This window comes from Microcoleus sp. B13-B6 (assembly GCF_036705405.1).
Taxonomy (GTDB): Bacteria; Cyanobacteriota; Cyanobacteriia; order Cyanobacteriales; family Microcoleaceae; genus Microcoleus.
The window spans coordinates 1-43531 of record NZ_JAUBUJ010000074.1 but is presented as its reverse complement, the minus strand read 5'-3'; the positions used below and the strand labels follow the sequence as shown (position 1 = coordinate 43531).

The 43531-nt window shown below is 46.0% G+C and carries 41 protein-coding genes; 22 read left to right on the top strand and 19 right to left on the bottom strand.

Translation table 11 applies throughout. The annotated features are described in order from the left end of the window. Positions 1 to 516 precede the first annotated feature (516 nt). A complete protein-coding gene (locus QUB35_RS26835) occupies positions 517 to 1503 on the top strand; it encodes a mechanosensitive ion channel family protein (RefSeq protein WP_333144692.1) in 987 nt (328 codons plus the stop codon). 137 nt (positions 1504 to 1640) lie between these two features. On the opposite strand, the gene purU is transcribed toward QUB35_RS26835, so the two are convergent. Continuing rightward, complete coding sequence (purU, locus tag QUB35_RS26830) at positions 1641 to 2495, bottom strand: formyltetrahydrofolate deformylase (RefSeq protein ID WP_333144691.1); 855 nt, start codon at positions 2493 to 2495, stop codon at positions 1641 to 1643. 114 nt (positions 2496 to 2609) lie between these two features. Between purU and QUB35_RS26825 the strand changes: the two genes are divergently transcribed. After that, complete coding sequence (locus QUB35_RS26825) at positions 2610 to 2774, top strand: hypothetical protein (protein ID WP_333144690.1); 165 nt, start codon at positions 2610 to 2612, stop codon at positions 2772 to 2774. 753 nt (positions 2775 to 3527) lie between these two features. Here the strand turns inward: QUB35_RS26825 and thrC are convergent. Further along, positions 3528 to 4664 carry a threonine synthase gene (gene thrC, locus QUB35_RS26820; RefSeq protein ID WP_445252036.1) on the bottom strand — a complete coding sequence of 379 codons (1137 nt, stop codon included), beginning with the start codon at positions 4662 to 4664 and terminating at the stop codon, positions 3528 to 3530. Between the two features lie 120 nt (positions 4665 to 4784). Between thrC and QUB35_RS26815 the strand changes: the two genes are divergently transcribed. From QUB35_RS26815 to QUB35_RS26790, 6 genes are all read left to right on the top strand, one after another. Beyond that, positions 4785 to 5066 carry a hypothetical protein gene (locus tag QUB35_RS26815; protein ID WP_333144689.1) on the top strand — a complete coding sequence of 94 codons (282 nt, stop codon included), beginning with the start codon at positions 4785 to 4787 and terminating at the stop codon, positions 5064 to 5066. Between the two features lie 257 nt (positions 5067 to 5323). Next, a complete protein-coding gene (locus tag QUB35_RS26810) occupies positions 5324 to 6376 on the top strand; it encodes a fatty acid desaturase (protein WP_333144688.1) in 1053 nt (350 codons plus the stop codon). 182 nt (positions 6377 to 6558) lie between these two features. Further along, positions 6559 to 8061: an AAA family ATPase gene (locus tag QUB35_RS26805; protein WP_333144687.1), complete on the top strand. Its 1503-nt coding sequence runs from the start codon at positions 6559 to 6561 to the stop codon at positions 8059 to 8061. Next, positions 8061 to 8774 carry a ParB N-terminal domain-containing protein gene (locus QUB35_RS26800; protein WP_333144686.1) on the top strand — a complete coding sequence of 238 codons (714 nt, stop codon included), beginning with the start codon at positions 8061 to 8063 and terminating at the stop codon, positions 8772 to 8774. The genes QUB35_RS26805 and QUB35_RS26800 overlap by 1 nt, the downstream gene beginning before the upstream one ends. A gap of 584 nt (positions 8775 to 9358) precedes the next feature. Then, positions 9359 to 10453 (top strand): Rho termination factor (modular protein), encoded by a 1095-nt coding sequence (locus QUB35_RS26795; RefSeq protein WP_333144685.1) that lies wholly within the window; start codon positions 9359 to 9361, stop codon positions 10451 to 10453. Between the two features lie 153 nt (positions 10454 to 10606). Continuing rightward, positions 10607 to 11344 (top strand): Uma2 family endonuclease, encoded by a 738-nt coding sequence (locus QUB35_RS26790; RefSeq protein ID WP_333144693.1) that lies wholly within the window; start codon positions 10607 to 10609, stop codon positions 11342 to 11344. A 41-nt stretch (positions 11345 to 11385) separates the two neighbouring features. Here QUB35_RS26790 and QUB35_RS26785 read toward each other — a convergent pair whose 3' ends face one another. From QUB35_RS26785 to QUB35_RS26770, 4 genes are all read right to left on the bottom strand, one after another. Beyond that, complete coding sequence (locus QUB35_RS26785; RefSeq protein WP_445252035.1) at positions 11386 to 11640, bottom strand: XisI protein; 255 nt, start codon at positions 11638 to 11640, stop codon at positions 11386 to 11388. Positions 11641 to 11707: 67 nt separating this feature from the next. Further along, positions 11708 to 12124 carry an element excision factor XisH family protein gene (locus tag QUB35_RS26780; protein ID WP_333144684.1) on the bottom strand — a complete coding sequence of 139 codons (417 nt, stop codon included), beginning with the start codon at positions 12122 to 12124 and terminating at the stop codon, positions 11708 to 11710. Positions 12125 to 12214: 90 nt separating this feature from the next. Then, the gene (locus tag QUB35_RS26775) at positions 12215 to 13765 is read right to left on the bottom strand and encodes a phenylacetate--CoA ligase family protein (RefSeq protein WP_333144683.1); all 1551 of its coding nucleotides are present in this window, start codon (positions 13763 to 13765) and stop codon (positions 12215 to 12217) included. Between the two features lie 224 nt (positions 13766 to 13989). Next, complete coding sequence (locus tag QUB35_RS26770) at positions 13990 to 15249, bottom strand: transposase (protein WP_333144682.1); 1260 nt, start codon at positions 15247 to 15249, stop codon at positions 13990 to 13992. 263 nt (positions 15250 to 15512) lie between these two features. Here QUB35_RS26770 and QUB35_RS26765 point away from each other — a divergent pair, with 263 nt between their 5' ends. The 4 genes from QUB35_RS26765 (at position 15513) to QUB35_RS26750 (ending at position 20812) form a co-directional block, all read left to right on the top strand. After that, the gene (locus QUB35_RS26765) at positions 15513 to 17423 is read left to right on the top strand and encodes a serine/threonine-protein kinase (protein WP_333144681.1); all 1911 of its coding nucleotides are present in this window, start codon (positions 15513 to 15515) and stop codon (positions 17421 to 17423) included. 222 nt (positions 17424 to 17645) lie between these two features. Then, positions 17646 to 17915 (top strand): hypothetical protein, encoded by a 270-nt coding sequence (locus QUB35_RS26760; RefSeq protein WP_333144680.1) that lies wholly within the window; start codon positions 17646 to 17648, stop codon positions 17913 to 17915. A gap of 575 nt (positions 17916 to 18490) precedes the next feature. Beyond that, positions 18491 to 19834 (top strand): EAL domain-containing response regulator, encoded by a 1344-nt coding sequence (locus tag QUB35_RS26755; RefSeq protein ID WP_333144679.1) that lies wholly within the window; start codon positions 18491 to 18493, stop codon positions 19832 to 19834. Positions 19835 to 20146: 312 nt separating this feature from the next. Continuing rightward, complete coding sequence (locus QUB35_RS26750) at positions 20147 to 20812, top strand: response regulator (protein ID WP_333144678.1); 666 nt, start codon at positions 20147 to 20149, stop codon at positions 20810 to 20812. Between the two features lie 95 nt (positions 20813 to 20907). On the opposite strand, the gene QUB35_RS26745 is transcribed toward QUB35_RS26750, so the two are convergent. Together QUB35_RS26745 and QUB35_RS26740 are read right to left on the bottom strand one after the other, a co-directional pair. Next, on the bottom strand, positions 20908 to 21633 hold the full coding sequence (locus QUB35_RS26745) for a pentapeptide repeat-containing protein (protein WP_333107284.1): 726 nt from the start codon (positions 21631 to 21633) through the stop codon (positions 20908 to 20910). Between the two features lie 191 nt (positions 21634 to 21824). Next, positions 21825 to 23024, bottom strand: coding sequence for a phosphoglycerate kinase (locus QUB35_RS26740; protein ID WP_333144677.1), 1200 nt, complete (start codon positions 23022 to 23024; stop codon positions 21825 to 21827). Positions 23025 to 23207: 183 nt separating this feature from the next. Between QUB35_RS26740 and QUB35_RS26735 the strand changes: the two genes are divergently transcribed. Together QUB35_RS26735 and ylqF are read left to right on the top strand one after the other, a co-directional pair. Further along, complete coding sequence (locus tag QUB35_RS26735; protein WP_333144676.1) at positions 23208 to 23621, top strand: universal stress protein; 414 nt, start codon at positions 23208 to 23210, stop codon at positions 23619 to 23621. 186 nt (positions 23622 to 23807) lie between these two features. Beyond that, positions 23808 to 24662, top strand: a complete 855-nt coding sequence (gene ylqF / locus QUB35_RS26730; RefSeq protein WP_333144675.1) for a ribosome biogenesis GTPase YlqF — start codon at positions 23808 to 23810, stop codon at positions 24660 to 24662. 19 nt (positions 24663 to 24681) lie between these two features. Here the strand turns inward: ylqF and QUB35_RS26725 are convergent, their stop codons facing one another. Then, complete coding sequence (locus QUB35_RS26725; protein WP_333144674.1) at positions 24682 to 25497, bottom strand: MOSC N-terminal beta barrel domain-containing protein; 816 nt, start codon at positions 25495 to 25497, stop codon at positions 24682 to 24684. A 580-nt stretch (positions 25498 to 26077) separates the two neighbouring features. Between QUB35_RS26725 and QUB35_RS26720 the strand changes: the two genes are divergently transcribed. Continuing rightward, positions 26078 to 26803 carry a carbonic anhydrase gene (locus tag QUB35_RS26720; protein ID WP_333144673.1) on the top strand — a complete coding sequence of 242 codons (726 nt, stop codon included), beginning with the start codon at positions 26078 to 26080 and terminating at the stop codon, positions 26801 to 26803. A gap of 157 nt (positions 26804 to 26960) precedes the next feature. Here the strand turns inward: QUB35_RS26720 and QUB35_RS26715 are convergent, their stop codons facing one another. Continuing rightward, the gene (locus tag QUB35_RS26715) at positions 26961 to 28148 is read right to left on the bottom strand and encodes a tetratricopeptide repeat protein (RefSeq protein ID WP_333144672.1); all 1188 of its coding nucleotides are present in this window, start codon (positions 28146 to 28148) and stop codon (positions 26961 to 26963) included. A 300-nt stretch (positions 28149 to 28448) separates the two neighbouring features. Between QUB35_RS26715 and QUB35_RS26710 the strand changes: the two genes are divergently transcribed. Then, positions 28449 to 28718, top strand: coding sequence for a GlsB/YeaQ/YmgE family stress response membrane protein (locus QUB35_RS26710; RefSeq protein ID WP_333144671.1), 270 nt, complete (start codon positions 28449 to 28451; stop codon positions 28716 to 28718). A gap of 367 nt (positions 28719 to 29085) precedes the next feature. Here the strand turns inward: QUB35_RS26710 and sppA are convergent, their stop codons facing one another. The 4 genes from sppA to QUB35_RS26690 form a co-directional block, all read right to left on the bottom strand. Continuing rightward, positions 29086 to 30906, bottom strand: a complete 1821-nt coding sequence (sppA, locus tag QUB35_RS26705) for a signal peptide peptidase SppA (protein ID WP_333144670.1) — start codon at positions 30904 to 30906, stop codon at positions 29086 to 29088. A gap of 46 nt (positions 30907 to 30952) precedes the next feature. Next, on the bottom strand, positions 30953 to 31111 hold the full coding sequence (locus tag QUB35_RS26700) for a hypothetical protein (protein ID WP_333107298.1): 159 nt from the start codon (positions 31109 to 31111) through the stop codon (positions 30953 to 30955). A 303-nt stretch (positions 31112 to 31414) separates the two neighbouring features. Further along, entirely contained in the window at positions 31415 to 32464 is a 1050-nt protein-coding gene (fni, locus tag QUB35_RS26695; protein WP_333144669.1) for a type 2 isopentenyl-diphosphate Delta-isomerase, read from the bottom strand. A gap of 146 nt (positions 32465 to 32610) precedes the next feature. Next, positions 32611 to 33294 (bottom strand): SDR family NAD(P)-dependent oxidoreductase, encoded by a 684-nt coding sequence (locus QUB35_RS26690; RefSeq protein ID WP_333144668.1) that lies wholly within the window; start codon positions 33292 to 33294, stop codon positions 32611 to 32613. 79 nt (positions 33295 to 33373) lie between these two features. Between QUB35_RS26690 and QUB35_RS26685 the strand changes: the two genes are divergently transcribed. Beyond that, the gene (locus tag QUB35_RS26685; protein ID WP_333144667.1) at positions 33374 to 34483 is read left to right on the top strand and encodes an S-(hydroxymethyl)glutathione dehydrogenase/class III alcohol dehydrogenase; all 1110 of its coding nucleotides are present in this window, start codon (positions 33374 to 33376) and stop codon (positions 34481 to 34483) included. A 91-nt stretch (positions 34484 to 34574) separates the two neighbouring features. Continuing rightward, positions 34575 to 35429, top strand: coding sequence for an S-formylglutathione hydrolase (gene fghA, locus QUB35_RS26680; protein WP_333144666.1), 855 nt, complete (start codon positions 34575 to 34577; stop codon positions 35427 to 35429). 22 nt (positions 35430 to 35451) lie between these two features. Here fghA and QUB35_RS26675 read toward each other — a convergent pair whose 3' ends face one another. Continuing rightward, on the bottom strand, positions 35452 to 35736 hold the full coding sequence (locus QUB35_RS26675; RefSeq protein WP_333052830.1) for a tetratricopeptide repeat protein: 285 nt from the start codon (positions 35734 to 35736) through the stop codon (positions 35452 to 35454). Between the two features lie 164 nt (positions 35737 to 35900). Next, a complete protein-coding gene (locus QUB35_RS26670; protein ID WP_333144665.1) occupies positions 35901 to 36815 on the bottom strand; it encodes a branched-chain amino acid transaminase in 915 nt (304 codons plus the stop codon). 314 nt (positions 36816 to 37129) lie between these two features. On the opposite strand from QUB35_RS26670, the gene QUB35_RS26665 reads away from it, so the two are divergent. After that, entirely contained in the window at positions 37130 to 37498 is a 369-nt protein-coding gene (locus QUB35_RS26665) for a Lin0512 family protein (protein WP_333144664.1), read from the top strand. A gap of 477 nt (positions 37499 to 37975) precedes the next feature. Here the strand turns inward: QUB35_RS26665 and QUB35_RS26660 are convergent, their stop codons facing one another. Further along, positions 37976 to 38809 carry a DUF4142 domain-containing protein gene (locus QUB35_RS26660; RefSeq protein ID WP_333144663.1) on the bottom strand — a complete coding sequence of 278 codons (834 nt, stop codon included), beginning with the start codon at positions 38807 to 38809 and terminating at the stop codon, positions 37976 to 37978. Positions 38810 to 38881: 72 nt separating this feature from the next. Continuing rightward, entirely contained in the window at positions 38882 to 39916 is a 1035-nt protein-coding gene (locus QUB35_RS26655; protein ID WP_333144662.1) for a hypothetical protein, read from the bottom strand. 1149 nt (positions 39917 to 41065) lie between these two features. Here QUB35_RS26655 and QUB35_RS26650 point away from each other — a divergent pair. Next, entirely contained in the window at positions 41066 to 41305 is a 240-nt protein-coding gene (locus tag QUB35_RS26650) for a ChaB family protein (RefSeq protein WP_333144661.1), read from the top strand. 236 nt (positions 41306 to 41541) lie between these two features. Here QUB35_RS26650 and QUB35_RS26645 read toward each other — a convergent pair whose 3' ends face one another. Then, on the bottom strand, positions 41542 to 42174 hold the full coding sequence (locus tag QUB35_RS26645; protein WP_333144660.1) for a hypothetical protein: 633 nt from the start codon (positions 42172 to 42174) through the stop codon (positions 41542 to 41544). 248 nt (positions 42175 to 42422) lie between these two features. Here QUB35_RS26645 and QUB35_RS26640 point away from each other — a divergent pair, with 248 nt between their 5' ends. Together QUB35_RS26640 and QUB35_RS26635 are read left to right on the top strand one after the other, a co-directional pair. After that, positions 42423 to 43142, top strand: coding sequence for an SAM-dependent methyltransferase (locus tag QUB35_RS26640; protein WP_333144659.1), 720 nt, complete (start codon positions 42423 to 42425; stop codon positions 43140 to 43142). Positions 43143 to 43165: 23 nt separating this feature from the next. Continuing rightward, positions 43166 to 43531, top strand: a 366-nt coding sequence (locus QUB35_RS26635; RefSeq protein ID WP_333144658.1) for a hypothetical protein, incomplete at its 3' end; no start/stop codon positions are given.

The following is a 43531-nucleotide window of genomic DNA, read 5'->3' as shown; positions in this document are numbered from 1 at the left end:
TGCACACTTCTCTCGATCGCCCGCTCGAATAATCCAGGTCCGTCAGCTTTTGGCGCTTATTCAGCAAGCCCTAATTATTGTAGGGGCAATCCGACCCCTACTCCCCGTGGTTGCCCTATAGATAGGGGGTAGGCACGGGGGCACTACCCCTACAAATTTATCTGAATCATTTAGGATTGCTATATAGCAATCCTAAATCAGTTGTACAAATAAGTAGGGGTAGTGCTACCCCTACTCCCCGTGCCTACCCCCCACGGATCGGGGCAACCACGGGGGGTTTGCCCCTACAAAAATTACACAATTCATACGGATCGGGGCAACCACGGGGGTTTGCCCCTACAAAAATTACACAATTCATTTAGAATTGCTATATATCTCAACCTATAATCTGCATTCAAAATTTTGAGGACTGCCACAAAATCTTCCTCGCGTCCTACCAACCTACAGTCTTTAGATAGAACTTAATCGAGCTAGATTCTACTACTATCGACAACGACTGATAGGCGAGGAAACTTCATGAAGGCAGAGATATCCATAGTCTGGAAAAAGATTCAGAGCATGATCGACGGCTTTATGATCATGCTGCCTAATATTGTGCTGGCGTTAATTGTCTTTGCAATTTTTTACTTTGTGGGTAGGCAAATTAAGAGAGTGGTCAGGCGAGTTACCCGCCACCACCACCAAGCTCGAAATTTGGGGCTGGTGTTAGGACGGTTAGCCCAGAGTGCGATCGTTCTAGTTGGTCTATTTATTTCTCTTTCGATTATAATTCCCACATTTAAAGCTGGGGATTTGATTCAATTGCTAGGAATTAGCGGGGTGGCGATTGGTTTTGCCTTTCGCGATATCTTGCAAAACTTCTTAGCCGGTATCCTAATTCTGTTGACGGAACCGTTCCGAATCGATGACCAGATTGTGTTTAAAAACTTTGAGGGAACGGTAGAAAATATTGAGACGCGCGCTACAACAATCCTCACCTATGATGGTCGCCGGATTGTCATTCCCAATGCCGAATTGTTTACCAATTCGGTGACAGTGAATACCGCTTTCGATAAACGCCGCACGGAATACGATTTTAGTATTGGTTACGGCGACGATATTGATTGCGCCAAGCAGTTAATGCTGGAAGCATTGTACAGCATAAAGGAGGTGTTGAAAGATCCTGCACCCGATGTGCTGGTGCTTGAGCTAGCAGAAAGTACCGTCAAGATCCGCGTTCGGTGGTGGATTGCTCCGCCGCGCCGCATTGACGATATGCGATCGCGCGACAAGGTAATTTGTGCTATTAAAAAAAAGCTTGTGGAAAACGGCATCGATTTGCCTTATCCCACGCGACAAATTTTGTTTCATGACCAAACCGAAGAAACCGATGGCGATCGCTCCCAGCAGCGCGAAGGATGGCCCGCAGGCAAAAGTAATGTTCCGAAACCTCGTCGTATGGGCCGCTCTTTGCGAAAATTTACCCAAGGGCGATCGCAACTTGACGGCAACGGGCAATCTTAACCCCATCACAAGTCATGAAAAATATCAAGTTGAGAAAACTTTGGGATTCGCTGCACTTCGCTCGTGCAACCGGAATTGATATAACTCGCCGAGTGATCCAAGGAGTAACAAACCAGAATTGATATGATGCCTAATTTTCAAGCAAAAACCACAGTCCGATTGCCATAAACTAAAACACGATTTTGTAAATGATATCGCACGGATCTTGCTAAGACAACCCTTTCTAAATCTTTACCTTTGCGAATCAAATCAGAGACTTCATCGCGGTGACTCACGCGCACAACATCTTGTTCGATAATCGGGCCCGCATCTAAATCGGGTGTAACATAGTGGGCTGTTGCACCGATAATTTTTACCCCTCTTTCATAAGCCCTTTCGTAGGGATTTGCACCCACAAACGCGGGTAAAAATGAATGGTGAATATTAATCACATTGGGAAATTTTCTGATAAAGTCTTGACTCAAAATTTGCATATATTTAGCCAAAACTACTAAATCAATCTTATATTTTTTAAGAAGTTCTAACTGTTGTGCTTCTTGAAGAGCTTTATTGTCTTTAGTAATGGGAATATACTCAAAGTCGATACCGTATTGTGCGGCAATGGGCTTTAAATTTTCATGGTTGCTGATTATCAGCGGAATTTCACCTCGGATTTCTTGCGCTCGCTGTCGCCAAATCAAGTCTAATAAACAGTGATCTTGACGGCTTACCCAGATTGCGATGCGTCGAATTTTATGAGAGAAATGCAATTGCCAATTGGCTTGTAAGTCCTTGGCAATTTCACTAAAAGTCGGTGTTATTTGTTCGGTGGTTAAGTCAAAATCATCTAATTGCCATTCTAGCCTGCTCAGAAATAATCCGGCCGTAAAATCTGTATGGTGATCTGCGTGGATGATATTGCCGTTGTGGGAGGCGATAAAATTGGCAAGTAAGGCGACAAGTCCCTTGCGATCGGGACAGGAAATTAACAGGGTTGCTGTAGGGCTAGTCATAATATAATGACAAAAGTGTCTTGCTGAGTTTATTGAGAAAAAAGTGATATCACAGGAGTTTATTGATACTGAGATGTTGCACCATTCTCCATTAGCCTTTTATGAACAGGCAAGATGCCTGTTCCACAAGAAAATTTATATTTTGTGGAACAGGCATCTTGCCTGTTTCGATGGGCTTACGGGCGGGCTCTTCGGCCCAACCCCTACTCCCCACAAAAGATTTTAACTAAGAGTGGAACAGGCCGAAAAGCCTGTTTCTTATATTGGTGCAAGATGTGAATTTAAACTGATATCTTACAACAATATCAATCAAGGACTTTCGCGCGGGGTGGGGGCGGGTTTTTTAGTCTTTTGGTATCCTTGAAAGCTATTGAGTAAGCAGCCCCTTGTATGTTAAAAGAGGTAGATTGCGATTTACTGTTGGGTGGGGGCGGGTTTATTCAGATTGTTGGTAATTGTTAGATATTGTTGGTGAACCCGCCCCTACAGGTTGTTGACCGCCGGTGCAATATCTTAGTTTAATTGACACTCAAGCGGGCTAAAGCCACTGAGATTCTGCTGACAGAATAGCTTTAGTTATTACTAAAGTTTGATTCTCGCTACGGTGGTCAAATACCGTCTACTTAGTCACCCAAATCAAGTTTAGGTTTCTAGCTACTTTTGTCGTTTTAACGTTTTCTGAACCATCACGCTTGCCAAAATGCGGTACGCTCAACAACCTGCTATTGCTTGCCCTTTACTGTCATACTGTCATCAAGCTTGCACTTGACCGTTGTTTCCAGGGGCGGGAATTTCTCGCCTTCTAGGATGTCTCAACACGTAGATGCTCGTTCTTACTCACTTCTCGAACATAATACAATATTTCAACCAAAATAGAAACAAAGAAAAACACGGGGACTGAAGTCCCCGCGTCGCTTACCTCTCAGGGCTGAAGCCGCTGAGTTTCCCGCATCCGGTATGAATTTTTATGAATCACAGAGGACACAAAGAACACAACTGACAACTGACAACTGACAACTGCCAACTAACTTCTTAAAATCCCATCGCCCCAGCTACTGCATCCAAAGTCGGAGCAATGCCGCTTTTAAATTGATTGTTGCTGTGATTAATTGCGGTATCCGGGTCTTTCAAACCGTTACCAGTTAGCACGCAAACCACCGTCGCCCCAGTCGGAACTTGGTCTTTTACCTTCAGCAAACCGGCCACAGAAGCTGCACTCGCCGGTTCGCAGAAAATTCCTTCCTGTGATGCTAACAAACGGTAAGCGTCGAGAATTTCGGCGTCGGTGACTGCTGCAAAACTGCCGCGGCTGGCTTCGGAAGCTGCGATCGCCTGTTTCCAGCTAGCAGGGTTGCCGATCCGAATTGCTGTCGCCAGGGTTTCTGGGTGCGCCACAGCTTGGCCCGTTACCAACGGCGCAGCCCCCGCGGCTTGAAATCCCATCATCTGCGGCAAGCGCGAACATTTTTTGGCTTGGTGGTATTGACAAAAACCCATCCAGTATGCTGTGATGTTTCCCGCATTTCCGACGGGAATGCAGAGCCAGTCTGGGGCGTCGCCTAAAGCGTCCACCACTTCAAAAGCGCCGGTTTTCTGACCTTCCAAGCGGTAAGGATTGACGGAGTTGACCAATGTCACCGGATAATGGACAGCCATTTCGCGGACAATTTCTAAGGCTCGATCGAAATTTCCCCCAATCGAAATTACTTCCGCACCGTAAAGCAAAGCTTGCGCCAGCTTGCCCAAAGCCACGTAACCTTCGGGAATCAACACGAAAGCTCGCATTCCCCCGCGTCTGGCGTAGGCGGCGGCCGAGGCCGAAGTATTGCCGGTACTGGCGCAAATTACAGCTTCGGCACCAGCTTCCTTCGCCTTGGAAATCGCCATTGTCATCCCCCGGTCTTTGAAACTACCAGTGGGGTTGAGGCCGTCGTATTTCACCAAGACGCGCACGTCTCGACCGATGAGAGAGGCGATCGCAGGTGCTGGAATCAGGGGAGTATTGCCCTCTTGGAGGGTCACTACCGGCGTGGTTTCCGTCACCGGCAGGTAGGGGCGATAAGCTTCGATCAAGCCGGGCCAGCCGTAGCGTTTCGGCTCGGCTGCGCGGGCAGCGGAGTTAGCAGCAGAGTTAACAGCAGAGTCAGTAGCAGGTAGAATCAGGGTCACGATGTCAATGGTTTTAGGCAATGGCCAAGGAATTTACACTAATTTTAGCTCGATCGGTTAATTTGATGTTTAATACGATCGGTTCAGGTTAAAGTAACTTAATGGTGTGAATGTGTAGATATGTCTACTCAATTACTAATGTCAAATAATTCATCCACTCTTTCCCGGCCTCAAGTCGCCGCGAGCAACCCCGAAATGGCTAGTTCTTCTACCCTATCGACCAGTTTTGCCCGCAAAGTAGATTTGGTGAAGTGCCCCTACCAAGCCGATCAGCAAGTTAAGTTCCTGCACTTGCAAGCAGAAATCGAATCCTTGCTGCTGGAAGTGCAAAGCCTCAAACAGCAACGCTCGATCGCTGGCTTGCGGGCTCTCGACCCGATTTCTGGCAGCAAGAGCAATTAGCAGACAATAGCGCCTAATGCTAATTGTCCTGCCCCTGTGTTATAAAAACGAATGTTTTGCTACCCGCAGTGTTTTTTGCCAAAAGTGCTAGAAATTCCTAACTGCGGATAGCGATCGCTAGCATTTGCTAAAACGCGCTTGCCTACAGCTCAACTCGTCTGCTGCTTGCTGGCAACGAGCTGACATTTTACTGCGCTTTTTTATGCGCTAATTTTGTTAAGCCATGCTCATGGCATACGGAGAATCGAAATCAATTTATGACAGCATCGATCGAAAAACCACTAAATTTGACATCCGCAAGTGACACCTCCAACCTGCGCCTCAAAGATATTCTCAAAACCCTGCCGCGGGAAGTATTCGTCAAAAACCCCCGCAAAGCTTGGACAAAAGTCATCGTCAACGTTTTGCTAGTTGCTGTCGGTTACTTGGGCTTAGCAGTATCGCCTTGGTATCTACTGCCCCTAATGTGGATTTTCACAGGAACCGGATTAACCGGTTTTTTTGTGATCGGCCACGACTGCGGTCATCGGTCATTTGCTAACCGCCGCTGGGTCAACGATTTAGTCGGACATCTCGCATTTCTGCCGTTAATTTTTCCGTTTCACGCATGGCGGCATGGACACAATTACCACCACAAGCACACCAATAAACTTGGTGAGGATAATGCTTGGCAGCCGATGACAGCAGAAGACTACGCTGCCGCGCCCAAGGCTTTACAAATAGCTTATAGTTTAATATTCGGTCGGATGTGGTGGATTGGCTCGATCGCCCACTGGGCAAAAGTGCACTTCATGTGGTGGCGCTTCAAAGGCCAACAGAAACAAGAACAAGTTCGGTTTTCAGTTTTTGTCGTTTTAATCGGTGCTGCGATCGGATTCCCGCTTTTAATTGCAACCACAGGCATTTGGGGATTTGTCAAATTTTGGTTAGTGCCCTGGCTGGTTTACCATTTCTGGATGAGCACTTTTACGATCGTCCACCACACAGCCCCAGATATTTCCTTTAAAGAACCCGAAGAATGGGACGAAGCCCAAGCGCAACTATCGGGAACAGTTCACTGCGATTATCCCCGCTGGGTAGAGTTTCTGTGCCACGACATTAACGTGCACGTTCCCCACCACCTTTCAACTGCTATTCCCTGGTACAATTTGCGCCTCGCCCACAGCAGCTTAAAGGAAAATTGGCAAGATCATCTCTACGAAACAGAATTTTCTTGGTCTTTAATGAAGCGGATTGCCGACAACTGTCACTTGTACAATCCCGCTGGCGGCTATCAAACATTGCAGGAATTTAACGCTAAAACAAAGTAAGTTTTAAACGCGATAAATGCCAGAAAAACCCGGTTTGTCAAATACAACCGGGTTTTTCGATATTACAATCCGTAGCCTTTGTCAGGGGAGGAATGCGCGCCCTACTGTCAATATCACAATCCCTACCATTATTAAATCAGTCATTCCCAATCTAAAATCTAAAATCTAAAATCTAAAATCGAATGACTTTCAATCCTAATAACTGTCGCAACGAAAGCGAAGTAGAAAGCAAACTCATTGTCAGCTATCTGCTACCCAAACTAGGCTATACGCCCGACACTTGGCACCAAGAAATAGCATTTGGGAATATTCGTCTCGACTTCCTCTCATTTGCCACCCAAGTTATCCCCATAGTCATCGAGACAGACTCACCGATGAGTGTAGTCATGGAGGCTAAACATCCGAAGGAAAATTTAGACCGCCACCGGCGAAAACTAACTCGCTATTTAACAAGTTTGAGCATCCGCTACGGACTAATAACTAACGGTAAAGAAATTAGAATTTACGAAAGAATCGCCGATGATATTGAGCTAGTCTTTAAGTGTGCTGGACAAGACATTGAAAATAGAATTGATGAAATTATCGCTTTAATTGGCAGAGATAGTTTAAATTTTATAAAAAATCCCGATAATCTCAAACTGGAAGATAGTAAAATTAATTGGGTTAGTCCTGAGTTAATGAGCGAAGTCCCAGTACAGCCCAACAATCCCGCCCCCGCAGAACCTGAGCCAAGTCAAATCTCTGAACCACAACAAATACCTGAAAATTATCCAGTTAAGCCTCAAGTTAAATCCGATGTAACCGTTATCCCAACAACTCAAAATACGATGAAAATCATTGCAGTTTACCACAATAAAGGCGGCGTTGGCAAAACTACAACAGTAATCAATTTAGCCGCAGCGCTGAGCAAGAAAGGTAAGAGAGTCTTGGTGATAGACTTAGACAGTCAGGCTAATACAACCTTTGCGACAGGTTTAGTTAAATTTGAGGATGAAGAACAAGACGATTTGAAAGATAATAATATCCTTCAAGTTTTGCAATCAGAAGACTTTTTCTCGATTGCACAAGTAGCTCGCAAGTCTAATTTTTGCCATCCAGAAATAGATGTGGTTCCTTCCCACATTGATTTAATGCAATATGAAATGGAACTCAATCAACTAGATTACAGCCGAATGATTTTAATTCAGAAACTAGCAGAAGTACAGAATAAATATGATATTGTACTGATCGATACGCCGCCATCTTTGAATTTTTATGCTAGAGTTGCCCTAATTGCGGCGGATTATTTAATTATTCCTTCTGACTTAAAACCTTTTGCCAATCAAGGACTGATTAATGTCAAGGACTTTATCAAAAAAGTTAATGGATTCAAAAAACAAATTGGCAAGAAACCACTAGAAGTTTTAGGCGTACTCTCTTGCAAAATTTCAACTAATAGTAAATTTGTACAGTACAGTTTGCCCAAGCGGAGGGAGGCAATTCCCAAACGCTACGGCTTTGAAATCATGGACAGCGTAATTTACGAGAGAGACGATTTAGCAAAGTGTGCAGAACAATTTCAAATCGTGGGAAATATGGAAATCGCCGATCCCATTTCAGTGCTAGACTTTAAGCCAGATTCCATCGCATCTCAAGAATTTGAAATGCTAGCACTCGAAGTTTTGGAAAAAATAGGTAAAAACTAATGAAAAAATTATCTCCGTCACTGGTTGCAGTTAAAAAAATTACATCCGCAGTTCCCCGTTCCAATTTTGCCGAGGCTGATTTGGACAAATTAGCGCGACTGATTTTAGAGTCAGGAGGATTGATTAATCCGATAATTGTCCGCCGAAACGGTATGGATGCTTACGAAATAGTAGACGGAGACTTTGAATACTATGGGGCGGCGAGAGCAAAGGAAATAGAACCTCAAAAAGGCGAGACAATCGGAGCATTTATCCTGGAAGAAGAAAATGAAGAGCTTCTACTGGAACAACTTAAAATTCTCAGAAAAACCGCAATCAATGAGAATCAAAGTGTAAGTGTGGTTCCGCAACAGTCCTCCAGTTTTGAACAGCGACTGACAAATATTGAAACTCGATTGGAAAACAGAATCACGGAATTAAAAGCCGAGTATACGCGGGAAAAACAGGCGCTGATAGAGAGGGTTAAAGATGTTGAAAGCCGGATTCCCAAGCCAGTTCCGCTGTTGGAAGCACTCAACACTCAAGATAAATTCAAATTGGCTACAAATTTGAAAAATGCTGGCATAAAAGCTCAAACAATAGAACAAATCATCAAAGAGCGAGATTTGGAGCACTTTGCATCTTTTGAAAATGTGTTGGAACGCATGAAAGGTAAAGGGTTAGGCGAGAAAACAATGATTAAGCTTATTGACAAGTGGCAAAAATATTTATAAGCTTTCAGCCATCTCAATTGCATTTTTGGGGCGATCAAAGCCCGCCCGACAAAAGTTGAAAAACCCGATATGACTCGGCGGTTGAAACCGATCCTACACAAACTTTCGTCCCTCTCGGTTGAGACTAAAGAATAAGGGCGATATTAAAGGTGGCTTTCGTATAAATCGAAATTGCGATCGCAACTCGCAACGTCAGCCCGATCACCCGGACGGCCAAAAAAAGTAAAGATGAGTAAAGCAGTGTATCATTGGTGTCCCGCAGGCAGTTAAACTCATCACAGTTGCTTTTTTTAGGAATTGCAGTAACTTTTGCCGATCGCCCGGGCTGTCACCGCACAGCCAGCCGCACAGGTACAGCAGCAAAGCGATATCTCCCCCAGATAACCGAGTTCGATCGCAGAGTTGGAAGACTCAGCCCAAGAAACCCTTTAACTTACCACAGTCTGGGTAAGGTGTTTGTCTCGCACCCTACAATTAGAGTTCTTGGGTTAGTCCTGCAGCACTTAAAACGCAGGCTGTAAAGTGCAAATATACATAAACACCTACACACCCGAATTTAATGAGAAAAGAGGAATTGTAACAAGATGGAGCGATCGTCCGATCAAAACCGAATAGTTGAATATTTGCGAATTAAGCCAATTAGTCACAGCCAGATTTACACTTCCCAAATTGCAGTACCAGAGCCTCAGATGGGAGAGATTCCCCGCGAACGCCGCGAAGCTATCAGGAGAAGTCTCATCGAGCAAGGCAGCAACTTGATTCCTTTAATTGTGCGCCCCACTGAAGCTTACAGCAATGAAGAAGAATATGAAGTTGTCTGCGGATCAGATTGGTGTATTCTTGCTAAAGAACTCGGCATCGAGCAAATGTGGGCGTGGGTATTTGAAATGACCGACGAGGAGGTAGCTGTTGCTCAAGCAGAAATGGAACATTTAGCTCCGCAACCGACTCAGAAACCTGCACAAATTGAGACTCTACTGCAACAATTTGAGCTATCATTTCAAAAAAAGGTAGATAGTCTAACAAAACAAATAGAACAATCTGTTAAAAAAAATGAAGAGCTGCTAAAAAAACACGTAAACGCTCTCACTGAGCAGAACTTTGAGCGTAACCAAATAGAACAGATTAAGCATTTGCTCGAACAAGTGGAAAAAGCATTTCATGAAAAGGTAGATAAAATGGCTAAAAAAGTTGAACAATCGAGCAGCAACCGTCCGCCAACCTCTGCTGTTATTTCGGAGGTAAATCTTGCAGGCGCTTTGAGACAGTTGGATGAACTGGAAAAACTGCTGTCAATAAAATTAGAACGCACAGTCCAAACAATTAATCAGTTTGTTTCCGACGCCATTGAAGACGTAGAAAATGACCTGAAAAATCAAATTGAAACGCTCCGTCGCCAACTGGGAGCCGCAGCGACTCACTCAGAAAGACAGCCAGAGGCACCGCCGAAGAAGCAGTCAAAAATGCAGCCGAAGAAGCAGTCGAAAGCACAGCAGAAACCTCAGTTACCGCAGTTGCAGTTAGAGTTGCCGTTTCCGTCCCCGTCCCCAGAGGATGACTACGAAAGTCTTTCGCTGAGACGGTTGAAGGCGATCGGCAAAGACCGGAAAGTGCGGGGCTACGCGCGCATGAAACGACCGGAAATTCTGGCGGCTCTCAGGGAAGCTGACGGTCAATAAAACGATAATTGCTAATAGTTAAAGACTAATTATTCGGTGTTCGATCGCATTTTTGGGCAAAAAGTGCGATCGGGCTTTCAGAATAGTCCTCGGCAGAGATATGAAAAGCTTGCTAAAATAGACACACAACCTCTTACTCCTCACCCAGCAGCCATGTCCGCAACCGCAGAATTAGCTACTACCCAAGAGATACCAGAACAAGAGATACCGGAAAACTTTATCTTTCCTCCCGGCGATTTATACAGTGATGAACATTCCGTAGAAACAGAACTGCACCTGCGACAAATAATCCTACTCCTCCAATGCCTAGAATGGCTGTGGCGAGATAGAAACAATTTCTATGCTGCTGCCAACCTCACCATTTATTACTGTTCCAATCAACTTAAATCCAAGGACTTCCGAGGCTCAGACTTTTTTGTGGTACTCGGAACTGAACGCAAAACTCGGAAAAGCTGGGTAGTTTGGGATGAAGAAGGAAAGTACCCCAATATTATCATTGAAATCCTGTCTCCCAAAACAGCGGATATAGACAAAAACTTTAAAAAACAACTCTATCAAGATACTTTTCGCACTCATGATTACTTTTGGTTTGACCCAGAAACTTTAGAATTAGCTGGGTTTCATTTAGTTGACGGGGAATATGAAGCAATCGCACCGAACGAATTCGGGCATCTGCGGAGTCAACAACTCGATTTGAGTCTCGGAATTTGTGGCGGAAAATTGCGTTTCTTTACAGCAGAAGGAGAGCTTGTCCCGACTCCTCAAGAATTTGCAGAATGCGAGACTCAACGGGCCGACGAAGAGGCTCAACGAGCAGGACAAGAAGCTCAACGAGCCGATCGTCTGACCGCGAAACTGCGAGAATTAAATATTGATCCCGATACAATTTAGCGATCGTCCTTTCATTCAATTTTCCTGTATTGTAAGCTGGTTTAGGCGATCGCATATCCCGTATGTTGCCGAACATGATAGGGATGAAACCCTAAAACTATCTTGTCTTTAGGCACTCCTAATTCTACAAGTTCTGGGGTAATTCCCGTTTCTATACCATCTTGTTGAATCCAAATTTGGCCGTCCCTAATTTCCACATGAACGATACACCCGTGAATTCTTTGAGGCCCTTGCCAACCTTCGTGGATCAGTAAAAAATTGTTTTGTTCGCGGTCAACAATAACGCTGCTTTTAATTTCTCCGTTGCCGTAAGAAATCTGGGCATAACTATCTAAAACATTGCGACAATTTGGCGATATTCATCTAGTCTATCCATCTGACAATTGTCTCGTTTAATGAATCAAAAACTATTAGTTTAAATCTCTTGTTCTCTAACAAAATCTGCCCGATAGGTTCAGAAAAGATTTCTGCATAAACTTCTGCACGAATTGCCAGATATATGATCCGTTCTGGTTCCGAAAGCTCTAGGATATCTTCGTAGACAATATACTGTCCAACAGCTTCTTCTAAGTCATGAACGGGTGAAACACTCACGAAACTTTTTAATTTTACAGCAATTTTGCGACCTTGCTTTTCGGCAGCAAATAGTTTCTCTGCACCCAAATCGACGTTGAGAGTTCGTTTGCCAATTTTTAAGGGTAGCGGATCGTTTGTTATCGTCCACCCGTCCTTTTCCAGGGCTGTTCTAACATTATTGTGGTAGATGTCTTTTGCTGGCATATTCTATTCTAAGCTGAACCATCAAATGTCACCCTAATTATAGAATAACACAAGACTTTTGAAAACTGATAAATCATCTATTCAAACTACTTATTGCCGCGTGTATCTGTGCTTCACCCCAATCGGAAAATACTCCGCATCACCCGTCTCCGTTAATGTCACCACAGGTAACTGATATTCGGGCGGCACATAATTAGCAAATTCGCTGTTAAGCCGCCGCAATTGCGCGAGAATTGAAGATGCGATCGCCTGTTTCATCTCCTCGTCGCCCTCCACACCCGCTGCTAATTCCACAACCACCGATAAAAACCGATTTTGATCCGAATCCTCCTTGACTTGCAGCACAAATTTTCCCGTCACCCATTCCCGGATGGTGGGAACTTCTAAACCTACGGTGACATTTTCCGGGTAAATGTTAGCACCGAAGTAGGAAACGGTAAAGTGCGTTAGCGAAGCCATCGAAGAGGATCGCCCAAATACATAGACAAAGGGCAAGCAGCGAATTCCTCTGGGGAAATCAGAAACTTTCATACCGGCTGCTTGCTGCAAACTTGCCACAGGGTTAAATCCCCATTCAGCCAAAAAATTGAGCATTGCTTCGTAAGAAATTAAACCGCCATTATCGGAGATGTGATAGCGTATTAGCGGGATACCGTTGTCGCCCGAAAATAACAGGGTGCCGTCATTATTCACTTCAAAAAAGCGGCTTTTCGGATCGTACTGCACCAGCGTTGGCAACCGTGATTCCCCGAATAAATTTCGTGCTGCTTCGGGATTGTTTGCTAAAAAGCGACGGATGCAAATGCTCAGCGGTGTCTCGTTGCCTAAAACGCCCGCATCCGCAGTACCGTAAAGGCTCGCAGAGTTGTAATATAGATTGTCAGAATTAGTGCGATCGCTCACCAAACTCCGCCATTCCTCGCTAAACACTTCCCCCGCAAACACCATCTTAATTCGATATTTTTGCCACTCCACACCCCCAGCAATTCCGCTATCAATCACATCCTTGATAAACGGCGGATATCCCAACAAAACTACTTGCTCAAAATGCTCCCCCAGTTCCTGCACAACTCGAAATATTTCAGTCTTATTATTCCCAGGCGTCACAACTGTAACGGGATAGCCCTTACTCGCTAGATAGCGGCAGCAATTTGCCGTGTACATTCCGCCTACCCAAGTTCCCAACGCAAAGCAAATCACAGCTAAAGTTGAGCGAGTGTCGGCGTAAAAACTGTCGTGAAATATTTGTTCAAAACGAGCAGCAATTTGCAACTCGTCGCTGATAAAACGCGGCCAAAAGGTCGGGTTTCCTGTCGAACCAGATGAAACAGCAATGAAATCGCAAGTTTCTAATTTGCCCTGGTAGCACAACTGAGGTAGCGGGTGACAGCGTAAATAATTCTCTTTGGTAATTAGCGGCAATTTTTGGAAGTCTTCAAAGGTTTGAATTGAGGCGGGATTGATGTTAAGTTCAGCTAGGAAAGTCTGGTAAGCTGGTACTGTGGCAGCGACTTTTTGAAAAAGCGCGATCGCCCCGGATTCGGCAACTCGATTCTGCTGGTGTTGCAATCGTTCCTCAAGCGGCGCCCTCAAAAACTCTTCAAACGCCCCAATTGCTCGCTGACGCTGTTCTGGCTGCATGATTTGCTCCTTAAAATGGGTATTTTGCACCTCGATCGCTCAAAATTCAATTAGTAGCGCTAACACCCGATCGCACATTGGGCTGGACGCTAAAAATTTGAACACATTTTGAGGTCGATCGAAAAAATGGCGCAGTAGATAAACTTCCATAGCACGAAACCGCTGTTTTCACAGTGACATCCTCCTGCACCAAATCAAAGATTATGGTGTAGGCTTCCCAAGAATCACTTCCTAGGTTTCCTGGTTGCTTTCTTGCGAGATTTCGCCACTTGCCTAGACTGAGTTGCCTCAGTCCCCGGTAGATCGGCTGCACAGGCGCTTTCGATTCCCGTCTGTCCAACGGTACTAATGAGGCATATTCCTCGGTTTCTAATATTCTGACCTGCTGCCACATCTCTATTCGTTGTGTATCCACAGTGAGGACAGCTATGAACTCTAACACTCAGGTCTTTTTTGACGAACCCGCCACACTCAGGACATTCTTGAGAAGTCCCTCTAGCATCAACTTCGGCAAAGAATTTCCCACGCTTCCAGCACACATACTTAACGATGGTTCTGAATTGTCCAAAAGCAGCGTCAAGCATATGCTTCCCAAACATCCCTTTGGCACTGATGCGGTAATCCAAGTCTTCCATGAAAACCATATCACCAACATCACAAAGGGCATGGGCTTGCTTGAAGTGGAAGTCTTTCCTCGTGTTGTCAATTTGATGGTGAAGTCGGGCAACTTTAAGGCGTTGTTTTTCGTAGTTTTTAGACCGCTTACTTTTTCTCTTCAGTCTGCGTTGCAGCACTTTCAGCCTACCTTGCAGACTTTTAAAGAACTTTGGCGGTTTTACAAGAACACCGTCACTTGTTGCCAAAAATTTCTCCAACCCAATATCAACTCCAATGGGATGACCGTAGGGTGTTGGGTCGGGAACGTTGACATCACATTGCAGCGAAATAGATGCGTACCATTTATCGGCTTTCCTCAAGATTCGCACTTGTTTGACCACAAACCCTGTCGGGATAGGTCGATGCAAGTTGATGGGAATCGCCCCAGTCTTGGGCAGTTTAATGTGCAAATTCGTCACCGGATTCTCTTTAAATTGAGGAAACAGCAACGACTTAAACTGCCCATACTTCTTGAATCTGGGGAAGCCGAACCCTCTCTCCTGGAAATATTCCCACCCTCTATGCAACTGCTTAATAGCTTGCTGGAGAACTTGAGAAGGAACCTCACTCAACTTGGGAAATTCTTTCTTAGCTTTCGGCAAGTTGTTAAGCTGTTGAATTTCGCCTGGGAACTTCAGCTCCGAAGAAATGATGTACTCTTTCTCCAGAGAGCATCTGTCAATCGGACACTTACGACTGTCACACCAATCTTTTATCTCTCTCAGTGCATAGTTAAATGCGCCTCGACAGATTTCCATCCACTCAATGAGTTGTTGCTCTTGAGCGGAGTCTGGATAGATTCGGTAGCGGTGTGTAAGTGTCAGCATTCCAGTATTATAAAGTGTTTACTGGTGAGTCGTGTAGCGTTAAATGTTAATTTAAGGGATATCGAGTCCCATAAAATTAACTTGGGGGAGTCCATGTATCCCACATCAAATCAGAGATTATGGTGTGGGTCTTATAGCTCACCCCCTACTCCCCCAACCCCCACGAAAAAATAAACACTCACACACTATGGCAAGATTAATTCAGCGATCGCCCAAAACTCCCAGTCTCAGTCAAGCGTGAAAATCCGACGCAGCAAGTTCCCATGAACAATCCCATCTACCCCGGCATAACTCTCAACAACCACTACCGAATCGTCCGCGAATTGGGACACGGAGGCTTCGGGCGCACCTACCTCGCTGAAGACGCCCACCGATTTAACGAACCCTGCGTTTTAAAAGAATTTGCGCCCCAAGTACACGGAAGTTACGCTTTACAAAAATCCGAGGAACTGTTCGAGCGGGAAGCGGGAGTGCTCTACAAGCTGCAACACAATCAAATCCCGCGCTTTCGCGAACTCTTCCGCGTCAGTATCAGCGATCGAGGCTACCTATTTCTCGTCCAAGACTACGTGCCCGGCCAAACCTACCGCTTTCTGCTCGACGCCCGCAAGCGTCAGGGTTTGCGGTTCATAGAAGCAGAAATCAATCAATTGCTGCTGCAGATTTTGCCCCTGCTCGAATACATTCACTCTTTGGGAGTGATTCACCGCGACATCTCCCCGGACAACCTGATTCTGCGGAGTTCTGACGGGATGCCCGTGCTCATCGACTTTGGCGGAGTAAAACAAGTCGCCGCCACCGTAGAGTCTCTTTTCGCTGAGGCTAACGGCACTCCCGCCCCCGCGACTCGCATCGGCAAGCTCGGCTATGCTCCCGTCGAACAGATGCAGATGGGCATCGTCTCTCCCCACAGCGATTTGTACGCTCTGGCGGCCACGGTTTTGGTGTTGCTGACGGGGAAGGAACCCCATCAGTTGCTCGACAGCCAGACGCTGAATTGGAACTGGCGGGCGGAATGTTCTCTGTCTCCGAATTTGTCCCTGGTGCTGGATAAAATGCTTGCTCAACAGCCGAGCCAGCGTTACTCCTCGGCTCGCGAGGTAATGCTCGCTCTCTCCGGCAATCCGCCTTTACAGCCTTTGCCGCCAGCCCCGCAGCCAGGGTATTTTGCGCCCACGCAGCCGCCGGATCTCTCGCCTATACCCGTACCCGCCCCCACGCCAAAACTGCCGGGAACTCCGGTGCGAGTTGCTGCTATTGGCCATCAGCAAAAGATGCCTGCTTGGAAAATGGTTTTGTTCGTGGTGGCGGTGCTCTCAAGTATGGGGGGAGTTGGCTGGTTTGCGGGCAATTCTTTGTTAAATCTGCAATCAAAAGTGCAGAAAGTTCCCCAGCCTTCAAGCCCGAAGCAGCAGCAAGAAGATGCTTTGCAAGATCGCTTTGTCAAGCTCAAAATTGACGATCGATTTTATAACGGTTACGTCAACCTTGTGGACGAGACTTTCTATGCCAAATACCCGGAATTGGGGGGACGATTGTTAAAAGAAGGCGAGGAAGATCGCCAATGGCGCGAAAGGTGGCAGAAAATCGGCGACGAGTTGCTCGACAAGCTGGAAAATCTCAGCAGCGACGCTAGAGCGCGGTTGGGCACTTACGACACCACTGATATCGATCGCTGGAAAACTGAGGTTAACAAGCTGAATTTGAGCAGTCGGGCTTTGTACGATTTGGCTGATGCTAGGTTTTTTTATTGGTTTCCACAACAGCCGCGCGATCGCAATATCATCGGTTTGCCGATCGGACAAATTTGGCAAGCAATTACCGCCGACGAACTCGAAGCCTTACAAGCTGGAGCAACTGTCGAAAGCGTTGAATTTGACCGCCTATCGAACAGCAAACGCCTCACAGGCAATCTCAAACCCGGAGAAGGGAAAGCTTACATTGCCAGGTTCGCTCTCAATCAAACTTTGCGCGTGAATTTGCAAGCACCGCGCAAATCTACTCTACTGTCAATTTATACTCCGGGGCGGACAAAGGGCGCGCGAGCTTTGCTGGAAGATGCAGAGGGGCTTAGTTGGTCTGGATTGCTGGATGATACGGGTTTTTATGAATTCGTGGTAGTTTCTCAAGCATCTGAGCCGATCGCTTACCAGTTGAATCTGACCGCCGAATAACTGCTATTGACAATCAAGCATCCAGGATACAAGCCCCCGCATTCATCCGTCCAGAAATAAAAAACCTGTATCCGATAAAGGAGCCCCCGAATTTATCCGTGGGGTCGCCTCTAAAATCTAAAATCTAAAATCTAAAATCTAAAATCGATTGACGCTCTCTATCCACCCGCGTAATAATAAGGTAATACCGATCAGGTAAGTTTTCCTGTTCAAACAAAGAATATGCTGAGATTCGCGATCGTAGCTTTAGTGACTTTTGGATTAGTATTAGTGACTGCACTAGGTTTACATCCGGCCAATGCGACAGTCAGCACTCCCGAATTTTATGCTTGGAACTTTGCCTCTGTAGGCAGTAGCGAGCTGGTTTGTAAAAAGACCGTGGTAGTTCCGCAAGACCAGATAATTCCGTCATCATCCATGCACGCTGTCAGTATCACTTCTGCAATTGTAGATGAAAAGTTTTGCGCGAATTCCACTAAGCCTGTAAATTAAGGCCGTGGATAATAGGATTTCGGGTTAGAGAACCATAATTAAGTTCTCCGTTAGTCGATTTTAGATGTTAGATTTACTTCACAGATGAATCTGGCAGGTTGAACCTTAATCTAAAATTTTTCTTTCTCCAGGACTGTTGTCTGAAAGCAAGTATCCTTTTTTGGATGAATCAGAACGCAGCGTCCTGATTCATCCATTGAGCGAAAACTCTAATTGTCAGTAAAAACACGGACTAATTATGAACAATTAACCGGACATTATATAAGTGATAGCCTGAGTAATTTCCCCCCTCGGCGCATTGAAACTCTTGGCTATTTTCTTTTATGAGAAATATTGGGTCTTTTGTAATAAAAGTTTATCAAACGAGTCGGGCGCAGCAGTTTTCGGCTCTTGAAAGAGAGCGAAATCTTCCCAATTTGGGCAGTTCTTTGATTGTGACTTAACAACCGAGGGGAAATATTCAGCCATTTGGCTAATGGTTTATTGGCTAATTAGCTGAATCATTAATTTGCTAGTTTGAGTATGCTAGAGTTAGTCAGGTTCAGATATATAGTGGCATCTGTTATCTAATTATCATGCTCAAAATTTTGGTGATTGAAGACGACGAATTAATCCGGGAAACTCTTCTGCAACTCCTGGAATCTCACAGCTACCGGGTCATTGCGGCCGAAAACGGTCGAGCTGGGGTGCAGATGGCACTTTCGGAGATACCGGATTTAATTTTGTGCGACGTGCAGATGCCGGAACTAGACGGTTATGACGTGTTGCGGACGCTGCGGCAAAACTCGCTAGCTGCAACAATTCCATTTATTTTCCTCACGGCTCAAAGTGACAAAACCGATTTTCGTCGGGGGATGGAATTGGGGGCCGACGATTACCTGACAAAGCCGTTTACCAAGGCTGAATTGCTGGGAGCCATTGCTTCTCGCGTCTTGAAGCGGCAAACTATTACTCAACCGCTGACAGTCGCGCTTCACCAAGCAGAAGCCAGACTCAAAGATTTAGTTAACGACTCCACCAAGGTTACAACCCTCTCTCCTGAAAAGTTTGCTCTCGAAGCTTTGCTGCGCCACGCTTTGGAACAAGGTGAGTTTCAGGTATACTATCAGCCGCAGGTGAATATTGCTACCGGCCAAGTTATCGGCGCGGAAGCTTTAGTGCGCTGGCAAAATCCCGATCGAGGTATAATTTCTCCCTGCGAATTTATTCCCTTAGCAGAAGAAACAGGTTTAATTATTCAGATTGGCGAGTGGGTACTGCTTTCAGCTTGCGCTCAAGCCGCTAGTTGGCTGGCGGCGGGGTTTTCGCCCTTTACAATATCAGTAAACTTGTCGGCCCGGCAGTTGTCCGACCCGGAACTCAAGGCGCGAATAGTGCAAATATTGGAAACTACAGGCTTGGAGCCTGCGAATTTAGAATTAGAAATGACCGAAAGCGCTTTGGTGGAAAATGCGACAGTAGCAGGCGCTACTTTAAACGAACTAAAAGCTCTAGGAATTCGGATTGCTATTGACGACTTCGGCACCGGTTACGCTACTTTAGGATATCTCAAGCAATTTGCTTTTGACAGCTTAAAGATCGATCGAATTTTCGTCCGTAATGCCAACGAAGATACTCAAAATGCTGCTATTACTACAGCAGTAATTTTACTGGGTCACAGTTTGAATATGACTGTAATTGCTGAGGGAGTGGAAACAGAAGCAGAACTAGATTTTTTGAAACAACATCAGTGCGATATCATACAGGGGTATCTGTTCAGTCGCCCCGAACCAGCAGCGATAATTGAAAGTATGTTGGTTGCCGACCCTAGTTTGTTCGCGCCGCCCCCAGCAGCACCTAGTCGCGTTGTCCCTTTTGTACCTGTGTCCGAACCAGAAAAATCTAAAAACCTTTCAATGTCGCGTCTAGGAATAGTGTAAGTGTCACCAATATTTCTGTATAATAGAAAAAAATTCTTTCTTTTACGTTCTATTTTCTGCATAAAAGTTGACGCTACCTCCTAAAAAGTTGTAGCTTTTGATGATAGGCGAATCAAAGAAAGTATTGTTCCCCATATTGCTCTACTGCTTCCCCTTTTAGGCGCTAGGCGCCCCTAATTGGAATATTTGAGAAAGTGTGGCGTCTTGAAATTGCGAGCCTTTATCAAGTGGCAGGAGGTAAACTCAATTAAGTTCCTACTTTGGGACTGGCAGTTTCAAAAACTGTCCAACTGGAATTGGTGCAAGCCTGTCATGGAAAGAATATTAGTGGTGGACGACGAAGCAGACTGTCAAACAGTCTTAGCAATGTACCTGGAAAGTCAAGGATATCGGGTGGAATGCGCTAATTCAGGGGTTGAGGCGCTCTCGATTTTTGAAAATGCCCCCCCAGATTTGGTAATTTCAGATGTCATGATGCCGGAAATGGACGGGTTTGAGTTTTGTCGCCGTTTGCGAACTACCCGTTTGGGACAGTTAGTCCCCTTTATATTTTTGTCGGGTCAAGGCGAGTTGGAGTCAAAAGTTGAAGGTCATTCGATCGGCGGTGACGATTATCTGGTAAAACCTTTTCAGTCTGAAGAAATCTTAGCTAAGGTAAAGGCGCAGTTAGAGCGCTCTCACCGCATTCACGCCGAAATTGTCCGACTGCTTCAAACTTCTAGCGGTAGGGCGGTGGAACCACCATTGGTGGCAGTATTGCCAGCACCTGCACCTTTGCCTTTAACACCAGCCGAGGAAAGAGTTTTTTGGGAAGTGATCCAGGGTTATACTAACAAACAAATTAGCGATCGGCTGTTTATTAGCCCCCGGACTGTGCAAGCTCATTTAGGCAGCATTTTCAGCAAATTACAGTTAGATAATCGTGCCCAGCTTGTGAGATTTGCCCTAGAAAGAGGATACAAACCACCTCAAACTTAGCTCGGATCTAAACTTAGGGTGCGCCAGCCAGGGGATTTTAGATTTTAGATTTTAGATTTTAGATTTACTCCACAGATGAATCTGGGAACTAGAGTCTAAAATTTTTCTTCCAAATTCAAAACACAATAAGGAAAATTAGTGCTCACGCAAACCCCCGGCCCCAAATTCGTACCTCGCAAGTTGGCACGTTCCAAATCAGCCTGCCGCACATTATTCGCCGCATCAATATTTGTCCCGGCCAATTGAGCGCGAGGAAGCCTAGTATTTGACAAAATAGCATTCTGCAAATTAGTATCCCGCACATCCGCGAAAGACATATCCGCTCCGCTTAAATTCGCACGATTCAAATTAACTCTAAACAGCAGCGAACGTCTCAAATCGGCATTCGACAAATTAGCTTGCAACAGATAAGCTTCCCCCAGATTCGCATTAAAAAGTTTAGCACCGCGCAAATCCGCACTCGTCAGATTCGCCCGGCCCAAAAAAGCATTAGACAAATCCGCATTTCGCAGATTAGCACCATTCAATTCAGCCCCGTACATTTCGGCATTAACTAAGTTAGCATTGGCCAAATTAGCATCACTTAAATCCGCTTCCAACAAATTAGCTTCATAGAGATTTGCTCCGCTTAAATCGGCTCCTCTTAAATTAGCTCTGTACAAGCTAGCCTTGAACAAATCAGCATTTCTCAAGTCACAGCCTTCGCACTCTTTAGTTTCCAGCAATTGCCTAACATGATCTGGATTTTGAGCCTTAACCGGAACTGCCAGCCCAAACAAAGCTAAACTTGCCGTTACAGTTGCCAAGAGTTTAAGTTTCACAAACAAACCTCACTGCTACTTCAAACAAATTATACTAGCAAACTATAGACTTTAAACCCATATCCTTCTCTCTTTCCTCTTGCTCTGCGTTCTCTGCGCCCTCTGCGGTAAATCTTCAAAAAAATGATTCGCAGCCAAGGATATAGACCTGCTTCCAGCAAGGCGGGCAAAGCCCGCCCTACTTAACTTAATTAAGCTTCATCTAAAGCAGCAACACCAGGCAATTCCTTACCTTCTAGCAACTCCAAACTAGCACCGCCACCAGTAGAAATGTGGCTCATTTGTTCACCTAAATTCAACTGTTCCACAGCCGCCACCGAGTCACCACCACCGATAATTGTGGTAGTACCAGTTTTAGTAAGTCCAGCCAAAGAATGAGCAATACCTTCAGTTCCTACAGCAAACTTCTCCATCTCAAACACGCCCATCGGCCCGTTCCAGATTACCGTTTTGCAATCGGCCAAAGCATCTTGGAAAGTTTTTACTGAATCCGGGCCGATATCCAAACCCATCCAACCGTCGGGGATGCTTTCTACAGGAACAGTTTGAGTGTTAGCCGCCGCATCAAACTTGTCAGCAACTACCACATCAGTAGGTAACAGAAAAGTAACTCCCCGTTCCTTCGCCTTAGCTTCCAAAGACTTAGCCAATTCCAGCTTGTCCTCTTCCACCAAAGACTTGCCCACGTTCAAGCCGCGAGCTTTGTAGAAGGTGAAAACCATGCCACCGCCCAACAGCAGTTTGTCGCACTTTTCGAGCAGTTTTTCAATGACTCCAATCTTGCTGGAAACCTTAGAACCGCCGATTATAGCAGCTAAAGGACGCTGAGGATTGTCGATCGCACTGCCGAGATATTGCAGTTCCTTCTCCATCAAAAACCCAGCCACAGAAGGACTCAGATACTTAGTAACGCCCTCAGTAGAAGCGTGAGCCCGGTGAGCCGTACCAAAAGCATCATTGACATACAAATCGGCCACAGAAGCTAACTTCTTAGCAAATTCTGGGTCGTTTGCCTCCTCCTCTGGGTAGAAGCGGACATTTTCCAGCAACAGCACATCGCCATCTTGCATCGCCGCGACTGTAGCAGCGACTTCATCACCGATGCAGTCGTCAGTCTTTTTGACCTCTTTGCCCAACAATTCCGACAGGCGCACAGCAACCGGCGTCAAGCGCAACTTCTCCGTTACACCCTTGGGACGGCCGAAGTGGCTGCACAAAATCACCTTAGCGCCCTTGGACGCTAAATCTTGAATTGTCGGCAGAGCCGCCCGGATGCGAGTATCATCGGTGATATTGCCGTTGTCGAGCGGCACGTTAAAGTCCGCCCGCACCAATACCCGTTTGCCCGATAAGTCCGATGCCGATAAATTTGCTACAGTTTTTTTTGTCACAGGATTAACCTCCTAATATGTGTGTTTTTGTCGAATTCCGTTGAAATGGCGGCACTGGTAACTTGCACCCCGGCCTCGGACGCATTCAACCGCGCCCGTACAAAAAACGGAAGATGGAACAAACGGCACTGATTGGCTTAACCTAAACATTTTATCGGAGTCCGTGTCCCGGAGATGTGCAGTATGTTCAAGACAGTCTTATTTCCTGTCGATCAAAGCCGAGAAGCCCGCGAAGCTGCCGAAAAGGTGGTCAATATCGTAAAAACCTACGGTTCTCGCTTAGTTATTCTCTCGGTAGTCGAGCCCCCAGCCGAGGAGGCCGACGCCCCCGCGCGCGAGGTGATGACTTCCCCCGAAGCAGTCGCCAAACTTCTTTCTGAGGCCCAATCGATGTTTTCCCAGCAGGGAATTGAAGCTGAAATCATCGAACGGGAAGGCAAACCTGCTTTCACGATTTGCGATGTGGCGGACGAAATTGGGGCCGATTTGATTGTGATGGGCTGTCGGGGGATGGGTTTAACCGATGATGGGGCGTCTGACAGCGTTACCAGTCGGGTAATCAATCTGTCTCCTTGTGCAGTTTTGATTGTGCCTTAGTCAGTTGTCAGTTGACAGTTGACTGTTGGCAGTTGACTGTTCTTAGTTGTTAGTTGTCATTCAAGAACTAACAACTAAGAACTAACCAATAACAACAGTCAACAGTCAACTAACCAATCACAACTAACCAATAACAATAGTCAACAGTCAACAGTTAACAGTCAACAGTCAACAGTCAACTAACTAATGAAAATTCACTGGTATCCCGGTCACATTGCCAAAGCTGAACGGGCATTAAAAGAACAGCTAAAGCGGGTAGATGTGGTGCTTGAAGTCCGAGATGCCCGCATTCCATTGGCTACTTATCACCCCCAAATGCCGAGCTGGGTGGGCGGCAAGCCGCGAGTATTGGTCGTCAACCGCATGGATATGATTACGCCTCGATCGCGCGAGGCGTGGGAAACATGGTTTGAGGCCCAGGGGGAAACTGCGTATTTTACTAATGCCGAGCACGGTCACGGAGTAGACGCTGTGGCGGATGCGGTGCAGAATGCTGGGGTGCAGCTAAATAAAAGAAGGTTCGATCGAGGTATGCTGCCCCGTCCAGTCCGGGCAGTGGTAATGGGATTTCCCAATGTGGGAAAATCTGCTTTAATTAATCGGCTGTTAGGGCGGAGAGTGGTAGACAGTGCCCGCAGAGCTGGAGTAACTAAATCGCTGCGATGGATTCGCATTTCTGACGAAATTGAATTATTAGATGCCCCCGGAGTGATCCCAACCCGAATTAACAATCAAGAAAATGCCATAAAATTAGCTATTTGCGAAGATATTGGCGAAGCAGCTTACGACAATCAGGTAGTAGCAGCAGCTATGGTAGATTTGCTGCGAGGGCTGGAGGCGACTGATGAGACTTTGATATCAATATCTGGTTTCAAATCCAGGTATAAATTAGATGCAGCCTCTAGTAATGGTGAAGATTATCTGCACGAGGTAGCAAAAGACAGGTATAAAGGAGATGTCGAACGAACGGCGCGGCAGATGTTAAACGATTTTAGAACTGGTGTTTTAGGTCAACTTACTTTGGAGTTGCCGCCGGCTTGATCCGATTCGTACCATACAACTAATCAGAAAGGGTATTCAATAGAGAGTTGCTGACGCGGAGAATGGCAACTTCGTCTCCTATGTGTAATATTTTTTCTGGTGCTTGAGGTGCGAGTCGCGTGTTAACTATCAGCCGACTAAAGTGATTTAAATGCCCTTTTTTTACCAAGTCAGGCATAATTTCCTTCTGCTTGGCTGTTAGTATATTTTTAAAATTGAGATCGCCTGCTTTCGCCCCATAATTTCGCGTAGATAGGATAAATGGCTGACCGGGATTAATAGCTTCAAATATTACAGTCCCTATTTTCAACCTCACAATTTCATCGGCTTGTGGTAAAAGTTGATCTTCCCAAAAAGCCGGGACATCTCCTATTTCAATATTAGCTCGCAAGCGATGGCGCATCTCGTTAACGCAAACTCTCGGAAACCAAGATGCAACTTCGGCAATTGTTTCGGTACTGATAATGCTTGGCCCTGGTGCAGCGGTATTGTCGGGAAAACCTGTCAGCAAGTTTTCAATTAATTTGACAGGGAAACCGAAGTAGTTGCTCAACCAAGATTCTATTGCCAAGCGTTCTCTATCTACATGAAAAAATATTTCTTGTTCGGTGCCTTGAATTTTCAGGCCGGCAATTCTCTTTTTGATGTCAAAGGATAAGCGTAGAAAACGGACTCCGCTGTTGTGCTTAGTGTTAACCAATTCTCCTGCTGCATCGCAGATTGCAAAAGAGCGATCGCCTTCTAGAGCTCCGCTGGCTAGAATAGTTGCTTGACTGACTGCTATGCCGTCAAGGGACTTGACCGGATAGATATGAATGCTGGCGACGTAGGACATTTCGAGCCATTGATAAAAAATAGTCGTTTTAGATACATTCTAGCATCCCCTGCCTGCAGAAGGATGACCGCAGTTGACTTTACAAAATAAAATATGAATGAAATAAAAATGGGCCACTTTTTTGAAGTTTACATTGTGCCGGAGCAGCTTGCAAAGAAAAATCCCAGAAGTCTGGCTCAGCTTGTGGTATATCTTAGGGTATAAATAGAAAAAATTGAACCGAGTTACAAACAGTCAGGAACCTCAGCCCTGACGGCATGAGGCTTGAAGGAGGAATCTAACAAGTCATTCTGACGGGCCATCGTCTTAACTGACTACGTTTTTTGAGTCACGATACCCTGGGATGCGTAGCTAGTCCCTGGCTCTATCGTTGAGAGTTAAACAGTTCTAAGGTCACGCTTTACAGTGCTTTGGGCCTAACAAGCTCACTAAACAAAGGCGCGTGCTAACTTTACTCCCAAAAGAGATTGAGGCAACCATACCTCACGCCTTGGGGCAACCATACCCCTCCACCCCGCGAGGGGATTCAATTCAATGTAAAGCCGTCCTAAAAGGACGGGGTTTCAAACCCATAGTTCTGATGAATGAAAGCGGAAGTAGAAGCATGATTTCGCGACGCAATTTAATGTTGAGGGCTGGTGCAGGGATGCTGGCGGCAAGCTTGGCACCTGCCTTTTTACAAGCCGAAGCAGCAAAGGCCGAGGCAATCTCTGACATTACTCCTACTGACATTACTCCTAACAGTGCTCTTAAGAAATTGATGGCGGGTAATCAACGCTACCTTCAGCAAAAACGGACATTTCCCGACCAAGCTCGATCGCGAGTTGTAGAAGTAGCCCAGGGTCAACATCCGTTTGCAACCATCCTGGCTTGTTCTGACTCGCGCGTTACTCCCGAAATTATTTTCGACCAAGGATTGGGGGATTTATTTGATATCCGAGTAGCTGGCAATTTTCTCGACGATGTGGTTCTCGGTAATATAGAATATGCCGCCTTAGAATTAGGCGTGCCGCTATTAGTAATTCTGGGTCACGAACGCTGCGGGGCTGTCAAAGCAGCTTTAGATGGCAAAGCTGTTCCGGGTCACATTAGCACTTTGGTGGCGGCGATTAAACCTGCAGTTGATTCGACAAAAGGTCAAAAAGGCGATGCCTGGGATAACGCCGTCAGAGCTAACGTGAAAATGAATGTAAATAAGTTACAATCCTCCTCGCCTCTTTTAGCTAAAGCAGTCCAAGCGGGCAAGCTTAAAGTTGTTGGGGGCCGCTACGATTTGGATAGCGGCAAAGTAGAGATAATTGCTTGATTTTGCTGGTAATTTTTACAGTTTGTAGGGGTAATGCCCCCGTGCTTACCCCGTCCGGTTCGAGGGGCAACCACGGGGGGATTGCCCCTACAAATTATTTGGTAACAAGAGGGGCAACCACGGGGGGATTGCCCCTACAAATTATTTGGTAACAAGTTTAAAGTAAACCCATTTCTTGCAGTCCCCGGCGCAGGCGTTCTGCTTCAAAGGGGCGGCGCTGTTCGTGAAGGGCGATCGCTCTTTTGAATTCTGCTAAACTCTCTGGCATTTTGCCAATTTTCAGCAAGGCTACTGCCAAGTTTTGATGAGCTTCCGCGTGTTCTGGATCGATTTTAATGGCTTGTCGGTAATAGGCGATCGCATCTGCTAAATTTCCGGCTGCCTTCAGCGTGAGTCCCAAATTGTAGTGACCTACTCCAAAATTAGGGTCAATTTTTAAAGCTGCTTTGTAAGCTTGTTCAGCAGATTTCAAATCTCCTTCATCTTTGAGCAAATTGCCCAAATTATTGTAAGCGCCCAACTTGAGCGCCGGGATCACATCTGTATTAATTGCCGCTTGATAGTGTTCTTTTGCTTTAACAAATTGCTGCTGCTGGCGATAAGCAATTCCCAAATGATAGTTGAGTTCGTAAAGAATAGAATCATTAATGGTCTCCGCAGTCAAGCCTTTGGTTAATAAATTAATTCCCCGCCCAATTTGCCCGGTTTCTACATACAAAGCGCCTAATTTGCTACAAGCATAAGCATCGTTTGGATAATAAGCGATATAGCGTTCCATTGCTGCTTGAGCTTTTTGGAATTTACCTTTTGCTGCGATCGCATCTTTTTGATAACCAGAGTGCCAAATCGCCACATCGGGGAGAGAAGCTATTGTCCATTTTGGTTCCCTCTGCAAAATCTCAGCCACGCTGTCGTCTACCATTGCGTGGTAAGGGCGAGAAAAGCGGATGTCGAGGCGATTGCGAAATAAGCGCGACACTAGGGAATAGGGAGATTGAGAGGCACCGATTTCTTGACGGATGAGATTGATTAGCAGCAGCCGATCGCTCGCAATGGCCTGCTTTATTTGAGGTAGAATCTCCGGTACCAAAACCTCATCGGCATCTAATACCAAAATCCAGTCGCCCTGGGCGTGCTTCAGACACTCATTGCGCGCCACTGCGAAGTCGTCGCACCATTCAAAGTCATAAACCCTCGCCCCGGATTCTCTGGCAATTTCACGGGTGCGATCGCCCGATCCCGTATCCACCACCACCATTTCGTCAACAACACCCTTAACGCTGTCCAAAGTCCGCGACAGTGTTGCCTCTTCATTCTTCACAATCATGCACAGAGTCAGATTCATCGGGCGCAAACTTTCCTCATTTCACAGAAATATTGTAATTTTTTTAACTACCAAAACACAAAAAATCCCAGAAAAGATTCTCCTATTTCCCTTTTGCTTTGAGCATAAGTACCTTTCTTGCCTCGAAAAAGTGGGTTAACTCTTTTGAGATATTAAACAGCCTCAAACTCCGACGATTCATGAGAAATCCTACCACTTTCGGTTCCTCCCTGCGGTAGAGGTAAGTCCCCGATAGCGGTTGTTATTCTAAGAACATAAGACAAGGGACGAGAAAAGTTTAAGTATTCAGGAGAAAGAGAAATGGGAATTATTGCTTGGATCGTTTTAGGACTGATTGCCGGTGCGATCGCCAAAGCCATTTATCCGGGAACTCAAGGCGGCGGTTTTCTGGCAACAACAGGTTTAGGAATTTTGGGCGCGCTAGTGGGAGGTTATCTAGGTCAAGTCCTATTGGGGACGAGCGGGGGAGCATCCTTCGGAGTAATTAGCCTACCCAGCATAGCTTTTGCAGTCGTCGGTGCGATCGTTCTACTTTTCATCTGGGGATTGTTAACTCAGCGTGCAGCATAATAAATATTGCCAATTCCCAGTTGATCGACTTTTAGGGTATTCATAAACCCGGTTTCTTCGAGAAACCGGGTTTTTCAGTTGTGTGTAGGATGCGTCAATCGATTTTAGATTTTAGATTTTAGATTTTAGAGGCGAGCCCACGGATAAATGCGGGGGCTTGAGGATTTTCGATTTTCGATTTTGGATTGATTCCACGGATAAATCCGGGGGCTGTACCATCAAGAAATTCTTGGTCAGCCTACTTTTACCAAACCCGGGTTAAAAACCCCTATCAGACTCAGCGCTTGCAACGGTTCAAGAGCAAAACTTTCGTCTCAACAGAGGGGGACTAAGAATAAAGGGGTAAAAATCCCGGACTTGGTATCAATTAATCAATCCGCAAAGTGAAAGGCAAGCGAACATAAACCCCCTGCGGGTCGTTCATCGACTTGATCACAGCCAATTCATCTTGCATTTTCTTAAATTCGGCCGTTAGCGGGTCGAGTTTGGCTGCTGGTTTCAAAACGTGAACGCCGGAAATTTTTTCCAAAATTCGCTCCTCCAAACTGCGGCGTTTTGGATATTCTTCCACCTTCCAATCGTCGCCGAGTTTAGCTTGCTTCGCCGCCTCTCTGACAGCATCTTCAAGCCCGCCAATTTCATCGACTAAACCCAACTGTTTCGCGGCCGTACCAGACCACACCCTGCCTTGAGCAATTTCTTGTACCTTGTTTTTCGGCAGTTTGCGGGAGTTGGCGACTTTAGTAATAAATCGATCGTAAATGCGATCGACTATCCTCTGAATATTCGCCAATTCTTGAGGATTTTTCGGACGGGAAACCGTGGTAGTATCCGCAAAGCGGCCGGTTTTCACCACGTCCCAAGTTAGGCCGTTGTTAGCGGCCAACTTTTCGGCGTTGAAAAGCATTCCAAAAACGCCAATAGAACCGGTAATCGTATTGGGTTCGGCAAAAATGCGGTTGGAACCCATCGAAATCCAATAGCCGCCGGATGCTGCCAAATTGCCCATTGAAACAATAACTGGTTTCTTTTTCCCCGTCAGCATCACTTCGCGTGCAATGACTTCGGCCGCCGTCGCGCTGCCTCCGGGACTGTTGACGCGCAAAACCACTGCTTTTACGTCGTTATCTTCTCTAATTTTCCGCATTTCTTGAGCAATGCGATCGCCTCCTACTTGAGTCGGGCCCCCTTCGCCGTCTACAATCTCTCCTTCAGCGTAAAGTATAGCAACTTGGTTTTTCTTGTTAGCATCAGTTGAGTTTTTATCCTCAGCAATTTTCGCGTAGTTTTTCAAACTAATTTGCTTGAAAGATTTGTTTTCGCCATCTGTTCCTGTGAGTTTTTTGAGTTCGGTCGATATTTCGTCAAAGTATACAACTTTATCAACTAACTTGTTTTTGAGAGCTTCGTCAGCCATCAAAGTTCCGCCATTATCGGCAAGCGCTTGCAGTTGCGGAACAGTCACTTTGCGACTCGGGGCGACAGTTTGCAGGTATTCTCCCCACATATCTCCGAGCAACTTTTGAGTTTGCTGGCGATTTTCGGGACTCATTTTTGTAAGCAAAAACGGCTCAACGGCTGACTTGTATTTGCCGACGCGAGTCACTTGCACTCCCAGGCCGTATTTTTCCAAAGCACCGGTGAAAAACATTGCCTGACTACTAAAACCGTTGAGTTCCAAAGCGCCGTAAGGATTGACTGCAATTGTATTAGCAACGGAACCGAGGTAATAATCTCGTTCATTCCAGTCCATTTGGTAAGCAAAAATGGGTTTTTTGGCATCTCGGAAACGCTGCAATGCCCCTCGAACTTCTTTGAGATTGGCAAACCCGCTGCTGCTCGACTCCGAGCTGCCTTCAAGATAAAGGCCAACGATTTTCGGGTCTTTTTTCGCATATTCGATCGTGTCTAAAACAGTCCGCAGCGTCACTGTATCGCCGGAATCTTCCGAAAGCACTTCTTCAATCGCCGCGCCAGTGCTACGGCTCGGTTTGCTGTCGGTAATATTTAAAGAAAGGTCTAATACCAATACCGACTTATCTTTAACTTGCGGGCCCGAATCTTTGGACGACGATGCCGCCATAGCAATTAGCAGTACCAGTCCGCCCAATCCGATGCTGCCCAGCAGCAACATTCCTAGGAAGGTTCCCAGTAAACTTGCACAGGTATATTTTAGGAAATCTTTCATTAGATAATTGGTAATTAGTTATTAGTCAGTAGTCAGTAGTCAGTAGTCAGTAGTCAGTCAGGGCAAACGCATCTAAATTGCCGGGAGAATAGTAGTAGTGTTTTGAGGAATAGCCACCGCTATCGGCAGTCAAATCTCTTTTCAATAAACTACAGCTATCGATAATAGTCGCAACAAGCACGGTAAAATTCCCGCTTGTTGACATGATGCGTTTGCCCTGAGTAGTCAGTAGCCATTAGTCAGTAGTCATTAGTCATTAGTCATTAGTCAGTAGTCATTAGTTATATAACATCCGGTTAGAACGGAATGATACCGAGTGTGCAAGTGTCCCGCTCGCACTGCACTCGGCAAAATATTATTCCGATGCCACCGGAAACGATTTTATTGGTCATTCCTGCAAGTAGGATGTAGTAATTATCCCCTGTCGTTAGTTATTAGCTAATGACTGTTGACTAATGACTGCTGACTAATGACTGCTGACTAATGACTTTTGACTGCTGACTCACTTTTATCTTAACCTTTCCAAAACCCCAGATTGTTTTAGCTCATCCAAATTACCGCAGCCCGTACAGAACATCACGGTAGCGATTTCTGCAATTAACACCTCAGCTAGAAGGGCTGCGGCTGATTCCGATTCCGCTGCAGCTTGTAGAAACGGCCGCGCCAGTCCCGCAATATCCGCGCCAAGCGCGAGAGCCTTCGCTGCATCCAACCCATTCTGCAAGCCCCCAGAGGCAATCAGAGGAACATCCGGCGCTACGGCGCGGGTGCTGACAATGCACTCGGCTGTCGGTATTCCCCAGTCGGCAAAGGTTGCGCCTAACCTGCGCTGCTTGCTATCTTTAGCTCGCTCTCCTTCTATTTTCGCCCAAGAAGTGCCTCCGGCCCCGGCAATGTCGATCGCACCTACCCCGGCGGCGAGCAATTTCTTTGCCATCTTTCCTGAAATACCGTTGCCGACTTCTTTAGCAATAACTGGTACTGGTAATTGATCGCACAATTTTGCAATTTTTTCTAGCAGTCCTTTAAAGTTAGTATCGCCTTCGGTTTGAACGCACTCTTGCAGCGGATTGAGGTGCAAAATTAGGGCATCTGCTTCGAGAATATCAATAATTTTTTGGCACTCTTCCAAACCGTAATTGTAGTTTAATTGAACGGCTCCGATATTGGCAAACAGGAGAATATCGGGAGCGCGGCGACGGACGGCAAATGTAGGAGCGAGTTGAGGATTTTCTACAACAATTCGCTGGGAACCGACTCCCATTGCTAGTTTGTATTCTTGAGCGACATCGGCGAGGCGATAATTGATTGTCTGGGCTAATTCTGTGCCGCCGGTCATTGAGGAAATTAGCAGGGGAACGGCTAGTTTTTTGCCGAGAAATGTTGAGGTTAAATCGATTTCGGTGCGATCGAGTTCTGGCAAACAGCAGTGTTCAAAACGGTAGCGTTCGAGGCCGCTGGTAGTTTCGCGAAATTGTACGTCTTCTTCGAGGCAAATCCGCAGGTGGTCTGCTTTGCGGGTTTCGGTTTGCGAGGGGGAGGTTAGCGGCAAGTTCACAGTGGCTATTTGGGGAAAGAGTTTTGATTTGGGAATATAGCAATTTTATTTCATTTTTGAGATTTTTTTTATGAACCGCAGAGAGCGCAGAGGGCGCTGAGGGGAAGAAAAGAGAGATGTGCGTAAATCCTGCCAGGGTTTCTGTATTATCCAGGAACAGTCAGCGGCATTCCGTTATCTGAAGGTTTTAATTTTAGTAAGAAAGGAACTGCTTTTTGCACCCATGCTTTGACTGACGGGTAATTTGCCGCATCTTCTCCGAAACAAATGTCCAGCATATCGGTGTGAATTATCCCCGGATTCACAGGAACTGCTGCCATACCTGCGGGCAATTCTTGAGCGAGCGATCGGGTAAGTCCTTCTATTGCCCACTTGGAAGCGCAATAGGGCGCGACTTCCGGCGAAGTTGACCTTCCCCAACCAGAACTAAAGTTGACAATTATGCCGTTTTTTCGAGCAATCATTGCCGGGACAAAGTGGCGAATTACATTAGCCGTACCTTTAATGTTAACATCAATTACCTGAGAAAATTCTTCGTGGCTGATATTCCAAAGAGGCGCGAGATGATTAGCTACGCCTGCATTATTAATTAACAAATCTGGCGGATCATTTTTTGCCAGCATTTCTGTTGCCCAAGCTTTTACTCGATCGTCGTTGGTGACATCCAAACAAGTAAAATGGTGGGGCGCACTATATTTTTGGTTGAGTTTTTCCACCGCTTCGGAAGAACGGGCGCATCCCAAAACTGTATGTCCCAATTCCATAAACTTTTCGGTCATGGCAAGACCAAGACCGCGACTGACTCCGGTAATTACAATTAATTTTGTCATAAATTTGCTCCAAGTTTGACATTAAGTAATACAATACATATTGACGGGTCAATTGACAAATCGATCGCAGGGAGAAAGCATGAAAGTAAAAGCAGCAGTTGCTCGCAGTGCCGGCCAACCTTTGAGCATTGAAACGGTGGATCTGGATGGGCCGCAGGCTGGAGAGGTGCTGGTGGAAATTAAAGCCACGGGTGTTTGTCACACTGATGCTTACACTCTTTCCGGTGCAGATCCTGAAGGCTTGTTTCCGGCTATTTTAGGCCACGAGGGAGCCGGGATTGTCGCAGAAGTTGGGCCGGGAGTCACGAGTGTCAAAGTGGGCGATCGGGTAATTCCTCTATACATTCCCGAATGTCGCAACTGCGAATATTGTTTGAGCCGAAAAACTAACCTCTGTCAAGCAATTCGCGTAACTCAAGGCCAGGGAGTGATGCCCGACGGCACGAGCCGATTTTCCATAGATGGGCAGAAACTATACCATTACATGGGAACTTCTACCTTTGCTAATTATACAGTATTGCCAGAAATTGCGGTAGCAAAAATTCGCGAAGATGCTCCTTTTGATAAAGTTTGTTTAATCGGCTGCGGCGTAACAACTGGCATCGGCGCTGTCATCAATACTGCGAAAGTAGAGCCTGGTTCTAATGTGGTAGTTTTCGGTTTGGGCGGCGTGGGTTTGAATGTAATTCAAGCGGCTCGCATGGTGGGAGCTAACATGATTGTCGGCGTAGACTTGAATCCCGACAAGCGAGAGATGGCGGAAAAATTCGGCATGACTCACTTTGTCAATCCCCGCGAAGTGGAAGGCGATTTAGTGCCTTATTTGGTAGATTTAACCAAAGGTGGAGCTGATTACAGTTTTGAATGTATCGGCAACATTAATGTGATGCGCCAAGCTTTAGAATGCTGCCACAAAGGTTGGGGCGTGAGCGTAATTGTCGGGGTAGCGGGAGCCGGTCAAGAAATTAGTACCCGCCCGTTTCAGCTAGTAACTGGCAGGGTTTGGAAAGGCACGGCTTTTGGCGGGGCAAAAGGCAGAACTGATGTGCCTAAGATTGTTGATTGGTACATGGACGGTAAAATTGATATTGACAGTCTGGTAACTCAGGTAATGCCGATCGACAAAATCAACGAAGCCTTTGATTTAATGCACAAAGGCGAAGTAATTCGCACAGTTTTGACATTTTGAACAAAAATCTTTCTCTCTTCCCTCTTCCTCTGCGCCCTCTGCGCCCTCTGCGGTAAAAAAAAATCTAATTAAAAAATGAAATAGAATTAACATGATATCAGACTCCCTAAAACTGCACAAAGAACAGAAAAGTTTCGGTGGCAAACTAGGCTTTTACAGCCATCAATCCTCAACCTGCAACAGCGAGATGAAATTCGCAGTTTACCAGCCCCCCCAAGCTTTATCTCAACCCGTACCAGTTTTGTATTTTCTATCAGGTTTAACCTGCACAGAAGAGAACTTTATGGCAAAAGCGGGGGCGCAACAATTTGCGGCAAAATACGGGTTAATGCTGGTTGCGCCCGACACAAGCCCGCGCAATACTGGTATCCCCGGCGAAGATGACGATTGGGATTTAGGAAGTGGTGCGGGTTTTTATGTTGATGCGACAGCCGCACCTTGGAATTCTCACTATCGGATGTACAGTTATGTGGTTGATGAATTGCCGAATTTAATCGCCGAAAATTTTCCAGCGATACCGGAAAAACAGGGAATTTTCGGTCATTCAATGGGCGGACACGGGGCGTTAATTTGCGCGTTGAAAAATGGCTCTCGCTATCTTTCAGTTTCCGCTTTTGCGCCTATTTCCGCGCCAATGCGCTGCCCTTGGGGACAAAAAGCTTTTGCAAACTACCTCGGTGGCGACAAAGATATCTGGAGGGCTTGGGATGCTAGCGAATTGGTGCTTGAGGCGCAATACAACCGTCCGATTCTGATTGACTGTGGCACGGCTGATTCGTTTCTTGCTGATGGGCAGTTGTTGCCGGAAGTGTTCGCGGAAGCTTGTGCAAAAGCGGGACAGCCGCTAACTTTAAGAATGCAGGAAGGTTACGATCATAGCTATTATTTTATAGCTACTTTTATGGAGGATCATATTCAATTTCACGCGGCTGCTTTGTGTGAGTGAACTTTAGTTTGTAGTAAGGACTTTAGTCCTTAAACCTAATTTCATTGTGCAGCGCACTCCAGGGGACTAAAAGCATATCAGCTATTTGCGATTGTCCTCTAGACCTGTAGATATCCATAGCTTTCTCAAAATCTTCAATTCCCCCCTGTAAATCTCCTGTTCCACTTCGAGCAGTAGCACGAATCATGTAAGCTTCTACAAAGTCAGGATTGAGATTTATTGCTTGAGTAAAAGCTGCAACTGCTTCCTCGTACAGCCCCCTGCGACCGAGGTCGAATCCTTGTTCGTAAAATTCTCGAGCTTCCATAGCATTTCTTAATTATCGATGTAGTTAATTCTGGAGTGTCGATATAGAAGTTTTTAAGCCGATGAAATAGAGCAGACGGGTGTAAGGACACCGCAGTCCAGTTGATGGTTTGTAGTGAGGAATTTAGTTCTTAAAAGAAGGACTGAACTCCTCACTACAAACGGTTAATTAAGATCAATCGGAAATACCCAGTCTTGATACTTGCTGTCGCGATTTTCGATAATCCCGGTTAGTTTGTCCAAAATCTTTTCGGTGAGGGGTCGGTTTTTGGGCAAGTGATAGTTTTCTACTCGCTTAATTGGCGTAATCTTCGCGGCGGTTCCGCAGAGGAAAATCTCGTCTGCAATCAACAGTTCCGATCTATCAACGGGTCTTTCTATGACTTCAATTCCTAAGTCTCTGGCGATTGTGATTACGCTGTCTCTGGTAATTCCTTCGAGAATATCTTGCTCGAAACCGGGAGTAACTAATTTACCGTTTCTGGCGACAAATATGTTCATTCCTGAAGCTTCGCTGACTTTTCCCTGAGTGTTCATCATAATTGCTTCGTCGAAGCCGGATTCTACTGCTTCGGTTTTGGCTAAAGCTGAGGTGATGTAAGCGCCGCTAATTTTACCTCTTAAGGGCAAACTGCGGTCTTCTTGGCGATACCAAGAGCTAATTCTACAGTTGACTCCTTCTTTTGGCAAATAGTCTGAAAGTTCTAATCCGTAGACAAAAAAGTCGGTTTCTACGTTGTGCAGTCGGGGGGCAATTCCTAAACTGGATGTGTAGATAAAAGGGCGGATATAAAATGATTTTGTTGGTTGGTTTTTCTGGACAAAATCAATAATTATTTGTTGGATTTTGCTGGCTGGTAAATCGCAGTGAAGGAAGCTGGCACTTTGACTTAATCTTTGACAGTGGCGGTCTAATCTAAATAGCAAGATTCGATCGGCATTTTGGGGGTCGGGAATTCCCCGCAACCCGCCTAAAACTCCGGTTCCGTAGTGCAGTGCGTGGGTTGCTATGGAAATTTTGGCGTCGGTAAATGGGAGAAATTGGTTTTGAAAGTAGGCAATTGGTAGAAAACTATCCATGATTCAAGCTGGCGATGAGTTTGGCAGTCCGCGAGGAAAGCTGAATTTGGTTATATTACCATAAGTTATACCATTTGAGATTTGAGATTGAGAAGGACTCATTTCATAAGGGTTTGAAGCTTGCCTACAGTTGGATTGTTTTTGAAGACTGGTATTATTCTTTTGTTGTGATATCAATTTATAAAATAAAATCAAGAGCCGTCTGTTTGGTTGATAATTGTTTTGGGAAAAAGTGCGATCCTCTTCGTTGGCGTAGCCCCCGTAGGGGCGGGCTTCGCTAACGACTACAAACAAAAATCAACCAAGGGGCAACAATGGCACGTAAATGTTTCATCATTGAAATGGGGATGGGTATAGACCAGCACGGGCAGGAACCGACTGTAGCCTGTGCAAGGGCTGTACGGAATGCGATCGCCCATAATGCTCTCCTAGGCGTCTGGGAAGTGGCGGGTTTGACTGACCCCAATCAGATGATTGTTGAGGTTAAGGTGGCTGTTCCTTACCCGGAACAGGTGCGGGAACAGGATGTGTTGGCGGTGCTCCCTTTTGGCAGCAAAACTCTGATTGTGGAGCAAGGGGGCATGATTGTGCCAGGAAGGGCGATCGCCTCTCTGAATGATAAAAATGATGAAATGCTAATCGCTGTGGCGGCTGTGAGTGTTTTTGTGGACACTGAGGACTAATTAATTTTGTGTTGTTTGAATAAATCTGCGGTGAAATTCGATCGCCCGATCGCACTTGCTTGTTTCCGCGATCGGGCGATCGAACGCCTGTCTGTTAAAAAATGATTAATTTAGACTAAATTGTAGGGTGCCCCGGAGAGAGCGCATGAAATACCCTAGAAAATCTGAGGCTCTGAGGCACCCTAGAATAGGTCTGTTGGATGGTAAGGTTTATTTGCGCCTACCTACTTAATTTTGAACTTTTAATTAATAATTTTTAATTTCTCAGGCGGCCGGGTATGTAAGCCATCCAGCAAAAACCTACGATTAACAACAGCCACGTTGCTGTAATATTGCTGCCCAACAAGTTGCGGATAAAATCTTCCATTGTTCTCAAAAATTATAGCGTTTAAAAGAATTTATTACTGTTCCTTCTCGGCTCACAAAAGGTAGAGTCCGATCGCGTTTTACGCTATCGCACTCTACCTCCTCTACCTCCTATTTGGGCTGGCTGGTATCTGCCAACATTTGGTTAACCATTTGCAAGTGCGCTTGAAGGTTCGGCAACTTCTGGGTGGCCCAAGCCTTCAACTCGGGATCTTGTCCCTGTTGAGATTGAGCTTGAAACAGAGCAATAGCCTGATTGTGGCTCTCGATCATAGCCTGCTTGTAAGCAGTGTCAAAACTTCTACCGGAGAGTCCCGAAAGTCGCTTCATCAAAGCTGTGTTCTGCGTACTCATCTCGGTTGGCAATTCAACCTGCTTTTGCATTACTAACTGCATCAATTCTTTATTTGCTTGAGTGTGTTCCTCAACCATTTCTTGCCCGTATTGTTTCACACTAGCACTAGAACCGCGCTGCACTGCCAATCTGCCAAGTTCCACTTCCAGCATACCCAGTTGACCTGCTTGCATGACAAAGGTTCTGTCTCTGCTGCTGAGAGAATTAGGCGAGGTTTCGCCACCTGTTGGAGTGTTGGGAGAACGGCCGGGAGTGTTGTTGGTGGGGGTATTTGGAGAACGGCCGGGAGTGTTGTTGGTGGGGGTATTTGGAGAACGACCGGGAGTGTTGTTGGTGGGAGTATTTGGAGTGTTGGGAGAACCGCCAGGATTGTTGTTGTTGTTAGGATCTGTAACAGGAGGTCCCGGAGAATTAGGATCGTTTAAGTCGTTATCAGCAAGCTCAAAAACTCGCTCGCCCGACTGGTTGAAGCCGTTAGTCTGGCGGTTTAATTCTGCGAATCCCGGCACAGCTATCAAGGAACTAACGCCGGCAATTCCGGCAACTGTTACCAATTTTTTGAACAAATTTTTGCGATTGAGTGAAGTCATGAATTTCTAAGCCTCTAAGTTGTTTTCAAAAGTCCGCGCGTGTGAAACTATCTCGTAGGGAATCGCCCGAAACTACCGATGGGAGGGTGTACTGCCTTTCCGAAACAAGTTGATCAAACCAAAGGCGCCCAAGGCACCCAGCCACCCGAAATTGTTGGGGCTATCGCGCCGAGCACTCAAAACTCCAGAATTAGTATCAGCCGGCGTCGATGTGGTATCGGTTGTACCGGTTGTACCAGTTGTGCCGGTGCCTGTCGTACCAGTTGTACCAGTTGTGCCGGTGCCTGTCGTATCGGTTGTACCAGTTGTACCAGTCGTATCGGTTGTACCAGTTGTACCAGTCGTACCAGTTGTACCCGTGCCAGTCGTATCGGTTGTACCAGTTGTACCAGTCGTACCAGTTGTACCGCTTGTACCCGTTGTACCGGTGCCACTCGTACCGCTTGTACCGCTTGTACCGCTTGTGCCGGTGCCAGTGGTATCGGTTGTACCGCTTGTACCCGTGCCAGTCGTACCCGTTGTACCGCTTGTACCGGTTGTATCGGTACCGCTTGTACCGCTTGTACCCGTGCCACTCGTACCGCTTGTACCGGTTGTATCCGTGCCAGTCGTACCCGTTGTACCCGTTGTACCCGTTGTACCAGTGCCACTCGTACCGGTTGTACCCGTTGTACCCGTTGTACCCGTGCCGCTTGTACCCGTTGTACCGCTTGTATCCGTGCCAGTCGTACCCGTTGTACCGCTTGTACCGGTGCCAGTCGTACCCGTTGTACCGCTTGTACCGGTGCCACTCGTACCGCTTGTACCGGTTGTATCCGTGCCAGTCGTACCCGTTGTACCGCTTGTGCCTGTCGTACCGCTTGTACCCGTTGTACCGCTTGTACCGGTGCCACTCGTACCGCTTGTACCGCTTGTGCCTGTTGTACCGGTACCGCTTGTACCGCTTGTACCGCTTGTGCCTGTGCCGGCGCTACCGCCAGCACCGCCGCCAGCACCGCCGCCAGCACCGCCCGACTGGGCTGAAGCAGGCACTGCTAAGGAAACCGTTGCTAAACCTAAAGTACAAGCGCTTGCTAAAACAACTTTCAACAATTTAGAAGATTTCATGGTAATGCTTGCTTTTGCATAGAGTGCTGCGATCGCTTGTGATGCCAAAACCGCAGGGTCAAATTGACAGCGTAACGTGCAAATTTTCTAACCTTCGCTGCGGAATAATGAAGGTAAGGGGGCAAATTTAGTCCCGTTCCCTTGATGATTTTTCCCTGATTAATTACACCGCTACGTTAACAGTTTATAAGCTATTACTTATGCTTCAAGTTCGCCATTCATCTTTAGGAATATTTGACAAAATGGCTTTTTATTTCAGGTGGTGGATGAAATTTGATTGAGCGGCAGACTAGCTCTCTAAAAATTTGTGTACGGGGGATAAAAAGCGGGTTGATCTGAAAAATTTTGGGTTGAGTAACGAGACATATAAGCATCAACCCGGTTTCTGAGACAAGCGGCCGCTTCTTCCTATAAATTTTCTCCGGCGGCTGGTGCTTTGAGCCAGAAATTATTGATTTTATCACCATCAATTTTGGCTTAGCACTGCGCCAGATGAGTTAGTTTAAAAATTTTTTGATCGCTATTTTTCCTTAACTTGCTGCTGGCAATTTGGGCACTGGCAGAATACCGTTCAAACTTTCCCAGAAACTAAATTATCTCAAAACGCCCGACCGCTCATAGTCGCCAGAACACCTGCAACCCCCTAGCAGCAAGGCTTTGGGCTGGGATTTGAGTTGCCTCAAACAGGAAAGCGAACTGAGGGCTATCCGAGTCTATCCCCCACGAGATTAAATTAACCAGCGGCGGCCCACTCGTGAGAATTGCTTGTGAGTGCGATCGGCTAAACTCTGAGATAGTCAAGCGAAAACTATGCCAGAGAGCGCTTGTTCTCTAACACCTTTCCCAAGCGGACTTTAACTATGCTGCATCGAATTATTACCAGAATTCGCTATCTAACGTTAATTGCTTTTTCTAAGTTCGCAAGTTAAAAAGCCGAAATCATATTAATCGATGTTTAAGCAAGGAAATTACCCAAATCCTGCCCAACCAGCAACCGCAAGCCCCTTGCCTTCGAGGAGCAGAATAAATTTAATATTACATCTGTCCTCAGAATGAGAAAAATGCGGTTTAAAACTTGCTTTTAGAGAGAGGAAAGTAGTTGCTTCTCGTATATAAGATTACATTTATGTTTAATAATTAGAGGTCATTATGCCAGAACAACAATTTGACACCTTACCTTCGGAAGCACAAGAACTCCCCCAAGGAGCTAAACAAATTTTTCAGGCTGCTTTTAAGAGCGCTAGCGAAGATGGAATGAGCGCAGATGGTGCTACTAGCGTTGCTTGGAACAGTGTAAAATCTGAATATGTTCAAGAAGGTGGCACGTGGCATCACAAGGGTGATGATACTAACCAAACCCGCAAATCTGTACAGTCTGGTGGCAATTAGTTATCACCCTTTAGTAATATCGTGTCCGCTAACATAACCCCTATTCGCTGTGTAGTGAGGGCTTCATTCCTCAAGTTTTGATGAGAACGAAGCATCCTCACTACCCACCAATCGCAGTGACGTTATGCTAGCGGGCATGATATCATGAGTCATTAGCAATCTACTCATCACTTGTGGTTAATGCTTGACGTTGATAGCTGTTGGAGATAGCTGTTGGAATCGCGGTGGTACACAAGTTAATCGAGCCTGTTCATAGGCTGGCGCATATCCCATTGCAATTCGGCTAAAACGAGCAAGCTAAATACCATTATGGCTCCCGTAAATAGGAAAAGCCAACCCCCCGTGTAAGGTAAAATTAATATTCCCAACAGGTGAAATAAACTTGCCGCTAAAAGCGCGCGCGATCGCACTGCGAATCCAGTCCCCAAATACCCAATTCCGCTCATTCCCAACCACAGGGGACAGAGATTCGCCAATACTTTTCCCCAACTGAGAAAAATTGCTAAATCGGTCAGCAGCAATCCTAATAACATTAGTATTACCCAACCGTAAAGCACCCAAATCAGGCGTTCTATTGTGACCCAAGAGTATGTCATGCTTACCATTGCTGCTGTACCTACGAGGCTGAGCGCTGACCACAAACCGGCTTGCAGCATCCAACTCACAGAAAAAAATTGTGCTGTGCCGAACATGGCTATTAACAGCAAGCTCCACAGCAAGCAAGTTCGATCGAGACAAGTATAAAATTGTGAATAAAATCGATCTTTGCCAAGGGGAAACTGAACCTGCCAAAGCCCTTCTAAATCCTGAAGTTCGATGTTAATCTGTTTCCGGCGCAGAGGGGGAACTGAATAATTAAAAAAGGTCATATCTGACACTATTAAAATTTACAATTATTTGCTTAGGTACTATCTCACCAGCAATCGCTCTAATTGCAATCTGTCAATCGGATTAATCTAGTTAATTGGATAATCTGCCGGCAGTAATAGTTATTCGATCGCACCAGGTAAAACAGGAATAGATAGATTGTACAAGTTGATAAAATAGCTCTTGCGACAGATGGCTGGAATATTACTTATTCGATACTTTTAAAATAGTCAACTTTGTTACAGAATTTATGCTCACTTCATCCCATCCTCTGAAACAGGTATTCCACTGCCCGGAAGAATCGGATTTTTACGCGCACTGCTTGGAAAGTTTAGTGTTAAATGCTAGTGACAATTCTCGACTTATCGTAGAGTTTGGTTCAGGAGAGGGAAGTCCAGTTATTAAGTCTTTGCTGAGAACTGATTTTGAGGGGACAATACAGGGATTTGAGCTAAATAATGTAGCGTGGAAAATTGCTGACTCTCAAATTAAGCAATATGAACTGAGCGAACGATACACCGTCAACAATTGCTCTTTTTTTGATTCGCCCTTATACGAGTCGGCGGATTGTGTCATCTCAAATCCGCCTTACTTGCCGGCGGTGGATGATAAGATTTACCAGCCGCTGTTGCACGGGGGGAGTGATGGTTCGACAATTGCTAAGAAACTTTTGTCTTTGGGCAGCGACGAAGTTTTGCTGATGGTTTCTAGCTATTCTAATCCTGTGGGTTTGATCGATTATGCCTTGGATCGAGGCTACTCGGTTGCGAATTTTGAAATTGCACCTTTAAATTTTGGCTATTATAGCTCGGAACCCAAGGTGAAAAGCGCGATCGCCAGTCTGCGAGAACAGGGAATGGCTTTTTATTCGGAAAACATCTATCTGCTGGCTGGAGTTTTGTTTAAGAAGCACCAAAAGTCGCAAAGAGATTTGTCGATCGAGCTCATTAAGTTAATGACAGCTTTTTAAAATACAGCGCTGGTAGGTGCAAGATGCCTGTTCCACCATTGTCAGCAACAGGCTTTTCGGCCTGTTCCACCATTGTCAGCAACAGGCTTTTCGGCCTGTTCCACTATGGTCAGCAACAGGCTTTTCGGCCTGTTCCACTATGGTCAGCAACAGGCTTTTCGGCCTGTTCCACTATGGTCAGCAACAGGCTTTTCGGCCTGTTCCACTATGGTCAGCAACAGGCTTTTCGGCCTGTTCCACTATGGTCAGCAACAGGCTTTTCGGCCTGTTCCACTATGGTCAGCAACAGGCTTTTCGGCCTGTTCCACTATGGTCAGCAACAGGCTTTTCGGCCTGTTCCACTATGGTCAGCAACAGGCTTTTCGGCCTGTTCCACTATGGTCAGCAAC

Coding starts and splice junctions, on each gene's coding strand:
- QUB35_RS26835 (WP_333144692.1), top strand. CDS start 517: ATGAAGGCAGAGATATCCATAGTCTGGAAAAAGATTCAGAGCATGATC.
- purU (WP_333144691.1), bottom strand. CDS start 2,495: ATGACTAGCCCTACAGCAACCCTGTTAATTTCCTGTCCCGATCGCAAG.
- QUB35_RS26825 (WP_333144690.1), top strand. CDS start 2,610: ATGCCTGTTCCACAAGAAAATTTATATTTTGTGGAACAGGCATCTTGC.
- QUB35_RS26815 (WP_333144689.1), top strand. CDS start 4,785: ATGTCTACTCAATTACTAATGTCAAATAATTCATCCACTCTTTCCCGG.
- QUB35_RS26810 (WP_333144688.1), top strand. CDS start 5,324: ATGACAGCATCGATCGAAAAACCACTAAATTTGACATCCGCAAGTGAC.
- QUB35_RS26805 (WP_333144687.1), top strand. CDS start 6,559: ATGACTTTCAATCCTAATAACTGTCGCAACGAAAGCGAAGTAGAAAGC.
- QUB35_RS26800 (WP_333144686.1), top strand. CDS start 8,061: ATGAAAAAATTATCTCCGTCACTGGTTGCAGTTAAAAAAATTACATCC.
- QUB35_RS26795 (WP_333144685.1), top strand. CDS start 9,359: ATGGAGCGATCGTCCGATCAAAACCGAATAGTTGAATATTTGCGAATT.
- QUB35_RS26790 (WP_333144693.1), top strand. CDS start 10,607: ATGTCCGCAACCGCAGAATTAGCTACTACCCAAGAGATACCAGAACAA.
- QUB35_RS26780 (WP_333144684.1), bottom strand. CDS start 12,124: ATGCCAGCAAAAGACATCTACCACAATAATGTTAGAACAGCCCTGGAA.
- QUB35_RS26775 (WP_333144683.1), bottom strand. CDS start 13,765: ATGCAGCCAGAACAGCGTCAGCGAGCAATTGGGGCGTTTGAAGAGTTT.
- QUB35_RS26770 (WP_333144682.1), bottom strand. CDS start 15,249: ATGCTGACACTTACACACCGCTACCGAATCTATCCAGACTCCGCTCAA.
- QUB35_RS26765 (WP_333144681.1), top strand. CDS start 15,513: ATGAACAATCCCATCTACCCCGGCATAACTCTCAACAACCACTACCGA.
- QUB35_RS26760 (WP_333144680.1), top strand. CDS start 17,646: ATGCTGAGATTCGCGATCGTAGCTTTAGTGACTTTTGGATTAGTATTA.
- QUB35_RS26755 (WP_333144679.1), top strand. CDS start 18,491: ATGCTCAAAATTTTGGTGATTGAAGACGACGAATTAATCCGGGAAACT.
- QUB35_RS26750 (WP_333144678.1), top strand. CDS start 20,147: ATGGAAAGAATATTAGTGGTGGACGACGAAGCAGACTGTCAAACAGTC.
- QUB35_RS26735 (WP_333144676.1), top strand. CDS start 23,208: ATGTTCAAGACAGTCTTATTTCCTGTCGATCAAAGCCGAGAAGCCCGC.
- ylqF (WP_333144675.1), top strand. CDS start 23,808: ATGAAAATTCACTGGTATCCCGGTCACATTGCCAAAGCTGAACGGGCA.
- QUB35_RS26725 (WP_333144674.1), bottom strand. CDS start 25,497: ATGTCCTACGTCGCCAGCATTCATATCTATCCGGTCAAGTCCCTTGAC.
- QUB35_RS26720 (WP_333144673.1), top strand. CDS start 26,078: ATGAATGAAAGCGGAAGTAGAAGCATGATTTCGCGACGCAATTTAATG.
- QUB35_RS26715 (WP_333144672.1), bottom strand. CDS start 28,148: ATGAATCTGACTCTGTGCATGATTGTGAAGAATGAAGAGGCAACACTG.
- QUB35_RS26710 (WP_333144671.1), top strand. CDS start 28,449: ATGGGAATTATTGCTTGGATCGTTTTAGGACTGATTGCCGGTGCGATC.
- sppA (WP_333144670.1), bottom strand. CDS start 30,906: ATGAAAGATTTCCTAAAATATACCTGTGCAAGTTTACTGGGAACCTTC.
- QUB35_RS26700 (WP_333107298.1), bottom strand. CDS start 31,111: ATGTCAACAAGCGGGAATTTTACCGTGCTTGTTGCGACTATTATCGAT.
- QUB35_RS26690 (WP_333144668.1), bottom strand. CDS start 33,294: ATGACAAAATTAATTGTAATTACCGGAGTCAGTCGCGGTCTTGGTCTT.
- QUB35_RS26685 (WP_333144667.1), top strand. CDS start 33,374: ATGAAAGTAAAAGCAGCAGTTGCTCGCAGTGCCGGCCAACCTTTGAGC.
- fghA (WP_333144666.1), top strand. CDS start 34,575: ATGATATCAGACTCCCTAAAACTGCACAAAGAACAGAAAAGTTTCGGT.
- QUB35_RS26675 (WP_333052830.1), bottom strand. CDS start 35,736: ATGGAAGCTCGAGAATTTTACGAACAAGGATTCGACCTCGGTCGCAGG.
- QUB35_RS26670 (WP_333144665.1), bottom strand. CDS start 36,815: ATGGATAGTTTTCTACCAATTGCCTACTTTCAAAACCAATTTCTCCCA.
- QUB35_RS26665 (WP_333144664.1), top strand. CDS start 37,130: ATGGCACGTAAATGTTTCATCATTGAAATGGGGATGGGTATAGACCAG.
- QUB35_RS26660 (WP_333144663.1), bottom strand. CDS start 38,809: ATGACTTCACTCAATCGCAAAAATTTGTTCAAAAAATTGGTAACAGTT.
- QUB35_RS26655 (WP_333144662.1), bottom strand. CDS start 39,916: ATGAAATCTTCTAAATTGTTGAAAGTTGTTTTAGCAAGCGCTTGTACT.
- QUB35_RS26650 (WP_333144661.1), top strand. CDS start 41,066: ATGCCAGAACAACAATTTGACACCTTACCTTCGGAAGCACAAGAACTC.
- QUB35_RS26645 (WP_333144660.1), bottom strand. CDS start 42,174: ATGACCTTTTTTAATTATTCAGTTCCCCCTCTGCGCCGGAAACAGATT.
- QUB35_RS26640 (WP_333144659.1), top strand. CDS start 42,423: ATGCTCACTTCATCCCATCCTCTGAAACAGGTATTCCACTGCCCGGAA.